Annotated in this window: 51 protein-coding genes, 3 tRNA genes and 1 riboswitch (1 of these 55 only partly in view); of the genes, 30 read left to right on the top strand and 24 right to left on the bottom strand. The window is 75.3% G+C overall.

Annotated features, from left to right (window positions below):
* The 8 genes from K1J50_RS02165 to K1J50_RS02130 all read left to right on the top strand — a co-directional run.
* Positions 1-2,078, top strand: partial view of a hypothetical protein gene (locus tag K1J50_RS02165; protein ID WP_220115790.1) — the final stretch only. 2,617 nt of this gene lie to the left of the window's left edge; only the last 2,078 of its 4,695 coding nucleotides appear in the window; the start codon falls outside the window, past its left edge; it ends in the stop codon at positions 2,076-2,078.
* Positions 2,075-4,402, top strand: a complete 2,328-nt coding sequence (locus tag K1J50_RS02160; protein WP_220115789.1) for a hydrolase — start codon at positions 2,075-2,077, stop codon at positions 4,400-4,402. The genes K1J50_RS02165 and K1J50_RS02160 overlap by 4 nt, the downstream gene beginning before the upstream one ends.
* A gap of 67 nt (positions 4,403-4,469) precedes the next feature.
* The gene (locus tag K1J50_RS02155; RefSeq protein ID WP_220115788.1) at positions 4,470-4,643 is read left to right on the top strand and encodes a hypothetical protein; all 174 of its coding nucleotides are present in this window, start codon (positions 4,470-4,472) and stop codon (positions 4,641-4,643) included.
* Between the two features lie 4 nt (positions 4,644-4,647).
* Complete coding sequence (locus K1J50_RS02150; RefSeq protein ID WP_220115787.1) at positions 4,648-4,974, top strand: hypothetical protein; 327 nt, start codon at positions 4,648-4,650, stop codon at positions 4,972-4,974.
* Positions 4,971-5,579 (top strand): hypothetical protein, encoded by a 609-nt coding sequence (locus K1J50_RS02145; protein WP_220115786.1) that lies wholly within the window; start codon positions 4,971-4,973, stop codon positions 5,577-5,579. The genes K1J50_RS02150 and K1J50_RS02145 overlap by 4 nt, the downstream gene beginning before the upstream one ends.
* Positions 5,576-5,791 carry a hypothetical protein gene (locus K1J50_RS02140; RefSeq protein WP_220115785.1) on the top strand — a complete coding sequence of 72 codons (216 nt, stop codon included), beginning with the start codon at positions 5,576-5,578 and terminating at the stop codon, positions 5,789-5,791. The genes K1J50_RS02145 and K1J50_RS02140 overlap by 4 nt, the downstream gene beginning before the upstream one ends.
* A complete protein-coding gene (locus K1J50_RS02135; protein WP_220115784.1) occupies positions 5,788-6,285 on the top strand; it encodes a hypothetical protein in 498 nt (165 codons plus the stop codon). The genes K1J50_RS02140 and K1J50_RS02135 overlap by 4 nt, the downstream gene beginning before the upstream one ends.
* On the top strand, positions 6,282-6,509 hold the full coding sequence (locus K1J50_RS02130; protein ID WP_220115783.1) for a hypothetical protein: 228 nt from the start codon (positions 6,282-6,284) through the stop codon (positions 6,507-6,509). The genes K1J50_RS02135 and K1J50_RS02130 overlap by 4 nt, the downstream gene beginning before the upstream one ends.
* Here K1J50_RS02130 and K1J50_RS02125 read toward each other — a convergent pair.
* Positions 6,506-7,369, bottom strand: a complete 864-nt coding sequence (locus tag K1J50_RS02125) for an ArdC family protein (RefSeq protein WP_220115782.1) — start codon at positions 7,367-7,369, stop codon at positions 6,506-6,508. The two genes, K1J50_RS02130 and K1J50_RS02125, sit on opposite strands and share 4 nt — an antisense overlap.
* A 201-nt stretch (positions 7,370-7,570) precedes the next feature.
* On the opposite strand from K1J50_RS02125, the gene K1J50_RS02120 reads away from it, so the two are divergent.
* Positions 7,571-7,631, top strand: a tRNA-Ser gene (locus K1J50_RS02120).
* Positions 7,632-7,914: 283 nt separating this feature from the next.
* On the opposite strand, the gene K1J50_RS02115 is transcribed toward K1J50_RS02120, so the two are convergent.
* Positions 7,915-7,989, bottom strand: a tRNA-Gly gene (locus K1J50_RS02115).
* Between the two features lie 201 nt (positions 7,990-8,190).
* A riboswitch (SAM riboswitch) is annotated at positions 8,191-8,269 on the top strand.
* A 53-nt stretch (positions 8,270-8,322) separates the two neighbouring features.
* Between K1J50_RS02115 and metZ the strand changes: the two genes are divergently transcribed.
* The 3 genes from metZ to folE all read left to right on the top strand — a co-directional run bounded on the left by metZ (position 8,323) and on the right by folE (position 10,940).
* Complete coding sequence (gene metZ / locus K1J50_RS02110; RefSeq protein ID WP_220115781.1) at positions 8,323-9,516, top strand: O-succinylhomoserine sulfhydrylase; 1,194 nt, start codon at positions 8,323-8,325, stop codon at positions 9,514-9,516.
* Positions 9,517-9,683: 167 nt separating this feature from the next.
* Positions 9,684-10,151, top strand: coding sequence for a Co2+/Mg2+ efflux protein ApaG (apaG, locus tag K1J50_RS02105; RefSeq protein ID WP_220115780.1), 468 nt, complete (start codon positions 9,684-9,686; stop codon positions 10,149-10,151).
* Positions 10,152-10,283: 132 nt separating this feature from the next.
* The gene (gene folE, locus K1J50_RS02100) at positions 10,284-10,940 is read left to right on the top strand and encodes a GTP cyclohydrolase I FolE (protein WP_456304544.1); all 657 of its coding nucleotides are present in this window, start codon (positions 10,284-10,286) and stop codon (positions 10,938-10,940) included.
* A gap of 190 nt (positions 10,941-11,130) precedes the next feature.
* On the opposite strand, the gene K1J50_RS02095 is transcribed toward folE, so the two are convergent.
* From K1J50_RS02095 to K1J50_RS02080, 4 genes are all read right to left on the bottom strand, one after another.
* Positions 11,131-12,120: a Bug family tripartite tricarboxylate transporter substrate binding protein gene (locus K1J50_RS02095; RefSeq protein WP_220115778.1), complete on the bottom strand. Its 990-nt coding sequence runs from the start codon at positions 12,118-12,120 to the stop codon at positions 11,131-11,133.
* A gap of 36 nt (positions 12,121-12,156) precedes the next feature.
* Positions 12,157-12,348, bottom strand: coding sequence for a DUF6494 family protein (locus tag K1J50_RS02090; RefSeq protein ID WP_220115777.1), 192 nt, complete (start codon positions 12,346-12,348; stop codon positions 12,157-12,159).
* 96 nt (positions 12,349-12,444) lie between these two features.
* The gene (locus K1J50_RS02085; RefSeq protein ID WP_220115776.1) at positions 12,445-13,902 is read right to left on the bottom strand and encodes an amidase; all 1,458 of its coding nucleotides are present in this window, start codon (positions 13,900-13,902) and stop codon (positions 12,445-12,447) included.
* A gap of 63 nt (positions 13,903-13,965) precedes the next feature.
* The gene (locus K1J50_RS02080; RefSeq protein ID WP_220115775.1) at positions 13,966-15,105 is read right to left on the bottom strand and encodes a M20 family metallopeptidase; all 1,140 of its coding nucleotides are present in this window, start codon (positions 15,103-15,105) and stop codon (positions 13,966-13,968) included.
* 115 nt (positions 15,106-15,220) lie between these two features.
* On the opposite strand from K1J50_RS02080, the gene K1J50_RS02075 reads away from it, so the two are divergent.
* From K1J50_RS02075 to K1J50_RS02030, 10 genes are all read left to right on the top strand, one after another.
* Positions 15,221-15,649, top strand: coding sequence for a MaoC family dehydratase (locus tag K1J50_RS02075; protein ID WP_220115774.1), 429 nt, complete (start codon positions 15,221-15,223; stop codon positions 15,647-15,649).
* Positions 15,650-15,660: 11 nt separating this feature from the next.
* On the top strand, positions 15,661-16,242 hold the full coding sequence (locus K1J50_RS02070; RefSeq protein ID WP_220115773.1) for an LOG family protein: 582 nt from the start codon (positions 15,661-15,663) through the stop codon (positions 16,240-16,242).
* Positions 16,239-17,222, top strand: coding sequence for a bifunctional riboflavin kinase/FAD synthetase (locus K1J50_RS02065; RefSeq protein WP_408869356.1), 984 nt, complete (start codon positions 16,239-16,241; stop codon positions 17,220-17,222). The genes K1J50_RS02070 and K1J50_RS02065 overlap by 4 nt, the downstream gene beginning before the upstream one ends.
* A gap of 297 nt (positions 17,223-17,519) precedes the next feature.
* Entirely contained in the window at positions 17,520-20,384 is a 2,865-nt protein-coding gene (ileS, locus tag K1J50_RS02060; RefSeq protein ID WP_220115772.1) for an isoleucine--tRNA ligase, read from the top strand.
* 55 nt (positions 20,385-20,439) lie between these two features.
* The gene (lspA, locus tag K1J50_RS02055; RefSeq protein WP_220115771.1) at positions 20,440-20,940 is read left to right on the top strand and encodes a signal peptidase II; all 501 of its coding nucleotides are present in this window, start codon (positions 20,440-20,442) and stop codon (positions 20,938-20,940) included.
* Entirely contained in the window at positions 20,937-21,521 is a 585-nt protein-coding gene (locus K1J50_RS02050; protein WP_220115770.1) for a DUF3035 domain-containing protein, read from the top strand. The genes lspA and K1J50_RS02050 overlap by 4 nt, the downstream gene beginning before the upstream one ends.
* Positions 21,522-21,789: 268 nt before the next feature.
* Entirely contained in the window at positions 21,790-23,196 is a 1,407-nt protein-coding gene (locus tag K1J50_RS02045) for a M16 family metallopeptidase (RefSeq protein ID WP_220115769.1), read from the top strand.
* Entirely contained in the window at positions 23,193-24,461 is a 1,269-nt protein-coding gene (locus K1J50_RS02040) for a M16 family metallopeptidase (RefSeq protein WP_220115768.1), read from the top strand. The genes K1J50_RS02045 and K1J50_RS02040 overlap by 4 nt, the downstream gene beginning before the upstream one ends.
* Positions 24,462-24,549: 88 nt before the next feature.
* Positions 24,550-26,208, top strand: a complete 1,659-nt coding sequence (gene pgi / locus K1J50_RS02035) for a glucose-6-phosphate isomerase (protein WP_220115767.1) — start codon at positions 24,550-24,552, stop codon at positions 26,206-26,208.
* A gap of 89 nt (positions 26,209-26,297) precedes the next feature.
* Positions 26,298-27,830 (top strand): UxaA family hydrolase, encoded by a 1,533-nt coding sequence (locus K1J50_RS02030; protein WP_220115766.1) that lies wholly within the window; start codon positions 26,298-26,300, stop codon positions 27,828-27,830.
* A 157-nt stretch (positions 27,831-27,987) separates the two neighbouring features.
* Here the strand turns inward: K1J50_RS02030 and K1J50_RS02025 are convergent, their stop codons facing one another.
* The 4 genes from K1J50_RS02025 to K1J50_RS02010 form a co-directional block, all read right to left on the bottom strand.
* Positions 27,988-28,473, bottom strand: coding sequence for a lysozyme inhibitor LprI family protein (locus tag K1J50_RS02025; RefSeq protein WP_220115765.1), 486 nt, complete (start codon positions 28,471-28,473; stop codon positions 27,988-27,990).
* Between the two features lie 5 nt (positions 28,474-28,478).
* A complete protein-coding gene (locus tag K1J50_RS02020) occupies positions 28,479-29,327 on the bottom strand; it encodes a fumarylacetoacetate hydrolase family protein (protein WP_220115764.1) in 849 nt (282 codons plus the stop codon).
* A gap of 25 nt (positions 29,328-29,352) precedes the next feature.
* On the bottom strand, positions 29,353-30,105 hold the full coding sequence (locus K1J50_RS02015; RefSeq protein ID WP_220115763.1) for an SDR family oxidoreductase: 753 nt from the start codon (positions 30,103-30,105) through the stop codon (positions 29,353-29,355).
* 62 nt (positions 30,106-30,167) lie between these two features.
* Positions 30,168-31,958 carry an IlvD/Edd family dehydratase gene (locus K1J50_RS02010; RefSeq protein ID WP_220115762.1) on the bottom strand — a complete coding sequence of 597 codons (1,791 nt, stop codon included), beginning with the start codon at positions 31,956-31,958 and terminating at the stop codon, positions 30,168-30,170.
* A 501-nt stretch (positions 31,959-32,459) separates the two neighbouring features.
* Here K1J50_RS02010 and K1J50_RS02005 point away from each other — a divergent pair.
* Both K1J50_RS02005 and K1J50_RS02000 read left to right on the top strand, forming a co-directional pair.
* On the top strand, positions 32,460-33,260 hold the full coding sequence (locus tag K1J50_RS02005; protein WP_220115761.1) for a response regulator: 801 nt from the start codon (positions 32,460-32,462) through the stop codon (positions 33,258-33,260).
* A 124-nt stretch (positions 33,261-33,384) separates the two neighbouring features.
* Positions 33,385-35,340 carry a PAS domain-containing protein gene (locus K1J50_RS02000; protein WP_220115760.1) on the top strand — a complete coding sequence of 652 codons (1,956 nt, stop codon included), beginning with the start codon at positions 33,385-33,387 and terminating at the stop codon, positions 35,338-35,340.
* 15 nt (positions 35,341-35,355) lie between these two features.
* On the opposite strand, the gene K1J50_RS01995 is transcribed toward K1J50_RS02000, so the two are convergent.
* Positions 35,356-36,366: a C-terminal binding protein gene (locus K1J50_RS01995; RefSeq protein WP_369413502.1), complete on the bottom strand. Its 1,011-nt coding sequence runs from the start codon at positions 36,364-36,366 to the stop codon at positions 35,356-35,358.
* 99 nt (positions 36,367-36,465) lie between these two features.
* On the bottom strand, positions 36,466-37,449 hold the full coding sequence (locus K1J50_RS01990) for a cyclase family protein (protein ID WP_220115759.1): 984 nt from the start codon (positions 37,447-37,449) through the stop codon (positions 36,466-36,468).
* Positions 37,450-37,525: 76 nt separating this feature from the next.
* Here K1J50_RS01990 and K1J50_RS01985 point away from each other — a divergent pair, with 76 nt between their 5' ends.
* Positions 37,526-38,275: an SDR family NAD(P)-dependent oxidoreductase gene (locus K1J50_RS01985; protein ID WP_220115758.1), complete on the top strand. Its 750-nt coding sequence runs from the start codon at positions 37,526-37,528 to the stop codon at positions 38,273-38,275.
* A 325-nt stretch (positions 38,276-38,600) separates the two neighbouring features.
* On the opposite strand, the gene K1J50_RS01980 is transcribed toward K1J50_RS01985, so the two are convergent.
* Both K1J50_RS01980 and ubiA read right to left on the bottom strand, forming a co-directional pair.
* Positions 38,601-39,257: a class I SAM-dependent methyltransferase gene (locus K1J50_RS01980; RefSeq protein ID WP_220115757.1), complete on the bottom strand. Its 657-nt coding sequence runs from the start codon at positions 39,255-39,257 to the stop codon at positions 38,601-38,603.
* Positions 39,254-40,186, bottom strand: a complete 933-nt coding sequence (ubiA, locus tag K1J50_RS01975; protein ID WP_220115756.1) for a 4-hydroxybenzoate octaprenyltransferase — start codon at positions 40,184-40,186, stop codon at positions 39,254-39,256. Before ubiA ends, K1J50_RS01980 begins: the two co-directional genes overlap by 4 nt.
* Between ubiA and K1J50_RS01970 the strand changes: the two genes are divergently transcribed.
* Positions 40,185-40,925, top strand: coding sequence for a 16S rRNA (uracil(1498)-N(3))-methyltransferase (locus K1J50_RS01970; RefSeq protein ID WP_220115755.1), 741 nt, complete (start codon positions 40,185-40,187; stop codon positions 40,923-40,925). The two genes, ubiA and K1J50_RS01970, sit on opposite strands and share 2 nt — an antisense overlap.
* 79 nt (positions 40,926-41,004) lie before the next feature.
* Positions 41,005-42,348 (top strand): glutamate--cysteine ligase, encoded by a 1,344-nt coding sequence (locus tag K1J50_RS01965; RefSeq protein WP_220115754.1) that lies wholly within the window; start codon positions 41,005-41,007, stop codon positions 42,346-42,348.
* Positions 42,349-42,373: 25 nt separating this feature from the next.
* On the opposite strand, the gene K1J50_RS01960 is transcribed toward K1J50_RS01965, so the two are convergent.
* From K1J50_RS01960 to K1J50_RS01940, 5 genes are all read right to left on the bottom strand, one after another.
* Positions 42,374-43,489, bottom strand: coding sequence for a DSD1 family PLP-dependent enzyme (locus tag K1J50_RS01960; RefSeq protein ID WP_220115753.1), 1,116 nt, complete (start codon positions 43,487-43,489; stop codon positions 42,374-42,376).
* Positions 43,490-43,577: 88 nt separating this feature from the next.
* Positions 43,578-44,516: a DMT family transporter gene (locus tag K1J50_RS01955; RefSeq protein WP_369413501.1), complete on the bottom strand. Its 939-nt coding sequence runs from the start codon at positions 44,514-44,516 to the stop codon at positions 43,578-43,580.
* Between the two features lie 91 nt (positions 44,517-44,607).
* Positions 44,608-45,501 (bottom strand): bifunctional 5,10-methylenetetrahydrofolate dehydrogenase/5,10-methenyltetrahydrofolate cyclohydrolase, encoded by an 894-nt coding sequence (locus K1J50_RS01950; RefSeq protein ID WP_220115751.1) that lies wholly within the window; start codon positions 45,499-45,501, stop codon positions 44,608-44,610.
* Positions 45,498-45,806 carry a DUF167 domain-containing protein gene (locus tag K1J50_RS01945; RefSeq protein WP_220115750.1) on the bottom strand — a complete coding sequence of 103 codons (309 nt, stop codon included), beginning with the start codon at positions 45,804-45,806 and terminating at the stop codon, positions 45,498-45,500. The genes K1J50_RS01950 and K1J50_RS01945 overlap by 4 nt, the downstream gene beginning before the upstream one ends.
* Positions 45,807-45,808: 2 nt before the next feature.
* Positions 45,809-46,120, bottom strand: coding sequence for a YggT family protein (locus K1J50_RS01940; RefSeq protein WP_255574834.1), 312 nt, complete (start codon positions 46,118-46,120; stop codon positions 45,809-45,811).
* A gap of 224 nt (positions 46,121-46,344) precedes the next feature.
* On the opposite strand from K1J50_RS01940, the gene K1J50_RS01935 reads away from it, so the two are divergent.
* Together K1J50_RS01935 and K1J50_RS01930 are read left to right on the top strand one after the other, a co-directional pair.
* A tRNA-Ala gene (locus K1J50_RS01935) sits at positions 46,345-46,420 on the top strand.
* A 646-nt stretch (positions 46,421-47,066) separates the two neighbouring features.
* The gene (locus K1J50_RS01930; RefSeq protein ID WP_220115749.1) at positions 47,067-48,572 is read left to right on the top strand and encodes an ATP-binding protein; all 1,506 of its coding nucleotides are present in this window, start codon (positions 47,067-47,069) and stop codon (positions 48,570-48,572) included.
* Positions 48,573-48,586: 14 nt separating this feature from the next.
* Here K1J50_RS01930 and ligD read toward each other — a convergent pair whose 3' ends face one another.
* The gene (gene ligD, locus K1J50_RS01925; protein ID WP_220115748.1) at positions 48,587-49,447 is read right to left on the bottom strand and encodes a non-homologous end-joining DNA ligase; all 861 of its coding nucleotides are present in this window, start codon (positions 49,445-49,447) and stop codon (positions 48,587-48,589) included.
* A 326-nt stretch (positions 49,448-49,773) separates the two neighbouring features.
* Between ligD and K1J50_RS01920 the strand changes: the two genes are divergently transcribed.
* Positions 49,774-50,499, top strand: coding sequence for a dioxygenase family protein (locus K1J50_RS01920; RefSeq protein ID WP_220115747.1), 726 nt, complete (start codon positions 49,774-49,776; stop codon positions 50,497-50,499).
* Between the two features lie 240 nt (positions 50,500-50,739).
* On the opposite strand, the gene K1J50_RS01915 is transcribed toward K1J50_RS01920, so the two are convergent.
* The 4 genes from K1J50_RS01915 to K1J50_RS01900 all read right to left on the bottom strand — a co-directional run bounded on the left by K1J50_RS01915 (position 50,740) and on the right by K1J50_RS01900 (position 54,556).
* Complete coding sequence (locus tag K1J50_RS01915; RefSeq protein ID WP_220115746.1) at positions 50,740-50,946, bottom strand: dodecin family protein; 207 nt, start codon at positions 50,944-50,946, stop codon at positions 50,740-50,742.
* Between the two features lie 118 nt (positions 50,947-51,064).
* Positions 51,065-52,180: a 2-aminoethylphosphonate--pyruvate transaminase gene (locus K1J50_RS01910; protein WP_220115745.1), complete on the bottom strand. Its 1,116-nt coding sequence runs from the start codon at positions 52,178-52,180 to the stop codon at positions 51,065-51,067.
* A 54-nt stretch (positions 52,181-52,234) separates the two neighbouring features.
* Entirely contained in the window at positions 52,235-52,858 is a 624-nt protein-coding gene (locus K1J50_RS01905; RefSeq protein ID WP_220115744.1) for a DUF1194 domain-containing protein, read from the bottom strand.
* 66 nt (positions 52,859-52,924) lie between these two features.
* Complete coding sequence (locus K1J50_RS01900; protein ID WP_220115743.1) at positions 52,925-54,556, bottom strand: AMP-binding protein; 1,632 nt, start codon at positions 54,554-54,556, stop codon at positions 52,925-52,927.
* Positions 54,557-54,882: the final 326 nt, after the last annotated feature.

Here is a 54,882-nt window from a genome sequence, read left to right as displayed (position 1 = left end):
TGGCCGAGCGGCGGCCCAAGGGCGAGCCCTACGTCCCGCACAACTGGATCCGCAGCGAGGTGCGGCGCCGCCGCGACGAGCTCGCCCGGCGCATCGCCGATTGGTGGGAGGCGGAGAGCGGGCACACCTGGGCGAGTTCCGGCATTCGTGCCGAGGTCGCGATCTCCCACCTGCTGCGCGAGGGCATCGGCCCGACCGTCGAGCGCGTGCTGCGCCGGCACCTGGTGGACGGCGGCATGGACCCCGAGCTGGCCGGCCAGCGCGCGGCCGAGGCGGCGGCGCCGGTGCGCGAGGCGGTGGCCCGTGTCGAGCCCTCGCGGCTGCGGATCGAGATCGCCTCGGCGCTCGGGCGGCGCGTCGAGCGCTCCTCCGATCCGGCGGTGACGCGGGCGGTGGAGGCCGCGCTGCGCGCCGCCGGGGTGCGTGGGGAGGAGGGCGAGGACGGCCTTGACCGCCTCGTGCGCGAGATCGTGGGCGGCGGCGACGCGCCGCAGGGGGAGTGGGGCGACCGCTTCCGGCCCGGCCACGCGCGCAAGCGCACGATCGACCTGCCGACCGCGCTGATCGCCGACTTCCTCGACCTCAGCCAGCGCGCCGGCGGCGCCGAGTATGCGCGCCGCATGGGGGCGGCGATCGCCATGAGCCGCAAGTTCGGCGACCCCTCCATGCTCGGCCGCCTCGCCGCCAACCGGATCGCCATGCTGGGCGAGGTGGCGGCCGGGCGCGGCACGGTCGAGGAGGCGCGCGCCGTCACCCAGGCGACGCGCGACCTGCGCGACAAGGTGCTCGGCACGCTGCACGTCCCCGAGGATCCGGACGCCCTCTCGGTGCGGGCGATCCGCTTCCTCATCAACAACGCCGTGCTGACGCAGCTCGGCGGTGGGCTGAAGGCGCAGATCGCCGACCTCGGCCGGATCGTGATGGCGGTCGGCTTCCGCCAGGCCTTCGGCGGGCTGATGGACAGCCTCGGACGGCAGGCCGAGGCGTTCCGCCGCGGCGGCGACGAGGCGGCGAAGGCGGGTGCCGCGCTCGAGCTCGTGACGCTCGGCCGGGCGCGGGCCTTCTACGACATGGCGAGCATCGGCGCCGACCACACGCTGATCGAGCGGTGGGCGCGGTCCGGCGCCGAGACCATGATGTTCGTCAACCTCATGGTGCCCTGGACCAACTGGGCGCAGCGCTTCGCCGGGGCGCTGATCCAGGGCGAGATGGTCGAGCTCGCGGCGAAGGTGGCGGACGGCGAGGCGTCGGCCGACGAGATCGCGCGGCTTGCCGCCTACGGCATCGGCGAGGGGACGGCGCGCCGGATCGCCGCCGAATGGCGGGCGGCCGGCGCCGAGCGGCACGGGCGGCTGGCGCTGGCCAACACTGACGCCTGGGCCGACGCGGAGCTGCGCGAGCAGTTCCGCGCCGCCCTCAAGACCGCGGTGGACGCCGCGGTGATGCGCCCGACCGCCGCCGACCGGCCGGGCTTCCTCAGCCGCCCGCTCGGGCAGATGCTGTTCCTCTACAAGGGCTTCGCCGTGGCGGCGACGCAGCGGATGCTGATGGCCGGGCTGCAGCAGCGCGACGCGCGCGTGCTGGCGGGCGTGCTCTCCTCCATCGCCATCGCCTGGCTGGTCGCCGGCCCCGCGGGCGGGGAGCACGACAGGCACCCGCTCGCCTCCTGGGAGCGGCTGTTCAGCGCCATCGAGCGGTCGGGCGCGAGCGGCATCCTCGGCGACCTCAACACCGCGATCGAGATGCTGAGCGGCAACGCCGCCGGGCTGCGGCCGCTGCTCGGCCTCGACCCGCCGGCCTTCGCCCGCGAGCCGTCCTGGGCGCAGCAGGCCGCCGCCATCGGCGGCCCGGCGCTCGCGCCCTGGCTCATGGCGGTGTGGGCGCTGACCGATCCGGAGGCGACCGGCAACCAGGTCGCCGGGGCGCTCCGCCGCACGCTCTGGTTCAACAACCTGATCTACGTGGACTGGCTTTTCCGCGCCCTGGCGCGCGAGGCCGGGACCGCGATGCAGCCCGAGCCGGCGGGTCGTGAGCCGGCGCCGGCGCTGTCCGGCTTCCTGGGAGGCCCCCGCCGATGAGCAACTTCCGCGTCACCACCGTCGCGAGCATCGTCCAGTATGCGGTCGGCGCCACCGCGCAGACAGACTTCCCGGTGCCGTTCCCCTTCGACGACACCACCGACCTGCAGGTGTTCGTGGACGGGACGGCGGCGACGTTCGAGGTGGTCGGCGGCACGCTGACGGACGGCTTCTACGAGGGGGCGACGGTGCGGCTCACCGCGGCGGTGAGCAACGCGCGGGTGACGATCCAGCGCGACACGGCGCTCGAGCAGGACGTGCTGTTCCCGACCTCCGGCGCCTTCCCGGTGAAGCCGCTGAACCGCGAGATCAGCCGCTTCTGGCTGGCGCTGCAGGACCATGTGCGTCGGCTCGATCAGACCCTCCGCCTGCCGGATGGGGACCCCACGGCCGACCCGCTGCCGTCCTGGTCGGAGCGGGCGAGCAAGGTGCTCGGCTTCGATGCCGCCGGCAACCCGATCGCGCTGTCGCAGCTCGACAAGTCGGCCGACACGGTGACGGCGAGCGGCGCCACCACCGCGCGCAGCCTCGGCGCGATCATGGCCGATGCGGTCAACCCGCTGTTCTGGGGGGCGCGCGGCGACGGCCAGGGCGACGACACCCTCGCCCTCAACGCGGCCGCCGCCCATGCGGCGTCGGCCGGCCGCCCGCTGCTGCTGATCGGCACCTTCCGCTGCACCGGCACCGTCACCATCCCGGTCGGGGTGCCGGAGCTCATCATGCGCGGCTCCATCGTCTCCTCGGTGAGCGGCGCCCCGGCGCTGACCATCGGCAGCACGACGCAGCGCAACCGCTCCTTCGTCGGACGGGGCATCCGCGTCGTCCGCACCGCCGTCACGGACTGGCTGAACGAGGCCGAGATCGGCGTCCTGGTCTGCAACCTCGACGCCGGCTTGGTGGAGATCGTCGAGGCCAACGGCTTCACCATCGGCGTGCGCACCCTCGGCGCCGGCACCTTCGGGGTGGAGGACAGCACCTTCGTCCTTGGCCGGATCGTGGACTGCCGCTACGGGCTCGACATCCGCACCGAGCAGGCAACGAGCTGGAACAACGCCAACCGCTACATCGGCGGGCACTTCTCGAACCAGTCGGCGACCCACCCGACGCTGTCGCGCTTCGGAGTGCGGCTCTCGGCCAACCCCGGCGCCTACGACCGGCACAACGCGCATGCCTTCTTCGGCCCAGACTTCGAGCTGCAGCGCCAGGGCACGCCGGGGACGGTGGACGCGATCCCCTTCCTGCTCGAAGTGGACGGGCGTGGGCTGACGGCGCGCGCGGTGCGGATGGAGGCGTGCAGCCCCTTCGTTGCGCGGCACACGGGGGGCTACAGCGACGCCTTCTACGAGGTCGCCTATGTCGGCACCTATGGCTTCCTCGGCTGCGCGATCGACTATGCGGCCGGGGCGACGCGCGCCGGCGGGGCGGTGGTGCCGCTGCACCAGGCGGTCGGTGCGGTGGCGACGCCGCGGCTGGTGGCGGCGGTGGAGAACCTGCGCGCCGCGGCGTTCCGCTGGTCGGCCACCGAGATCGGGTTCGAGCGGCTGGCGGTGCTCTCGGGCAACCCGGCCGGGCCGCCCTCGACGCTGAGCGGCTTCTGCTTCCCGGCGCTCGACCAGCTCACGCTCAACGCCGACGACGTGACGCTGCCGACCAGCCGGGCGCTGGCCTTCGTGGTGGACTGCTCTCTCTGCAAGGAATTCTTCATCGCCGCCGAGGGGAGCGAGCTGCGCCCCGTGGTGATGCAGTTCGACGCCGCCGAGAACGTGCTGGACGGCACCAAGACCGTGCTGCTCTCCGGCATGGGCATTACCTTCCAGGGCGCGCCCTCCTACTGGTGGGAGGGCAACTCGAACCTCGACAGCCTGACCGGCGGCTACGGGCTGCTCCGGCTGCAGCGGGTGACGCTGCACGCCGACGCGAAGTGGGCGGTGATCGGCGTGCGCGGCGGCTCGGCCACGGCGGTCCTCAAGGCGCTGCGCCTGTTCGCGCCGGCCGAGCACGCGCCGCGGCTGCTCTTCGGGGCGGGGCGGGCGTGGGGCAAGCGCGAGCTCGGGACCTCGCTCGCCTGGACCGTGCCGCCGCTGGCGGCCGGGGCGACGGCGACGCAGGACGTGACCCTCTCCGGGGTGCGCCAGGGCGACTTCGTGCAGGCCGGCTTCGCGATGGACGCCGGCTTCCAGAACGGGGGCGTGGTGTTCCACGCCGTGGTCGGCGGGACCGCGAGCAGCAACCAGGTGCGGGTGACGGCGCACAACGTCTCCGGCGGCTCCATCACGGTCGGGTCGGGCACGCTGTTCGTCCGGGCGGTGAAGCCGCGGCTCTGACTGTGCGTGGCCGCCCCCGGCCACCCCCTGTAGGGGAGGGACCCTGGGCCGGGGGCGGAGGAACGGCATGGAAGAGACGGGGCTGCTCAAGCTGATCCAGGAGGGCGGAGTGCTCGGCATCCTGGCCTTCCTGGTGTGGCGGCTCGACACGCGGCTGGCGGAGGTGCGCGTGCTGCTCGAGCGGCTGACCGAACGCCTGGGCGGGGCGCTGCCGCGCCACCTGCCCGGAAGCGGGGATTGAGGCGATGGGCAAGATCGCGAGCGGCCAGCCGGATCTCGCGCGGCGCGTGGCGACCGGCAGCTTCACGGGCACCGGGGCCGGCGCCTGGATGGAGGTCGGCGGCAGCGCCTTCAACGTGGTGCTTTCCGGCACCTTCGTCGCCACGGTGGTCGGCGAATACAGCTTCGACGGCGGGGTGACGGCGGTGCCGGCGACGACCCGCGACGGCGCCGAGTTCAGCGTCGCGGCGCCGGGGGCCTGGACCGGCGAGCAGCCGGAGCCCGGGGTGCTGTTCCGCCTGCGCTGCGCCTCGTTCACGAGCGGCACGGTGGCGTGGAGGATCAGCCGGTGATCGGGCTGCAGCGTCCGGCGTGGCGGCAGTGGGCCGGGGTCGGCTACAAGCCGGGCCGCTACTACCCCTTCGGCGCGGTGCCGGTGACCTCCACGGGGGCGGTGAACGCGGCCGACCGGCTGCTGCTGCACCCGGCCGAGATCATGGCGCCGGTGACGATCGACCGGCTCTTCCTGCGCGTCATCACCGCCGGCGCCGGCTCCTCGGTGAAGATGGGCCTCTGGCGCGCCGATGGGGCGGGGCGGCCGACCGGGGCGCCGCTCGCCGCGGTGAACGCGGCGCAGTCCACGGCGGTGGCCGGGGTGGTGGAGGCGGCGGTGTCGCCGGTGCGGCTCGAGCCCGGGCTCTACTTCGCCGGGAGCAAGTTCACCGGGACGCTGCCGACCTGCACCTCGGTGCCCGGGACCTCGATGCTGGTGGCGTGGTGGTGCGGCGCCGACACGGCGGCGAACGCGATCCAGAATGGCGGCACCAACCAGATGAGCGGGGTCTATGTGGCCAACGCCTTCGCCGGCGACATGCCGGATCTGACCGGGGCGAGCTTCACCGAGCTCACCGGCGCTTCGCAGGGCCTGCCGGTGCTCGGCTTCCGGGTGGTGCCGTGACGGCGGAGACGGTGCCGCTCACGATCGAGGTGCTGGGGGAGCGGCTGACGGTGAGGGCCAGCCGCTCGGGCCGCCACTGGACGCTGGCGGCCGAGCTCTTCCCCGAGGTCCGGGTGTGCGGGCTCGACATCGCGCGCGCCAAGGCGCTGCTCGCGAAGCGCCTGGTGCCGCACGTCGAGCGGCTGCGGAAGCGGAGGGCGCGGGGGGGATGACGCCGGAACTGCTGCTCCGGCTGACGGTGCGGCCGGTGCTCGCCTGGATGGATCAGGCCTGCCGGATCCCGCACTCGGCGGAGGCGGAGGTGATGCTGCTCGCCGTCGCCAAGCAGGAGACGGACCTGCGGCACCGGCGCCAGATCCCGGTCGCGCACGCGATGGGGCTCTGGCAGTTCGAGCGGGGAGGGGGCGTCGCCGGCGTGCTGCGTCACCCGGCCACGCGCGAGCGGGCGCGCTTCGTGTGCGGGGCGCTGCTGGTGCGGCCGGAGTCGGAGACGGTGTGGGCGGCGCTGGAACAGAACGACGCGCTGGCCTGCGCCTTCGCGCGGCTGCTGCTGTGGACGGATCCGATGCCGCTGCCGCGCGCGGAGGGCCCGGCCTGGGACTGCTACCTGCGGCTCTGGCGGCCGGGACGTCCGCGCCCCGAGCGGTGGGGCGAGGCATGGGCGGCGGCGGAGCGAGCGCTGGCGCCGGCAGAGGAGGTTGCATGATGGACTGGTTCCAGGGGCGGCTGCGCGAGCCGAGCACGGCGGTCGGCGCGGGCCTGATCGTGGCGGGGGTCGGGCAGATCCTCGGCGAGCCGCAGGTGGTGGCGGCCGGCGACGTGGTGCAGCAGACGATCGCCGCGGCGCAGACCGGCGGCTGGACGGGCGCTCTGCTCGTGCTGCTCGGCGCCGCCGGGATCTTCCTGCGCGAGAAGGGTGGCGGCCGCTAGGCCGCCATCTTCTCCTCGCGGGGCTGATAGCCCCAGAGGTGGTCGCAGGCGGTCTCGGCCGCCCGCGCCGCCGACCACAGCTCCATCGGCTCCTTCTTCAGCGCGCGCATCCAGCCCGCGAGGTAGTGGGCGTGGTCCTCGCGCGGCGCCTTGCTGAGCTTCAGATCGCAGCAGAGCAGCGCGGCGCCGAGCTCGGCTACCAGCTCCTCGCGCGCGTAGTCCGGATCGCCGAAGCGGTTCTTCATCGGCCGGTTCAGCCGCGCCTCGGCGCCGGTCCAGTGGACGAGCTCGTGCAGTAGCGTGGCGTAGAAGCCCTCGGCGTCGGCGAAGGCCCGCCGGTCGGGCATGTCGATCCGGTCCAGCGCGGGGATGTAGCAGGCGCGGCCGGCGCCCTCCTTCACCGTGGCGCCGGTGGCCCGCACGAAGGCCTCGGCCTCGGGGATCGGGTCGAAGCCCTCCGGCCGACGGAGGGGGGTGTAGTAGCTCGGGGCCAGGCCCTCGACCTGGTGGGCGTTGAACACGGTGTAGGCGCGCACGAACACCCGGGCCGGGTCGTCGGGGTCGGCGTCCTGCGGCTTCCAGCGGTCGGCGTAGAGGATCAGCGTGCCCTTCTCGCCGCGGCGCACATGCGCCCCCGCCTCCTGCGCCTGCTTGTAGGTCAGCCAGAAGGGGGAGCCGTAGCCCTTCAGCTGCGCGGTGGCCCAGAGGGCGATGGCGTTGCCGCCCCGGTAGGCGGTCCCGGTGGAGAAGCGGAGCGGCCGGCTGCCCATGCGGGCGAAGCGGTCGAAGGCCTGGATGCCGTCCGTCGCGAGCAGCTCGAGGACGTGCGTGGTCAGGCGCTCAAGGGTCTCCTGGCGCATCGGGGTCTCCCTGGTCTGGGGGTGGGCGCGCGACGGCGCGACGCGCCGCCCGCACCGGGCGGCGGGGCGGCGCGGCGGGACGGCGCGCGTTCTGCTACGGGTTTTGCTACGGCCTTCGGTGCCGGATCGGCCGTCCTGGCCGGCAGGACCGCGCGCGGAAGGCTGCGGAAAGGCTAGGTTTCAGGCTGTCCCTGCGATTGCGCAGGAGGCCGAAATCGGTTTTGTAAACCGAAGGTCGGGGGTTCGAATCCCTCACCCGGCATCGCCCGCCAGCGGCCTGCTCTCTGGGGATTGGGCGCAACCGAGCGGCAGCTTTTGCCCCGGCCGGCCGATCCGCTCTCGACGCGTGCTCCAGGGTTGGCGGCGGGGTGCCGCAGCGAGCCATGGTGGCGCGGGCGGTCTGCCCGGTGCTCACACCGCAGCCCGGTCCGCCCCTCCGCGGGTGCGCCCCATCAGGCCATGCGCGGCGTCGTCAAGCGTGCCGTCCCGCCATCCCGCGCGGCCGGAGGAGAACGCCTTGGTTCCGTTTTCTACGAGGTCCGGAATGGAGCGGGCGATGGGAATCGAACCCACGACATTCAGCTTGGGAAGCTGACGTTCTACCTCTGAACTACGCCCGCCTTCAGTTCATAGAGTTAGCGCAGGGGGTGGGCCCGGACAAGCACCGGGCGGGTCGGTTCCGGCCGGAACGGGCCACGTCTCCGCCCTCCCCGCGCCTGGCCGGGCCTGCGTCCCGCGCCCCTCCCCACCCGCACCCGCGGCGCGGCTCTTGCCGGCCGCCCCCCGCCGCGGCTAGATGGCCTCGCCGTTCCGCCTCCGCGCGGAGCGACGCTCGCGATTTGTCCGGCCAGCTTGCGGCGAGCCTAAACAAGCGCGCTAAACGGCCGCGGGGCGCGCTCCGGCGCGTCCCCGACCGCGAGGGGCCGGAATTCCGTTCCGAAGGTCCCCCGCCCATGGCCAAGCCCCGCAGCGACCGCACGCTCCGCCCCGCCACCCTCCTCGTCCGCGGCGGGCAGATGCGCAGCGGCTTCGACGAGACGGCGGAGGCGCTCTACCTCACCTCCGGCTTCGTCTACGCCAGCGCCGCGCAGGCCGAGGCGACCTTCGCCGGGACCGAGCGGCACTACCAGTACTCGCGCTTCGGCAACCCGACGGTGACGATGCTCGAGGAGCGGCTGGCGCTGCTCGAGGGCGCCGAGGCCTGCCGCGTCACCGCGACGGGGATGGCCGCGGTGCACGCCGCGCTGCTTGCGCACCTCAGGACCGGCGACCGGGTGGTGGCGAGCCGCGCGCTGTTCGGCTCCTGCCACTGGATCGTCTCCACCCTGCTGCCGCGCTACGGCATCGCGGGCGAGTTCGTGGACGGCGCCGACCTCGCGCAGTGGGAGCGCGCGCTGAGCCGCCCGGCGAGCCTCGTGCTGCTCGAGACCCCCTCCAACCCGATGCTCGAGATCGTGGACCTGCGCGCGGTCGCCGACCTCGCGCACCGCGCCGGGGCCCTGGTGGTGGTGGACAACGTCTTCGCCACCCCGCTGCTGCAGCGCCCGCTGGAGTTCGGCGCCGACGTCGTCGTCTATTCCGCGACCAAGCACTTCGACGGGCAGGGACGGGTGCTGGGGGGCGCCGTGCTCGGGCCCCGGAAGTGGGTCGAGGACACGCTGCAGCCCTTCCTCCGCAACACCGGCCCCTCGCTCTCGCCCTTCAATGCGTGGGTGATCCTCAAAGGGCTGGAGACGCTGCCGCTGCGGCTCGACGCGATGTGCCGCTCGGCGGCGGCGGTGGCGAATTTCCTCGCCGGGCGGCCCGAGGTCGCGCGCGTGCTCTACCCGTTCCGCCCCGACCACCCGCAGCAGAGGCTGGCCATGGCGCAGATGCGCGCGGGCGGCACCGTCGTCACCTTCGAGCTGAAGGGCGGAAAGGAAGCGGCGTTCCGCATGCTCGACGCGCTGCGCCTGATCGACATCTCCAACAACCTGGGCGACGCCAAGAGCCTGGCGACGCATCCGGCGACGACGACCCACATGCGCATCGGCGCCGAGGAGCGCGCGCGGCTCGGCATCACCGACGGCATCGTGCGGCTCTCGGTCGGGCTCGAGGATGTGGCGGACATCATCGAGGATCTCGCCGCGGCGCTCGAGGCGCGCTGAGCGGAGCCGCGCGCGCCGCCCCCCTTCTGCCCGCGCCGCGTCGGGCCGGGCGCGGACGGCGGCGGTTGCGCCGCTCGGCCGCCGCGCGCGGGACCGCGGGTCCGCGCCCGGCCGGGTGTGGACACGCCGCGCCGTGGTGAGGTGTATTCCGCAGGGAAGGGAACGCCATGGCGAGACAGCCGTCCGAACCGCCTCCGGGCCCGTCGCGCCCCCCGCCGGGGGCCGGCCGGCAGGACGCCTATTGCGAGACCACGCGCGGCATCCGCGTGACGGTGCGCGCCTTCTACCTGGCCGACCAGTCGCAGCCCGAGCGCGCCCATTACGTCTGGGCCTACCGCGTGACGATCGAGAATCTCGGCACGGAAACGGTGCAGCTCCTGCGGCGCACCTGGCGCATCACCGATGCCCAAGGCCGCACCCAGGTCGTGCACGGCGCCGGGGTGGTGGGCGAGCAGCCGGTGCTCGAGCCGGGCGAGAGCTTCGAATACACCTCCGGCACGCCGCTGCCGACGCCCTCCGGTTTCATGCGCGGCCTCTATCACATGGTCGTGACGGGCACCGGCGAGGCGTTCGACGTGGTGATCCCCGCCTTCAGCCTCGACAGTCCGCACCTGCCCTCGGGCCGGCTGCATTGAGCCGGGGCGGGGGACGGTTGCGGCACGGCACGGATGCCTTATGTCTCCGGGCAGGGCCGCACCGGGGGAGAACGGCGTCGCCGCGCCGGGCCGCCGCGCTCGGAGCGCACGCCTAAGGGGACATCGAGGACCGTGAACATCGAAACCTTCCGGGCCGCCCCCGTCCGGGCCGAGTCCGCCTCCGCCTCCCCTCTCCCGGAGGGTCGTCCCAGCCGCGCGGAGGCGGAGGCCGCCGTGCGCACCCTGATCCGCTGGGCCGGCGACGATCCGGACCGCGAGGGGCTGCGCGACACCCCGGCCCGCGTGGTGCGTGCCTACGAGGAGTTCTTCGCCGGCTACGCCGAGGACCCGGTCGCGCTGCTCACCCGCTCCTTCGAGGAGACGGAAGGCTACGACGAGATGGTGGTGCTGCGCGACATCCGCCTGGAGAGCCATTGCGAGCACCACATGGTGCCGATCATCGGCCGGGCGCACGTCGCCTACCTTCCCGCGGGACGGGTGGTCGGCATCTCGAAGCTCGCGCGGGTGATCGAGGCCTACGCGAAACGGCTGCAGATCCAGGAGAAGCTGACCGCGCAGATCGCCAACACCATCCAGGACGTGCTGCAGCCCAAGGGCGTGGCGGTGGTGATCGAGGCGGCGCACCAGTGCATGACCACGCGCGGCGTGCACAAGCACGGCGTCACCATGGTGACCAGCCGCATGCTCGGCGCCTTCCGCGACGACCCGAGCACGCGGCGGGAATTCCTCTCCATCATCGGCGGGCAGCGCTGGCAGGTGGAGGGCTGAGGCGCGCCTGCGCCGCTGCCCCGGTTGCCCGGCGTCCCGCGGCGCCGGGAAGCCGCCCCGCCGCGATCTCGCCCTTCCTCGCCGGGGCGCTCCCCGTGCCGAACTGCCGCCGCGCCGGCGCGGGGGCCCGGCGGTTGCGACCTCGCCCGTCCGCGCGAGGCCGATCCGCCGCGGACGGCGCAGCCTCCCCCTACTCCGCGCGGATCCCGCTCTCCCGCACGATGCGCTTCACCACCTCGCGCTCGCGCCGGATGCGCGCGGCGAATTCCGCCGGCGTGTCGGACACCGCGTCGTTGCCGGTGAGCGCGAGGCGCTCGCGCACCGCCGGGTCGCCGGTCGCGTGGCGCAGCGCGGCGGAGAGGCGCTCGATCACCGGCTCCGGCGTGCCGGCCGGCGCGAACAGGCCGTTCCAGCTTGTCATGTCGAAGCCCGGATAGCCGCTCTCGGCGATCGTCGGCAGGTGCGCGAGGCTGCCGCGGCGCTCGGCGCTGGTCAGCGCGACGCCGCGGGCGCGGCCGTTGTCGATGACCGGCTTGATCGAGTTCGCGGTGATCAGCACCGCCGCGATGTTGCCCGCGGCGAGGTCGCGCGCCGCCTCCGCCCCGCCGCGATAGGGCACGTGCTGCAGCCGGATGTCGGCGCGGCTCTCGAGCAGCGCGCCGGCGAGGTGGCCCGGCGAGCCGACGCCCGGCGTGCCGTAGGTGACGCTGCCCGGCGCCGCCCTCGCCGCGGCGACGAAGCCAGCCAGGTCGCGCGCTGCGAGGTCGCGCCTCACCGCGAGCACGTAGGGCGCCGCCACCGCCTGGCCGACGGGGACGAAGGCGGTCTCGTAGTCGAAGGCGAGGCCGCGCACGATCAGCGGCGCGATCAGGAAGGCGATGCTCTCGAACAGCAGGGTGTAGCCGTCCGGCGGCGCCTGCGCGACGATCCCGGCGCCGATCGTGCCGCCGGCGCCGGTGCGGTTCTCGATCACGATCGGCTGGCCGAGGAACTCCGCCATCCGGGGCTGGAGCAGGCGGATCACCGTGTCGGACTGGCCGCCCGGCGCGTAGGGCGCGACGATGCGGACCGGGCGGCTGGGCCAGCGTTCGCCCGTCGGCGAGGGCTGCGCGCCAGCCGGCACGGCGGCGGTCAGCGACGCGGCTCCGGCGGTAAGCAGCGCGCGGCGGCGGGGCCTCATGGCACTGTCCTCTCCCTTCCCCCCCCCGCCTGGTCCTCAAGGCAGCTCGATCGTCTCCTCGACGACGTGGCGCAACGGCGCGTCGTCGGAGGTCAGCGTCATCCGCAGCCTGAGCGTCCTGCCCTGCACCTTGCCCTCGCGCACCACGCGCTCGATCTCGCGCTGCGAGGTGACGCCGACCTGCTTGAGGAACTTGCGCACGGCCATGTTGAAGCGGTCCTCGTCCATGGGCGCCTCCTCCCGCCGCGCCTTTGGCCGCGCGGCGCCGGAGAGCATAGCAGGAGGCCGGGCCGGCGTGTCGCCTTCCCTGGCGTCGCCGGCCGGTCAGGAGGGCGGCGGCACCGTGCCCGGGCGCGGGGCGATCGGCAGCAGCCGGTCGAGCCCGGTCAGCCGCTCGAACAGCGCGGCGGCCTGCAGGGCCCGCGCCTCCTGCCGCGGCGGCGCGACCACCTGCAGGCCGACCGGGCGGCCGTAGCGGTCGAAGCCGCAGGGCACCGCCACCGCCGGGCAGCCGGCCAGCGTGATCGCGGCGTTGATCAGCGACGCCGCCATGTAGTTCCCGAGCCTCTTGCCGTCCACCGTCTCCGGGTGGCGCAGCATGACGTCGAAGGCGGGCGTCGCGGCGCCCGGCGTGACGAAGACGTCGTAGCGCGCGAACAGCGCGGCGACGCGGCGGTACCAGGCGGCGCGCTCGCGCTCCGCCCAGGCGAGGCGGGAGGGGGTGGCGGCGAGGCCGCGCTCGGTGTTCCAGACGATGTCGGGCTTGAGCAGGTGGCGGTGGGTCTCGAGCTGCCGTTCGCGGTCCACCACGAATTGCTGCGCGCGCAGCACCAGGAAGGCCTCCTCCAGCGGCCCGAGGTCGGGCGCGGCGAGCTCCACGGTGCAGCCGAGATCCTCGAAGCGCCGCACCTCGCGGGCGCAGATCTCCCGCGTCTCGCGGTCCACGGCGAGGCCGCCGTTGAAGTCGGGCGTGAAGGCGATGCGCAGCGGCAGGGCGCGCTCGGCCTCGGCGACGGCGCGCGCGTAGGGCACGGCGGGCGCCTCGCAGGTCAGCGGGTCGAGCAGGTCCCAGCCCGCCATGGTGTCGAGGAACAGCGCCACGTCCGGCACGTTGCGCGCCATCGGCCCCTGCACCGAGAGCGGCGAGAACAGGTTGTTGCTGGTCCCGCGCGTCACCCGCCCCGGCGAGGGCCTGAGCCCGACCACGCCGCAATAGGTCGCGGGCCGGCGCAGCGAGCCGCCGTGGTCGGAGCCCTGGGAGAGCCAGCACTCGCCGGTCGCCAGCGCCACCGCGCCGCCGCCGGTCGAGCCGCCGCAGGTGAGCGCGGTGTTCCACGGGTTGCGCGTGCGCCCGAACACCTCGTTGAAGGTCGAGCCGCCGGCGCCGAATTCCGGCGTGTTGGACTTGGCGACGACGATGCCGCCCTTGCGCTCGATGCGCTCGACCAGCGGGTGGGACCTCTCCGGCACGTGGTCCCGGAAGATCGGCGAGCCGTAGGTGGTGCGCACGCCGGCGACGTCGAGCAGGTCCTTGATCGTCACCGGCAGGCCCGCGAGCCAGCCCGGCTCGCCCTCGGCCTCGCGCCCCTCGCCGCGCATCAGCCGCTCCGCGTGCTCGCGCGCGCGGTCGAGGCAGAGGGTGGGCAGCGCGTTCACCGCCGGCTCGACCGCGGCGATGCGCGCCGCCGCCGCCTCGATCAGCTCGAGCGGCGAGACCTCGCCGCGCCGCAGCCGCGCCACCGCCTCGGTGGCGGTCAGGCGGATCAGCGTCTCGTCGGCCATGCCGGCCTCCTCCCTCCGACCCGTCGCATTGCACTCCGGGCCGCGGGGCGCGGCAAGCCGCCCTCAGTCCCCGAGCGTCTCGAGCAGCGCGCAGAGGGTGGCGCCGCGCGGGGCGAGCTCGGGCCAGCGGATGTGCTCGTCCGGCGCGTGCGCGCCCCCGCCCGGGCAGCCGAGCCCGTCGAGCGTCGGCACGCCGAGCGCGGCGGTGAAGTTGCCGTCCGAACCGCCGCCGCGGGCGGTGCGCGGCAGGTCGTAGCCGTGCGCCGCGGCGAGCGCGCGCGCCCGCTCCCAGAGCGCGAGGATCTCCGGCGTCTCGGCGAAGGGCGGACGGTTCATGCCGCCGCTGACGGCGATCTCGATCCCCTCCTCCGGGCTGCCGGCCATGCCGAGGATCAGCCGCTCCAGCCGCTCGCCGTCGGCGGCGGTGGAGACGCGCAGGTCGATCTCGCAGCTCGCCTCCGGCGCGACGACGTTGGGACGGGTGCCGCCGCGGATCGGCGCGACATTGGTGGTGATGCCGCGGTCGAGGTCCACCAGCGCATGGATCTCCAGCACCTTGCGCGCCAGCGCCACCACCGCGCTGCGCCCGTCCTGCCAGTTGCCGCCCGCATGCGCGCTGCGGCCGCGCACCCGCATCTCGAACCGGCCCACCCCCTTGCGCGCGGTGACGCAGGCGCCCTCGGGGCCCACCGCCGGCTCGGGGATCAGCACGGCGCAGGCGCCGCGCGCCTCGCGCTCGATCAGGGCGCGGCTGGTCGGGCTGCCCACCTCCTCGTCCGGGGTCAGCAGCAGCACGATCGGGGCCCGGGTCGGCGTTCCCTGGCGCAGGATCTCGCGCACCGCGTGGAAGGCGAGGAAGCTGCCCGCCTTCATGTCGAAGATGCCGGGGCCGTAGGCGCGCTCGCCCTCGACCCGGAAGGGCATCGGCCCGGCCAGGGTGCCGTGGTCCCAGACCGTGTCGAGATGGCCGGCGACGACCACCGGTCGGCCCCGCCCGCCGGGGGTGCGGGCGATCAGCGTGTCGCCGTAGCCGTCGCACCCCGGGATGCGTTCGACCGCGGCGCCGGCCGCGCGCAGCTCGCCCTCCGCGACGTCGAGCAGCCGGTTGACGGCGCCCGCGTCGGTGGTCGGCGTCTCGTGCTCGACCCAGCGGCGCAGCTCGGCGAGCAAGCGGTCGGAACGGCCGATCTCGGTCCGCGGCATGCCAGGAATCCCGTTGCGTGGCCGGCCGCTTCTGGCAGGCCCGCCCCGGCTTGTCTACCCGAGGTTTCGGGGCTATCCGGAACATACCGCAGTGCAGCATGGGAGCGCACCCGGAATGGCCGGAACCGGCCTGTTCTTCGAGGACCTCGAGCTTGGCCAGCGCGCGAGCTTCGCCAAGACCATCACCGAGGCCGACATCCTGCTCTTCGCCGGGATCTCGGGCGACACCAACCCGGTCCACATCGACGCCGAGGCGGCGTCGCGGACGGTGTTCAAGGAGCGGATCGCGCACGGAATGCTCAGCGCCTCGCTGATCTCCACCGTGCTGGGGACCCGCCTGCCCGGGCCCGGAACGATCTACCTCTCGCAGAACCTGCGGTTCCGCGCCCCGGTGCGGATCGGCGCGACGGTGACGGCGACGGTCGAGGTCACCGGGCTTGATCCCGACCGCAAGCGCGCCATCCTTCGCACCGTCTGCACGGTCGAGGGCAAGCCGGTGATCGAGGGCGACGCGACCGTGATGGTGCCGTCGCGCGACGGCTAGGGCCGCGCCGCGTGCGCCGCGTCTGCGTCTTCTGCGGCTCGGCCGAGGGACGCCGGCCCGCCTACCGCGAGGCGGCCGCCGCGCTCGGCCGCGCCATCGCGGCGCGCGGCCTCGGCCTGGTCTATGGCGGCGGCGCGGTCGGGCTGATGGGCGCGGTCGCCGAGGCGGCGCTGGCCGGCGGGGCCGAGGTGACCGGCGTCATCCCCGGCGGCCTGCTGCGCCGCGAGGTCGGGCTGCGCTCGGTGCCCGACCTCCGGGTCGTGGACACGATGCACGAGCGCAAGGCGCTGATGGCGGAGCTGGCCGACGGGTTCGTCGTGCTCCCCGGCGGCTACGGCACGCTGGAGGAGGCGATCGAGACCCTGACCTGGACCCAGCTCGGCATCCACGCCAAGGGCCTGGTGCTGCTCGACGTCGCCGGCTACTGGGAGCGGCTGTTCGCGCTGCTCGACCAGATGGTCGAGGAGGGCTTCCTGACCCCGCTGAACCGCAGCCTGGCTCTGCGCGCGGCCACGCCGGAGGCGGCGCTGGACGCGCTCGCCTCCTTCCGCCCGCCGCCGGTCCCGCGTTGGCTCGGCGAGGACGAGACGTGAGCGCGCCGGGCGGCGGAGACGGGGGCGGGCCGCGGGTCGTCACCACCTGGCACGCGCTGCCCGAGGCGCTGCGCGGCGCGACGGTGGCGCTCGGCAATTTCGACGGGGTGCATCGCGGCCACGTGGCGGTGCTGCGCGCGGCGCACGCGGCGCGGCCGGACCTGCGGCTGGCCGCCCTCACCTTCGAGCCGCATCCGCGCGAGCATTTCCGCCCCGACGACCCTCCCTTCCGCCTGACCCTGCCCGAGGTCAAGGTGGCGCTGCTCGGCGCCCACGGGGCGCGGATCGTCTATGTCATCCCCTTCACCGCCGAGTTCGCGGCGATGCCGGCGGAAGCCTTCGTCGAGCAGGTGCTGCACCGGGGGATCGGGGCGCGGCACCTCGCCTGCGGCGCGGACTTCGCCTTCGGCCACCGGCGCGGCGGCGACGTCGCCTTCCTCGCACGCGAGGCCGAGAAGCGCGGCATCGGGCTGACAGTGGTGCCGCATCTCGCCGACGCGGGCGGGCCGATCTCCTCGACCCGCATCCGCCGCGCGCTGCAGGACGGCTATCCGGAGCGCGCGGCGGAGATGCTGGGGCGGCCCTGGGAGGTGCGCGGCCGGGTCGAGCACGGCGACAAGCTCGGCCGGACGCTCGGCTGGCCGACGGCGAACATGTGGCTCGGCCGGCACCTGGAGCCGGCGCGGGGCGTCTATGCGGTGCGCGTGGCGCTGCCGGACGGGACGCTGCGCGAGGGCGTGGCGAATGTCGGGCGGCGGCCGACCCTCGGCGGCGACCCGAAGACCCGGCTGGAAACCCACATCTTCGACTTCGCGGGCGACCTCTACGGCCAGAAGATCGGCGTGCGGCTCGAGCATTTCCTGCGGCCGGACGAGCGGTTCGCCGATCTCGCGGCGCTGAAGGCGGCGATCGCGCGGGATGCCGAGGAGGCGCGGCGGGTGCTCGCCGCCGGCCGCGGCGGCTCCGCCGCGCCCTCCTAGGGCGGCCTGGCCGCGCCCCGCCACCCGCCCGCCGCCGGGCCAGGCAGCGCCGGCAGGCGCGGGCCGGGGCGCCGTGGCCCGGCAGCGGGCGCTCCGGGCGGGGCACGCGCTTGACCTGCCGCCGCCCCCCTCCCCATAAGGCGGGGATGGTCCGGCTGGCGCAGCATCGAATTCCCGGCCCGGTCCTCGTCTGAGGGCCGGGACACAGCGCGCGCGCCACCCCAGGGCCCCGCGGGAACGCGGACAGCCCGCGACACGCCCCCGAGGCCTACCGATGCACGCCCCCGAGGCATTCCGATGAACGACCGACCGCAGCCGCCGTCCGCCCCCCTCGCCGCGCCGCGCGACTACCGCGCCACGGTCTTCCTGCCGACCACCTCGTTCCCGATGAAGGGCGACCTGCCGCGGCGCGAGCCGCAATGGCTCGAACGCTGGGCGCGGCTCGACCTCTGGGCGCGGCTGCGCGCGCGCTCGGCGGGGCGGCCCAAATTCGTGCTGCACGACGGCCCGCCCTACGCCAACGGCCACCTCCACATCGGCCACGCCCTCAACAAGATCCTCAAGGACGTCATCAACCGCGCCGCGCAGATGGCGGGGTTCGACGCCGACTACGTGCCGGGCTGGGACTGCCACGGCCTGCCGATCGAGTGGAAGGTCGAGGAGGAGTACCGCGCCAGGGGCAAGGACAAGGACGCGGTGCCGGTGCTCGACTTCCGCGCCGAGTGCCGCGCCTATGCCGAGCACTGGCTCAAGGTGCAGCGCGAGGAGTTCATCCGCCTCGGCTGCTTCGGCGACTGGTGGCGGCCCTACTCCACCATGGACTTCGCCTCCGAGGCGGCGATCGCGCGCGAGCTCGGCAAGTTCCTGCTCAACGGCTCGCTCTACCGGGGGCTGCGGCCGGTGATGTGGAGCCCGGTGGAGAAGACCGCGCTCGCCGAGGCGGAGATCGAGTACCACGACCACGTCTCGCCGACGCTGCACGCGCGCTTCCCGATCCTGCGCGCGGGCGCGGAGGACCTGGTCGGCGCGAGCGTGGTGATCTGGACCACCACGCCCTGGACCATCCCCGGCAACCGCGCCGTCGCCTACGGGCCGGAGATCGACTACGCGCTGGTGCATGTGGAGGGCGTCGCGGATGGCTCGCTGCTCCGCGTCGGCGAGCGGCTGCTGGTGGCGCTGAAGCTGCTGCCGGAGTTCGAGAAGGAGGCCGGTCTCGGCCCCCACACCGTCCGCCGCGTGCTGAAGGGCGCGGAGCTCGCCGGCGCCGTCGCCGCCCATCCGCTGCGCGGCCGGGGCTACGACTTCGACGTCCCCCTGCTGCCCGGCGACTTCGTGACCACCGAGGCCGGCACCGGCTTCGTCCACATCGCCCCCGGCCACGGCGAGGACGACTTCGAGCTGGGCCGTCGGCACGGCCTGCCGGTCCCGGAGACGGTCGCCGACGACGGCACCTTCACCGAGCAGGCGCCAGGCTTCACCGGCCTCTCCGTGTTCGAGGCGCACGAGGCGATCTACGCCGCGCTGCGCGAGGCCGGCACGCTGGTCGCCACCGGCCGGATCACCCACGCCTACCCCCATTCGTGGCGCTCCAAGAAGCCGGTGATCTTCCGCGCCACGCCGCAGTGGTTCATCGCCATGGACGACGCCAACCGGATCCGCGCCAAGGCGCTGGAGGCGATCGCCCGCACCCGCTTCATCCCCGAGGCCGGGCGCAACCGCCTCGCCTCCATGATCGCCGCGCGGCCGGACTGGTGCGTCTCGCGCCAGCGCGCCTGGGGCGTGCCGATCCCGGTCTTCGTCGAGAGGCGGAGCGGCGAGCCGCTGCGCGACCCGGCGGTGATCGAGCGCGTCGCCGCCGCCTTCGCCGCCGAAGGCGCCGATGCCTGGTACAAGCCGGGCGCCGCCGCGCGCTTCCTCGGCGCGGGCCGCGACCCCGCGGACTACGAGCAGGTGATGGACATCGTGGACGTGTGGTTCGAGAGCGGCTCGACCCACGCCTTCGTCCTCGGCGAGGCCGGCGGCCGCGGCCTGCCCTTCCCGGCCGACCTCTACCTGGAAGGCTCCGACCAGCACCGCGGCTGGTTCCACTCCTCGCTGCTCGAATCGGTCGGCACGCGCGGCGTCGCCCCGTTCAAGGCGGTGCTGACGCACGGCTTCGTGCTCGACGAGCAGGGCCGCAAGATGTCGAAGTCGCTCGGCAACGTCACCGCGCCGCAGGACGTGATGCGCCAGTACGGCGCCGACATCCTGCGCCTGTGGGTGATGAACTCCGACACCGCCGAGGACCTGCGCATCGGCCCCGAGATCCTGAAGCAGCAGGCCGAGCTCTATCGCCGCCTGCGCAACACGCTGCGCTGGCTGCTCGGCAACCTCGCCGGCTTCTCGGACGAGGAGACGGTGCCCCACGCCGAGCTGCCGGAGCTCGAGCGCTGGGTGCTGCACCGCCTCGCCGAGCTCGACGCCCGCCTCCGCCGCGCCGTCGAGACCTACGACTGGACCGGCGTCTATCCCGAGCTCCACGCCTTCTGCGCCACCGACCTCTCCGCCTTCTACTTCGACATCCGCAAGGACTCGCTCTACTGCGACCGGCCCGACAGCCACCGCCGGCGCAGCGCGCGCACGGTGCTCGATGCGCTGCACCGCTGCCTCTGCGCCTGGCTCGCGCCGGTGCTGGTGTTCACCGCGGAGGAGGCATGGCTCGCGCGCTTCCCGGACGAGGAGGGGAGCGTCCACCTGCTCGACTTCCCGCTGGTGCCGGAGGGCTGGCGCGATCCGGCGCTGGCGGCGAAGTGGGAGCGCATCCGCGGGATCCGCGCCGCCGTGACCGCCGTGCTCGAGACCCATCGGCGCGCAGGCGCGATCGGCGCCGGCCTGCAGGCCGCGCCCCTGCTGCGGCTCGCGCGCCAGGACCTCGGGCTGCTGACGCCCGAGCAGTGGGCGGAGGTGTGCATCGTCTCCGCGGTGGAGGTCGCGCCCCAGGACGGCGCGCCCGGCGAGGCGGCTCCCCCGGTCGTGGAGTTCCGCCCCGCTCCCGGCGCCAAGTGCGAGCGCTGCTGGCGCGTGCTGCCGGAGGTCGGCCGGAGCGCCGCCCACCCGACACTCTGCCGGCGCTGCGAGGAGGCGGTGGAGGCGCACCCGGCCTTCCCGCGCGCCGCCGAGTGACGGCGGCGATCGTGCGCGCCCGCAGCGAGGCCAGGCGCGGCGACGGCAGCGGCGCATGAGCGGCCTGCGACTCGGCCTCCCCGTCGCCGCCGCGGTGCTCGCCGCCGACCAGGCGAGCAAGTGGTGGATCCTGGAGGTCCTCCGCCTGCCGGAGCTGCGCAACGTCCCGCTCCTCGCCCTCGGCCCGGTCGGGCTCGACCTCACCATGGTCTGGAACCGGGGCGTCACTTTCGGTCTGCTCGCCGGGGACACGCTCTGGCACCAGCTCGCGCTCGGCCTGCTCGCGCTGACGATCGCGGCCTTCCTGCTGCGCTGGATGGCCCGGGCCGAGACCCGGCTCGCCGCGGCCGCGCTCGGCGCGGTCATCGGGGGCGCGATCGGCAACCTGATCGACCGGCTGCGCTTCGGCGCCGTGGTGGACTTCGTGGACGCCTACGCCGGACCCTGGCACTGGTACGTCTTCAACCTGGCCGACGCCGCCATCGTGCTGGGCGTCGGGGCCCTCCTCGCGGATGCCTTGTTCCGGCCCAAGGCCGCGGCTAAGGAAAGCGCATGAGGCAGCGCTCCCCTCGCCCCGCCGGCACCCGGTGCGGCGCCCTGGTCGCTTTCGCCCTCGCTGCCGGCCTCGCCGGCTGCGGGTCCGACACCGCACGCACCCTCGGCTTCACCCGCGACGCGCCGGACGAGTTCGCCGTCACCACGCGCGCGCCGCTCTCCATGCCGCCGGACATGACGGAGCTGCCGCCGCCGCGTCCCGGCGCCCGGCGCCCGCAGGAGCTTTCCATCCGCGAGCAGGCGGAGGCGGCGCTGGTTCCCGGCGCCGCGCTCGGCAGCCCGGCCGCAGCCGGCCGCCCGAGCCCCGGCGAGGCGGCGCTGGTCGCGCAGACCGGCCGCTCCGTCCCGCCCGACATCCGCCGCCGCGTGGACGAGGAGGCGCTGCGGCTGGAGCAGCCGGATCGCCCCTTCGTGGACCGGCTAATGTTCTGGCGCCAGCCGCCGCCGCCGGGCACCCCGGTGGACGCGGAGCGCGAGGCGCAGCGGCTGCGCGAGAACGCCGCGCTCGGCCGCTCGCCGACCGAGGGCGAGACGCCGATCATCCAGCCGCGCCGGCGCGGGCTGCTCGAAGGGCTGTTCTGAGCGCCGGGGTGCCCCTTCCTCCGTCTCGCCCCGCGGAGCGCGAGGGGTCGCGGCAGCGGCCCTCGGACGCAGCGCAGCTCGTGGGCCGTCGCCGCCCCGTCGTCGCCGGGCAGCCGGCCCAGGGCCGGGCGACGCCCGGATCGCCGCGGCGGGCGCGGCGGGCGGAGGAGCGGAGGCGGGCATCGCTCTGCGGGAGACGGCCTCGGGAGGGCGGTGGGCCGCGCATCGTCCCTTCCCTCCCCTGGGGCCCGCCCCTATCTCCGCGGGCATGCCCCGCGTGACCCGCCGCACCGCCCTCGCCACGGCCGCCGCCGCAGCGCTCGCCACGCCGTCCCTCGTCCCGGCCGCCGATCCGTCCGCCGGCCCCCCCGTCCCGCCGACCGACCGCCCGCTGTTCGGGGCGCAGCTCTGGCGCCTCCCCAACGGTCTGACCGTGGTCCTGGTCGAGAGCCGGCGCGCGCCGGTGGTCGCGCAGTACCTCTTCTACGCCGTGGGCGGCGGCGAGGACCCGCCGGGCCGCTCCGGCGTCGCCCATTTCCTCGAGCACATGATGTTCAAGGGCAGCCGGAACGTCCCCTCCGGCGCCTTCTCGCAGGCCGTGGCGCGCGAGGGCGGCCACGACAACGCCTTCACCTCGCGCGACGTCACCGCCTACTTCCAGCACGTCGAGGCCTCGCGCCTGCCGCTCATCATGGAGATGGAGGCGGACCGCGTCGCCGGCGCCACCCTCGGCGCCGAGGAGTTCGAGGCCGAGCGGAACGTGATCCTCGAGGAGCGCCGCCTGCGCACCGACAGCAACCCCCGCGCCCGCTTCCGCGAGGCGTTCGAGGCCGCGCTCTGGGGCCCGCAGCACTGGCACGGCCGGCCGATCATCGGCTGGGCGGAGGAGATCCGCGCCATCACCCTCGACGACCTTCGCGGCTTCTACGCGCGCTGGTACGCGCCGGAGAACGCGGTGCTGGTCGTCGCCGGCGACGTGCGCGAGGCCGAATTCCGCCGCCTGGTCGAGACCCATTACGGCGCCATCCCGGCGCGCGCCGCGCCGCGCCGCGACCGTGCCCCGGCGCCGCCCGCGGCGCACGAGCCGCGCCTGGTCCGCCGCGATCCCGGCGTGCGCGAGGCGGCCTACGCCCGCGCCTGGATGGCGCCGACCCTGACCGCGGGCGAGACGCGGCACGCCTATGCGCTGGAGGTGCTCGCCCACCTCCTCGGCGGCGGCCAGGGGAGCCGGCTGCACCGCGCGCTGGTCGAGACCGGCCTCGCGGTCGGCGCCGGCGCGGGCTACGACAGCGACGCGCTCGGCGCCGGCAGCTTCTCGGTCTTCGCCACGCCGCGGCGCGAGGTGGCGCCGGACCGGCTGGAACGCGCAGCCGACGACGTGGTGAAGCGGCTGCTCGACGAGGGGCCGGGCGAGGCCGAGGTGGCGCGCGCGATCCGCCAGCTCACGGCGGGCGCGCTGCTCGCGCTCGACAGCCTCGGCGCGGCGCCGCGCATGATCGGCGGGACGCTGGCGATCGGCCTGCCGCTCGAGGCCGTCGAGCACTGGCCGGCGCGGCTGCGCGCCGTGACGCGGGCGCAGGTGGCGGAGGCGGCCCGCGCGGTGCTGGCCTCGGCGCCCGACACCACCGGCTGGCTCCTGCCCGCCGACGCGCCGGCCGGGAGCGTGCGCGGATGAGCGGGGCCACGGCTGTTCCCCGCGCGATCCCCATCCGCGCCGTGGAGGCGCCGGGCGGTCTCACGGCCTGGCTGGTGGAGGACCACTCGGTGCCGGTCGTCTCGGTCGCCTGGGCCTGGGAGGGCGGCGCCGCGCTCGATGCGCCGGAACGGAACGGCGCGACGGCGATGGCGGCGGCGCTGCTCACCGAGGGTGCGGGCGAGCTGCGCGCGCCGGAGTTCGCGGACGCGCTGCGCGATTCCGCCATCGGCCTTGGCTTCGAGGCGCAGCGCGACGGCTTCGAGGGCGGCTTCCGCGCCCTCTCGACGGCGCTGCCGGAGGCGGTGCGGCTGGCGAACCTCGCCATGGCCGCGCCGCGGCTCGACCCGGATGCGGTGGAGCGGGTGCGCGCCCGCGCCGTCGCCGGCGCGCGGCAGGTGCTCGAGACGCCGCGCGGCCAGGCGAGCCGCGCCTTCTGGGCCGCTGCCTTCCCCGACCACCCGGCCGGCCGCCCGGTCGGCGGCACCCCGGAAACCCTGGCCGCGCTGCCCGTGGAGGCGATCCGCGCGGTCATCGCCCGCCAGCTCCGCCGCGACGGGCTGCTGATCGCCGCCGCCGGCGACATCACGCCGGACGGGCTGGCCGCGCTGCTGCCGAGGCTGTTCGACGGGCTGCCCGCCGGGCCCCCGCCCGCGGCGCCGGCGCTGCCGCCCTTCCGCGCGTTCGGCCGCACGGTGGTGGAGTTCGACTCGCCGCAATCCACCGTGATCTTCGGCCAGCCCGGCCTCGCGGTGAGCGATCCAGACTGGGAGACGGCGCAGGTGGTGCTGCGCATCCTCGCCGGAGGCGACTTCGGCTCGCGCCTGATGCAGGCCGTGCGGGTGCGGCGCGGCCTGACCTACGGCATCGGCGCCGGGCTCGAGGTGCTGTTCCGCCAGGCGGCGATCGTCGGCTCGGTGGCGACGGAGAACGGCCGCGTGGCGGAGACGCTCGCGCTGACGCGCGAGGAATGGGCGCGGATGGCCGCCGAGGGACCGACCGCGCAGGAGGTCGCGGACGCGGTGGCCTACCTGACCGGCTCGTTGCCGCTGCAGTTCACGGACAGCCGGCGGATCGCGGACACGCTGCTCGCGCTGCGCCGCAACGGCCGGCCGATCGACTGGCTGGACGGCCGCGCGGCGCGCCTGCGCGCGCTGACGCGCGAGCGGGCGGCGCAGGTCGCGGCGCGGCTCCTGAAGCCGGAGGCGCTCTCGGTGGCGGTGGCGGGGCGGCCCGCGGAGCCGTGAGGAGGGACGCCCGCAGGCCGGGGCGGAGCCCTTCCTGCCGCGCGCCGACCGCGGGGAGGACGACGGCGCGGGAAGAGGGCGACGCCCGGTGACGACCGACACCGCCCGCGAGCAGGCGTGGGCCAGGGTCGAGGCGCTCGGCGCGCGGCCCGGGGCGCGCGCGATCCGCCCGCTCTTCGCCGCCGATCCGCGGCGCTTCGCGCGCTTCGCGCATCGCGCCGGCGACCTCCTGGTGGACCTCTCCAAGACCTCGGTGTCGGACGCGGCGCTCGAGGCGCTGCTCGGCCTCGCCCGCGCCTGCGGGGTGGAGGCGCGGCGCGACGCCATGGCGCGCGGCGAGCCGATAAACGCCACCGAGCGGCGCGCCGTGCTGCACATCGCGCTGCGCGCGCCGCGCTCGGCCGGGTTCCGCGCCGGCGACGAGGACGCCTCGGCCGCGGTGCACGACACGCTCGCGCGGATGCGCGCCTTCGCGGAGGCGGTGCATGCGGGCGAGATCCGCGGCGCCACCGGCGAGCGCTTCACCGACGTGCTGAACATCGGCATCGGCGGCTCGGACCTCGGGCCGGCGATGGTGGCTCGGGCGCTGTGGCGCGAGGGGGTGTCGCCGCTGCGCGCGCACTACCTCGCCAATGTGGACGCCCATGCCTGGGAAGCGCTGCGGCCGCGGCTCGACCCGGCGCGGACGCTGGTGCTGGTGGCCTCCAAGACCTTCACCACGCAGGAGACGCTGCTGAACGCGCGCCTGGTGCGCGCGTGGCTCGCCGCGGCGCTGGGCGAGGAGCAGGCCCCGCTCCACCTCGCCGCCATGTCCACCAACCTGGAGGCGACCGGGGCGTTCGGCATCGCCCCGGCGCGGGTGTTCGGCTTCCGCGACTGGGTCGGCGGGCGGTTCTCGCTTTGGTCGGCGGTCGGGCTGTCGCTCGCGCTCGCGCTGGGGTGGAGCGCGTTCGAGCGGCTGCTCGCCGGCGCGCGGACGATGGACGAGCACTTCCTCGGCGCGCCGCTCGAGCGCAACGTGCCGGTGCTGATGGCGCTGGTGGAGGCGTGGCACGTCAACGCGCTCGGCTACCCGGCCCGCGCGGTGCTGCCCTACGACGAGCGGCTGGCGCGGCTGCCCGCGCATCTGCAGCAGCTCGAGATGGAGAGCCTCGGCAAGCGGGTGACGCTGGCCGGCGCGCCGGTCGCGCGCGCGACCGGGCCGGTGGTGTTCGGCGAGCCGGGCACCAACGCCCAGCACAGCTTCATGCAGCTCGTCCACCAGGGCACGACGCCGGTGCCGGTGGACTTCATCCTGATCGCCCGGCCCGACCATCCGCACGCCGAGAGCCACCGCGCCCTGCTCGCCAACGGCCTCGCCCAGGCCGAGGCGCTGCTGCGCGGCCGGAGCGCCGAGGAGGCGCGCGCCGAGATGGCGGCCGCGGGGCTGCCGGAGGCGGAGATCGCGCGCCTGCTGCCGCACCGCGTCTTCCCGGGCGACCGCCCGAGCCTCACCATCCTGCTGCCGCATCTCGACGCCGGCACGCTCGGCCAGCTCGTCGCGCTCTACGAGCACAAGGTGTTCGCGCTGGCGGCGCTATGGGACGTGAACGCCTTCGACCAGTGGGGCGTGGAACTGGGCAAGCGGCTCGCCGCGCCGCTCGCGGAGGAACTGGAGCGCGGGCCGCGCGCCGGGGCGCATGACAGCTCGACGGCGGGCCTGCTGGAGGCGATCCGGCGCGCGCAAGGGCTGCCTTCCCCGGCCTGAGGCCGCGCCCCGGCGCCGGGCTGGCCCGCTGCGGCAGGCCCGCTAGGATGCGCGCCACCGTCGCACGCCCAGGCCCAGGACCCCGCCCGATGGACGCCCCCGCCCTGCCGCCCGTGATCCGCCTCCATCCCGAGGACGGGGTGGCGATCGCCCGCACCGCCCTGGCCCCGGGCGCCGCCCTCGCCGAGGGCCTGCGCGTGGGCGAGCGGCGGATCCCGCCGGGCCACAAGGTCGCCCTGCGGCCGCACGCGGCCGGCGAGCCGATCCGCCGCTACGGCCAGATCATCGGCTTCGCCACGCGACCCATCGCACCCGGCGAGTGGGTGCACACGCACAACTGCGCGATGGGCGACTTCGCCAGGGACTACGCCTTCGGCGCGGACGCGCGCCCGACCGAGCCGCTGCCCGTCCCCGCCACCTTCCAGGGCATCCGCCGCGCCGACGGGCGCGTGGCGACGCGCAATTACATCGGCATCCTCACCAGCGTGAACTGCTCGGCCCATGTCGCGGAGCTGATCGCGCGGCAGTTCGAGCGCAACCCGATCACCGGCGCCGATCCGCTCGCCGCCTGGCCGAACGTGGACGGCGTGGTGGCGCTGACGCACAAGACCGGCTGCGGCATGACCATGGGCGAGCCGCTGAAGCTGCTCCGGCGCACCCTCGCCGGCTACGCGCGGCATCCGAACTTCAGCCATGTGATCGCGATCGGCCTCGGCTGCGAGGTCAACCAGCTCGGCCCGATGCTGGAGGAACAGCGCCTCGCCGGCCGCCTGCGGGTGATGGACATCCAGGAGCGCGGCGCGCGCGCCACGATCGAGGCCGGCATGGCCTTCGTGCGCGAGGTGCTCGACGAGGCCAACGCCGTGCGGCGCGAGACGGTGCCGGCCAGCGAGCTGATCGTCGCGCTGCAGTGCGGCGGCTCGGACGGCTATTCGGGGATCACGGCCAACCCCGCGCTCGGCGCGGCGAGCGACCTCGTGGTGCGGCACGGCGGCACGGTGATCCTCTCCGAGACGCCCGAGACCTACGGCGCCGAGCACCTGCTGACGCGCCGCGCTGTGAGCCGCGAGGTCGGCGAGAAGCTGGTCGCGCTGATGCGCTGGTGGGAGGAGTACACGGCGCGCGAGGGCGCGGAGATGGACGCCAATCCCTCCCCCGGCAACAAGGCGGGCGGCCTGACGACGATCCTCGAGAAGTCGCTCGGCGCCATGGCCAAGGCGGGCACGACCAACCTGGTCGAGGTGTACCGCTACGCCGAGCCGGTCACCGCGAAGGGCTTCGTCTTCATGGACACGCCCGGCTACGACCCGGTGGCGGCGACCGGGCAGGTCGCGGGCGGCGCCAACCTGGTCTGCTTCACCACCGGCCGCGGCAGCGTCTTCGGCTGCAAGCCCGCGCCCTCGATCAAGCTCGCCACCAACACGCCGCTCTACGAGCGGATGCGCGAGGACATGGACCTCGACTGCGGCACCATCCTCGGCGGCGAGGAGACGGTCGCGCAGTGCGGCGAGCGGATCTTCGAGTTGATGCTGCGCGTGGCGAGCGGCGAGCGGACGAAGAGCGAGAAGCTCGGCTTCGGCGGCGCCGAGTTCGCGCCCTGGACGATCGGGGCGACGATGTGAGCGGGACGGGGACGCGGTCCCCGCCCCTCCCCTCCCGTGCCGGGCCCGGGCCGCTGGAGCCGCTTCCGCCCGGCGGTGCGCGCGGCAACGGCGCCGGCGCGTCGTCCGGCGCGCGGATTCCCGCTCCCGGCCGTTCCCGGCCGTCCGCGATCCGCTCTCAGCGCCCGCCGCGCGGCGCTTGGCCCGGCGGCCGGTCCTGCTGCGGCGGCGGCCGCAGCGCCGCCTCCAGCTCCTCGATGCGCGCGATGGCGAAGTGCAGGTAGCAGGCGGCGCGCTCGACCGGCGCCCGCTCGCCGAGGCTCTGCGAGGTGCCGACGAAGTCGCAGTGCTTCTGCCGGTAGGCGGCCCAGGCCGCCTGCACCTCGGCGAAGGCGGCGCCGCGCTCGGGCGGCTCCATCGCCGCCTGCAGCCGCTCCATCGCCTGGGCCAGGCGCTGCTCGAGCGCCGCGTTCTGCCGGTCCAGGCACTCCAGGTAGCGCGGCACCTCGCGCACGGTGCCGATGCAGCCGCGCATCTCGCGGTCCACCGCGGCAGCGAGGGTCTCCCGCGGCGCCGGCCGCGCCGCGCGCTGCTGCGCCTGCGCCGCCGGCGCCAGCGACAGGCCGAGCGCGGCCAGGAGCAGCCCGCGGGCCACCCTGCGCATGGCGCTCACTCCGCCGCCACCACCCGCTGCACCTGCTCGCCCAGCCCGGCGATGCCGAGCCGCATCGTCTGCCCGGGGCGGAGGAAGACCGGCGCCGGCTTCTTGCCCAGGCCGACGCCGGGCGGCGTGCCGGTGCTGATGACGTCGCCCGGATGCAGCGTGATGCAGTGGCTGACATAGCTCACCAGCTTCGCCACGCCGAAGATCATGGTGCGGGTCGAGCCGTCCTGCATCCGCTGCCCGTCCACCTCGCAGAACATGGCGAGGTCCTGCGGGTCCGGCACCTCGTCCCTGGTCACCAGCCACGGGCCGAGCGGGCCGAAGGTGTCGAAGCCCTTGCCCTTGTCCCAGCTCCCGCCGCGCTCGAGCTGCCATTCGCGCTCGGAGACGTCGTTGCAGATGGTGTAGCCGGCGACGTAGTCGAGCGCCTCCGCCTCCGGCACGTAGCGGGCGGTCCGGCCGATGACGACGGCGAGCTCCACCTCCCAGTCGGTCTTGGTCGAGCCGCGCGGGATGACGACGTCGTCGTTCGGGCCACACAGCGCGCCGAGCGACTTGAGGAACACGATCGGCTCCTTGGGGATCGCCGCCCCGGTCTCGGCCGCGTGGTCGGCGTAGTTGAGGCCGATGCAGACGAAGTTGGTCATGCCGGCGACCGGCGGGCCGAGCCGCGGCTGGCCCGCGATCTTCGGCAGCGCGCCGGGATCGAGCGCCGCGAGCCGCCGGAGCCCTTCGGGCGACAGCGCCTCCCCCCGGAGGTCGGCGATCACGCCCGAGAGGTCGCGGATCGCGCCCTCGGCGTCGAGCATTCCGGGCTTCTCCTGCCCCTTCGGGCCGTAGCGCAGCAGCTTCATCCGTGCGGTTCCCCCTCGGTTCCCATCAATTCGTCCAGCCGCCGTCAATGACAATGGCCTGCCCGGTGACGAAGGCGCTCTCGTCGGCGGCGAGATAGACGGCGAGCGCCGCGATCTCCTCCGGCCGCGCGAGCCGGCCCATCGGCTGGCGCGCGACGAAGGCCGCGCGCGCCTGCTCGACGCCCCCGGCCTGCGCCGCGTTGGCGGCGATGCGCTCGGCGAGCGAGGGCGTGTCCACCGTGCCCGGACAGATGCAGTTGCAGCGGATGCCGCGCGTCACGAAGTCCGCCGCGACGCTCTTGGTCAGCCCGATCACCGCGGCCTTGGTCGCACCGTAGACGAAGCGGTTCGCCACCCCCTTCACGCTGGAGGCGGCGGAGGCCATGTTGACGATGCTGCCGCGGCCGCGCGCCAGCATGCCCGGCAGGAAGGCGCGGATCGTGCGCGCCATGGACCGCACGTTGAGGTCGAAGGCGAGGTCCCACTCCGCCTCCGTCCAGCTCAGCGCCGTGTTCTGGTGCACGACGCCGGCGCAGTTGAACAGCACGTCCACCGCCCCCGCGTCCCTCGCGGCCGCCTCGATCGCCGCGGCGTCGCGCACGTCGAGCCGCGCGGTGCTCACGCCCGGCCGCGCGCCGAGATCGGCGAGCTTCGCCGCCTCCACGTCGGTCGCGACCACCTCCGCCCCCTCGGCGGCGAAGGCGAGCGCGGTGGCGCGGCCGATGCCCTGGCCGGCCGCCGTCACGAAACACCGCTTGCCCGCGAGCCTGCCGGCCATTCCTTCCCTCCGCGATCCCGTCCGCCTGCCCGCTCTACGGGCGGGCCCGGCCGCGCGTCAACTCAGTGGTTGTGCCGGCTCTCGCCCCGCGTCTCCAGGATGTTGAGGTACATCGTCGCCGGCTCCAGGCACATGCCGGTGCCGAGCTGGCCGACCAGGCTGCGGAAGATCTCCTCCCACGGCGTCTTGTTGAGGAGTTGCGGCGGCCGCCACGCGGCCCGCCGCGCCGCGAGCTCGGCCTCCGGGATCAGCACGTCCACGCGCCGCGCCCTGATGTCGATGCGGATCGGATCGCCGGTCCGCAGCAGCGCCAGCCCGCCCCCCACCGCCGCCTCCGGCGTGACGTTGAGGATCGAGGGGCTGCCGGAGGTGCCGCTCTGCCGCCCGTCGCCCATGGTCGGCAGCGCCTCGATCCCGGCTTTGATCAGCGCCGCCGGCGGCTGCATGTTCACCACCTCGGCGCTGCCGGGATAGCCGACGGGACCGCAGTTGCGGATCACCAGCACGGTGCGCTCGTCGATGCCGAGGCCCGGGTCCTCGATGCGCGCGTGGTAGTCCTCCGGCCCCTCGAACACCACGACCTTGCCCTCGAACACGTCCGGCGGGTCGGAGAGGAAGCGGCGGCGGAAGGCCTCGTCAATGACGCTCACCTTCATCACCGCGTTGTCGAAGATGTTGCCGCCGAGGATGACGAAGCCGGCGCGCTCCTTCAGCGGGCGGTCGTAGGGGCGGATCACCTCGCGGTCCGGCTCGCCCACGGCGGCAAGGTTCTCGGCGACCGTCCGGCCGGTGACGGTCAGCGCCCCGCCGTGCAGCCGCCCGGCGCGCAGAAGCTCGCGCATCACCGCCGGCACGCCGCCGGCGCGGTGGAAGGCCTCGCCGAGGAAGCGGCCCGCCGGCTGGCAGTCCACCAGCAGCGGGACGTCGTGGCCGATGCGGTCCCAGTCCTCGATCGCGAGCTCCACCCCCATGTGGCGGGCGATGGCGATGATGTGCGGCGGGCAGTTGGTGCTCGCGCCGATCGCGCTCGCCACCACGATCGCGTTCTCGAAGGCCTGGCGCGTCATGATGTCGGACGGGCGCAGGTTGGCGTGCACCATCTCGACGATGCGCCGGCCCGTCGCGTAGGCCATCTGCCCGCGCTCGCGGTAGGGGGCGGGGATGGCGGCGCAGCCCGGCAGGCTCATCCCCAGCGCCTCGGCGAGCGAGTTCATCGAGAGCGCCGTGCCCATGGTGTTGCAGTGGCCGATGCTGGTGGCGCTCGAGGCCACCAGCTCCATGAAGCCCTCGTAGTCCAGATCGCCGGCGGCGAGGCGCTTGCGCGCCTCCCAGACGATGGTGCCGGAGCCGGTGAGGCGGCCCTTGTAGTGCCCGTCCAGCATCGGCCCGCCGGAGAGCACGATCGCCGGGATGTTCACCGTCGCCGCGCCCATCAGGCAGGCGGGGGTGGTCTTGTCGCAGCCCGTGGTCAGCACCACGCCGTCGATCGGGTAGCCGTGCAGCACCTCGACCAGCGAGAGATAGGCGAGGTTGCGGTCGAGCGCCGCGGTCGGCCGCTTGCCGGTCTCCTGGATCGGATGGATCGGGAATTCGAGCGGAATGCCGCCGGCGTCGCGCACGCCCTCCTTGACCCGCTGCGCGAGGTCGAGGTGGTGCCGGTTGCAGGGGGCGAGGTCGCTGCCGGTCTGGGCGATGCCGATGATCGGCTTGCCGGACTGCAGTTCGCCGCGCGTGAGGCCGAAATTGAGGTAGCGCTCGGTGTAGAGCGCCGTCATGCCCGGATCGTCCGGATCGTCGAACCAGCGCTGGCTGCGCAGGCGGAACTTCTTCTGGGTCTGGTCGGCACCGGCCATGGCGTGCTTCCCCGTTTGCGGCCCGGGAAAGTGCGAGGCCGCGAGCGGGACTGTCAACGCCGGCCGGCGCGCCCCCATCGGGCGCGGCGCAGGATGCCGCGGCCGGAAGGCGGCCCGGCCGCGGCATGGCTCGTCCCTCGCGCGGACGGGAGTCCCGGCTGCGCGCTCCTGTCGCGGGGGTTGCGCGCACGGCTGCGCAGCCTCGCCGCCTGCAGGCGAGCGGCCGCGGCAGGGAGGGATGCTCGCCTTCCGGAAGCGGCGCGGTTGACGGCCCCGGACATCGGTGTTCCCCTCGCTGCGCCCGCCGCCGTTCGGCGCGGCGCGGTCGCTCCCGGCCGTGGATCGCGGGATGCCTCTTGCCCGGCGGCGAGCACACGATGTCGTGTGGCGCCCCTGCGCGGAGGATTGCGCCGGTTTCGCGAATTGTTTCTTCTGTTTCGCCCGCCGGGTCCGCCCCTGGGCGGAGCGCCAGGCCGGGAACGACAGGGCGGAGGAAACAGAATGGCGGACCAGCCGGAGATCGTCGTCGTGGACGACGAACGGGCCCTGCGCGATGCCGTCGGCGAGTACCTCACCCGCCACGGCTTCGCCGTGCGGTGCGCCGGGAACGGGCAGCAGTTGCGCGCGGCGCTCCGCGAGCGCCCGGCGGACCTCGTCCTGCTCGACATCGCCATGCCCGGCGAGGACGGGCTCTCCATCGCGCGTTCGCTGCGCGCCGGCGAGTTCGGCGACATCGGCATCGTCATGCTGACGGCGGCCGGCGACGTGGTGGACCGCGTCGTCGGGCTGGAGGTCGGGGCCGACGACTACGTGGCGAAGCCGGCCGATCTGCGCGAGCTGCTGGCCCGGCTGCGCGCCGTGCTGCGTCGCCGCGAGGCGGCGCGCCTCGCGGGGCAGCAGGCGGCGGCAGCGGCCTCCGCACCGGCGGGCGGCACGGCGCGGACACAGGCCGCCCCCGGCGCGGCGACGCCGCAGCCCGCGCCGACGCGCCGCGTCCGCATGGGCCGCACGCAGCTCGACCTCGACGCGCGCCGCCTGATCGGCGCCGACGGCAACGAGATCCCGCTGGGGCCGAGCGAGTTCGCCCTGCTGCGCGCCTTCGCCGAACGGCCCGGCCGCGTGCTGAGCCGCGAGACGCTGCTCGAGCTCGCGCACCCGCGCGGCGAGGAGCACTTCGACCGCTCCATCGACGTCCGCATCGCGCGGATCCGGCGCAAGATCGAGACCATCCCGGACCAGCCCAGCGTTATCAGGACCGTGCGGGGAGCCGGCTATGTCTTCGACCCGGCGGCGGAACACTGATCCCCGCGCCCCCCCGGCCGGCGCGCAGGCGGGGAAGCCTGCGCGCGGTGCGCCGCGGCGCACAGGCCCGTGCTGCGCCCCGGCGCCGCCGGGGAAGCGGGCGAGGAGCGGCACGGCGCAGCCGATGCCGCGGCTCGACCCCGCCACTCTCGCCGCGGTGCTCGACGCCGCCCCGGTGCGCATCGCGGTGATGGATCGCCGCCGCCGGCACATCTACGTCAACGCCGAGATGTGCGCCTTCCTCGGCCTGCGGCGCGAGGAGATCCTCGGCACGACGGTCGCCGACATGCTCGGCCGCGCCACGGCGCGGCGCATCGCGCCGCTCGGCCGCCGCGCGCTGGCGGGCGAGACGCACCGCTGGCAGGGCTGGATCGAATACGTCAACCACGACGACCCCGCGGCCCCGCCGCGGCGGCGCTACGTGGACCGGATCTACGCGCCGGTGCTCGGGCCGCGCGGGGCGATCACCGCCTACATGGTCATCACCAGCGACCTCACGGAGGCGATGCGGCGACAGGAGGAGCTCGAGCGGCGCGGCCGCCAGCTCGAGGAGATCCTGGATGCCATCCCCGCGCGCATCTGCCTGATCGGCCGCGACTTCCGCTACCGCTTCGTCAACCGCGAATTCAGCGCGTTCGCCGGCCGGAAGCCGGAGGCCATCATCGGCCGGACCACCGGCGAGCTGGTCGGGCCCGAGGTGAAGCGCCGGCTCGACCCGCTCGCCCTCCGCGCCCTCGCCGGCGAGACGGTGAAGGAGGAGGGCTGGATCGACTACCGCAGGAACGGGCGGAAATACGTCAGCTGGGTCTTCGCCCCGAAGCGCGCCGACGACGGCAGCATCGAGGGCTTCGCCGTGTTCATGCGCGATCTCACCGAGCTGAAGGCCCGCGAGGAGGACCTCGCCCGCCGCACGGCCCAGCTCGAGACGATCCTCTCGAGCATCGGCGACGGGGTGAGCATCATGGATCCCGAAGGCCGGCTGATCCTGTGCAACAAGGGCTTCCTCGACCTGTTCGGCTTCCCGGCCGAGCTCGGCCGCCCCGGCACCCCGATCGCGGCGTTCGTGCGCGACCGCCTCGCGCGCGGGATCCGTTCCGCGCACGACCGGCGCGACGCCGATGCCGGGACGCTCGTCGCCGAGCGCGTCGCGCGCATCCTCGGCGCGACCGATTCGGTCGAGGAGGACCTGCGTTCCGACGGGGTGTGTCTGGAGATCCGTCGCCGGCGGCTGCCCGACGGCTGCATCGTCTCCACCTACACCGACATCACCGCGCGGCACGAGGCCGAGCGCGCCCGCCGCGCCCAGCGCGACGCGCTGCGCCGGGCCGAGCAGCTCTCCACCACCGCCTCGCTCCTCGCCGGCGTCGCGCACGAGATCAACAACCCGCTCGCCGTCGTCGCCGCCCAGGCGCTGCTGCTCGCCGAGGAGGCGGAGGGCACGCCGCTCGCCGCGCGCGCCGAGGCGGTGCGCGAGGCGGCGCAGCGCTGCGGCCGGATCGTCGCCAGCCTGATGGCGAGCGCGCGGCGCCGCGCGCAGCGGCGCGAGGTCTTCGACCTGGCGGACGCGGTGCGGTCCGGGCTCGACCTCGCGGGCTACGGGCTGCGCGCGGCGGGGATCGCGCTCGAGCTCGACCTGCCGGACGGCCTGCCGAAGCTGCGCGGCGATCCCGACCAGATCGCGCATGTGGTGGCGAACCTGGTGGCCAATGCCCAGCACGCGCTCGAAGGGCTCGGCGCCGGGGGCGACGGCGCGGCCGCGGCGGGGCGGCCGCGCCGGCTGGCGATCTCCGCCCGGCGGGCGGGCGGCACGGTCGAGCTGCGGGTCGCCGACAGCGGCCCCGGCATCCCGCCGGAATTGCGCGAACGGATCTTCGGCCCGTTCTTCACCACCAAGCCGGACGGGGTGGGAACCGGGGTCGGCCTCGCGCTCTGCCGCGCCGTGGCCGGCACCCATGGCGGCGCCATGCGGGCGGAGGAGACGCCGGGCGGCGGGGCCACCTTCGTGCTCAGCCTGCCGGTGCCTCCCGGGCCGCCGGCTGCGGAGGGCCGCAGGCTCCAGGAGACGGCCGCGGAGCGATAGCCGCGGGCCACCCGCTCACTCCGCCTCGGGCGGGATCACGTTCGTCCGCTTCCCCTCCACCAGCACGTCGCGCATGGTCTCGGCGCTCTTGCGGCGGATGTCCTCCCACGCCTCCGGCGTGTGGAAGGCGATGTGCGGGGTGACGATGAGGCGGCCGAGGAGCCAGGGCTCGCGCGCCCGGTAGGCGCGGAGCAGCGAGGGCAGCGGCTCGCGCGGCGGCTCCTCCGGCAGCACGTCGAGCCCGGCGCCGGCGAGGTGGCCGTCGCGCAGGGCCCGCTCCAGCGCGTCGAGGTCGAGGATCGGCCCGCGCGCCGTGTTCACCACCACCGCGCCGCGCGGCAGCAGGCGCAGCTCGCGCTCGCCGATCAGGCCGCGCGTGGCGCGCGTCAGCGGCGTGTGGATCGAGAACACGTCGGACTGGGCGAGCAGCTCCTCCAGCGTGCGCGCGCGCCGGACGCCGATCGCGCGGTCGGCGCCGTTGGGCAGATGGGGGTCGAAGAACACCACGCGGAAGCCCATCGCCTTCGCGCGCAGCGCCGCCGCGGTGCCGATGCGGCCGAGGCCGAGGATGCCGAAGGTCTGCCCCTCCAGCCGGCGCACCAGCGGCGAGGGCGTCACGCCCCAGGGCGCGGGCGGCTCGGCGCGCTGGCCGTCGTGGTAGAGCGCGAGGCCGCGGCGCAGCGCCACCGCCAGCAGGACCGCGAACTCCGCCACCTCCTGCGTGCCGTAGTCCGGCACGTTGCAGACGGTGATGCCGCGCGCGGCGCAGGCGGCGCGGTCCACGCGGTCGTAGCCCACCCCCATGCGCACCACGACCCTGAGGCGCGGGAAGCGGGCGAGCTGCTCGCCAGGCACGGCGAGGCGCAGCGTCATCAGCCCGTCCGCCTCGGCGCAGAGGGAGTCGGGCAGCTCGGCGAGGCTCGCGCGCGCGTTGCCGCGGAGGATGCGGACCCCGGAGCCCATCACCTCCTGCTCCAGCAATGTGTCGGGATAAAGCCCCTCGGGCTCGAGCACCGTCAGCGTCACGCGCGAATCCCCCCAAGGCGAAGCGGCGCCGGAGGATGCGGGCGGCGCGGCGGCGGCGCAAGCCGGGGCCCGCCCGGCGCGGGCCCCGGTTCCGGCGGCTCAGATCATCGCGCTCGGCGCGACGGTCGAGCCGGTGCCGCCGACGATCTTGAGTGGCTGCATGATGAAGCAGAACTCGTAGATCCGCCGCTCGGCCAGCTCGTCGAGCTTCATGTTCTCGAGGAGATGCACGCCGTGCACGACCAGCGCGATCTGGTGCACCGGCAGGCTGGCGTTGGGGTCCGGGTTCGGCGCCACCTCGACCGGCCAGTTGTCGGAGCCGATCAGCACCGGCTCCTGGCGGATGATCCACTCGGCCGCGGCGATGCCGATCCCCGGGCAGCCGCGGACGTACTGCGCGTTGTCGGTGCCCCAGAGGTGGCCCCAGCCGGTGTTGATGACCACCGCGTCGGCGCGCTCGATCCGGGTGTTCTGGCGCGAGAGCGCCTGCTGCAGGTCGTCCACCGTGATCTCGTAGCCCATCGGCAGCGTGCGCTGGCCCTTCAGCCCGGCGACGTCGATCAGCACGCCGCGGGTGAAGACCGTGCCGACGCCGTCCACGCCCATCTCGCGGAACCCGCTGCGCGTCGCGATGTCCTCGTACTTGACGCAGTTGTACACCTCCTCGCCGATGGTCTGGTGCGGGAAGGCGTCGAGCTGCGTGCCGACCTGCCCGATCTCGGTGATGACGATCTCCTCGTTCGAGCCGCGGCGGTTCGGCTGCGGGTTCATGAAGGTGCGCTTGAGGTGCATGTCGAAGCGCCGCGTGCCGAAGAACGGCATGGTCGGCTCCAGTTTCCGGCCGAGCTCGATCACGGTCCCCTGGCGGATGAGGCGTGCCGCGGCCTGGCGCTTCTCGTTGTCGAGCAGGTTCATGTAACCGCGCCGGTCCTGCGGCCCGAAGCGCGAGGGGCAGCGCTGGCTCGACGGCGGCGGGGACCAGCCCGCCTGCGCCTGCGCCGGGGTCGCGCGCAGGCCGAGATGCGCCCCGCCGCAGGCCAGGCAGGCCGCGCCGAACAGGCCGCGGCGCGAAAGCGTCTTCATCGCGTCCCTCCCTTGTGCGGTTGTGGCGAGCAGCGTCGCCGTCCCATGATGGCGCATTCCGCGAGGCGGATGAATCATGTTGCAACGCAAAATCCTCGTGACCGGCGCCGCCAGCGGCATCGGCGCCGCGACGTGCCGGGCCCTCGCCGCCCCCGGGGCCGCCATCGCCGTCCACACCCGCGCCAACCGCGCGGGCGCCGAGCGCACGGCGGCGGCGGTGCGCGAGCGCGGCGCGCGGGCGGTGGTGCTGCTCGCCGACCTCGCCGAGGCGGCGGCGCCGGCGCGGCTGGTGGAGGAGGCGGCCGAGGCGCTCGGCGGGCTGGACGTGCTGGTCTCCAACGCCGGCTTCGCCGACCGCACCCCGGTCGAGCGCCTGACGGACGCCGACTTCGCCCGCAGCCAGGACGCCATCGCCTGGGCCTTCCTGCGCCTCGCCCGGGCCGCGCGGCCGCACCTCGCGGCGGGGCGCGATCCCCGCCTCATCGCCGTCTCCTCCTTCGTCGCCCACCTCTTCCGCAGCGACACCCCGACCTTCCCCGCCTCGGCGGCGGCGAAGGCGGCGGTGGAGGCGCTGGTGAAGGCGCTCGCGATCGAGTGGGCGCCGGAGGTCACGGTGAACGCCGTGGTCCCCGGCTACACGCGCAAGGACCCGGGCGCGCACGCCGCGCTGAGCGAGGCGCAGTGGCAGGCGACGCTCGCGCGCATCCCGCTGCGCCGCCTCGGCACGCCGGAGGAGGTGGCGCACGCCGTCGCCTTCCTCGCCTCGCCCGCCGCGGGCTACATCACCGGACAGATGCTGCACGTGGACGGCGGGATCGTGATCTGACCGGCGCGCCCGCCGGGCCGGTCCGGCGCGGGCCCGCTTGGCGGCGGCGTCGGTCCGCGCGAGCGCGGCGCCGGCACCGGGGAGCGGCACGGGGCGCCGCCCGCCGCCGAGGCCCCGTTCCGTGCTGCCGGCTTGCCGCCCCTGGGCGTCGCAGCGCCGCGTCGGAGCGGCTGACCCGCTCGCCGTGGCGCTCCGCGCCGCCCCGGCAGCGCCCGGCGCTGCCGTGGCTGTCCTGCCGCGACGCGAACGCCCGCGCGGCGGCGAGGCGCATGGCGGCCTGCCCTTCCCTGCCGCCCGGCCGTCCAGGCCGGCGCGCTCCTCGCCCTCACGCGCCGGCGGGCAGCAGGCGATGGACCGTGACCGCGCGCTCCTCGCGGTCCTCGAGCTCGCGCGTCGTCGGCACGGCGTAGCGGGCGAGAGGCGCCAGCCCCTCGCGCGGCAGGTAGGCGCGGCCCGGATCGGCGAGCAGCACCTCCGCCCCGGCGGCGGCGAGGCCGCGCAGCCAGGGCAGGATGCGGCGCGTCATCGGCGCCTCGTAGCAGACGTCGCCGGCGAGCACCGTGTCCCAGCGGCAGGCGGCGCCGACCAGGTCCGCCGCCACCACCGCGACCGCGACGCCGTTCAGCGCCGCGTTGAGGCGGACCGCCGCGGCGGCGAGGGGATCTATCTCCGCGGCCTCGACCCGCGCCGCCCCGGCGCGGGCGGCGGCGATCGCGCCGATGCCGCAGCCCGCGGCGAAGTCGAGCACGCGCCTGCCCGCGACGCGCGCCGGCTCGTCGAGCAGCAGCCGCGCCAGCGCCTGCCCGCCGGGCCAGGCGAAGGCCCAGAAGGGCGGCGCGACGTTCGCCTGGGACAGCCACGCCTCCGTCGCCTGCCAGATCGGCGTGACCTCGGTCGCAAGATGGAGCGCGATCTCCGGCACGAGCGGCGCGCGCGCGACGGCGGTGTGGGCGCGGATGAAGGCCTCGGCCGCGTCCGTCACGCGCGCCCCAGCAGGATGGCGAGCGCGACCGCAAGCCCGACCTCGCGGTTCGCCTTGAACAGCCGCAGGCAGTGCGCCGGGTCGCGGATGTCGAGCACGGCCACCTGCCGCGCCAGCAGCGCCGCCGGCAGCGCCAGCGCCGCGAAGAACGGCCAGCCGAGCCCGGCGAGCCAGCCGGCGAGCGCGAGCAGCGCGACCGTCGCCGCGTAGCAGGCGGCAAGGAAGGGCCGCGTGCGCTCGCCGAAGCGGAGCGCGGTCGAGCGGATGCCGACCAGGGCGTCGTCCTCGCGGTCCTGGTGGGCGTAGATCGTGTCGTAGCCGAGGATCCAGGCGATCGCGGCCGCGTAGAGCGCCGCCGTCACCGCGTCCACGCCGCCCGTCACGGCCGCATGGCCGAGCGGCGCGCCCCAGCCGAAGGTGAGGCCGAGCACCAATTGCGGGAAGTCGGTCACGCGCTTGGCCAGCGGATAGAGCGCGACCGGCACGAGCGAGAGCACGCCGAGCGCGATCGCCGCCGCGTTGAGCTGCAGCAGGACCAGGAGCCCCACCGCCGAGAGCGCGGCGAGGAACGCCAGCGCCTGCCGCGGCGTCACTGCGCCGGAGGCGAGCGGACGCCCCGCCGTGCGCGCCACGCGCCGGTCGAGGTCGCGGTCCCACAGGTCGTTCACCACGCAGCCCGCGCCGCGCATGACCAGCGCGCCGAGGGCGAAGAGCAGCGTCAGCCGCACCCCCTCCGCCCAGCCCGGCGCCGCCAGGCAGATCGCCCAGAGCCCGGGCAGGAACAGCAGCCAGGCGCCGATCGGCCGGTCGAAGCGGGCGAGCAGCGCGTAGGGCCGCCAGGCGGGCGGCAGGCGCGCGACCCAGCCCTCGGCGCGGATGTCGGTGAAGCCTCGCACGGGGCGGAGTAATGTCGCCGCCGGAGCCGCCATGTCCACCCCACCTCGCCTCCATCTCGACGCGCCGCTCGGAGCCGGCGCGGAACTCGCCGCCGCCCCCGGCCAGGCCCACTACCTCGGCACGGTGCTGCGCCGCGCCGTGGGCGATCCGGTCCGCCTGTTCAACGGCCGCGACGGCGAGTGGGCCGCGCGCATCGCCGCGCTGCGCAAGGACCGGGCCGCCTTCGTGGTGGAGCGCCAGCTCCGTCCCGCGGCGCCGGAGCCCGACATCCGCCTGCTGGTCGCCGCGATCAAGCGCGACGCGATGGACTGGATCGCCGAGAAGGCGACCGAGCTCGGCGCCGCGCTGATCCAGCCCGTGTTCACCCGCCGCACCGTCGCCGGCCGCGTCAACACCTCGCGCCTCGCCGCCATCGCGCGCGAGGCGGCGGAGCAGTGCGGCCGCCTGACGGTGCCGCGCCTCGCCGATCCCGCGCCGCTGCACGCCGTGCTGGACGGGTGGGACCCGGCGGTGCCCCTGCTCGCCGGCGACGAACGGCGCGCCTCGCCGCCGCTCGCGCGCGTCGTGGCCGGCATCGGGCTGCGGCCGCCCTTCGGCTGGCTGGTCGGTCCGGAGGGCGGCTTCGAGAGCGCGGAGCTTGACGATCTGCGCCGCCGCCCCTTTGTTTCGACGGTCGCCCTCGGCCCGCGCATCCTGCGGGCCGAGACGGCGGTGGTCGCCGGCCTCGCGGCGCTGCAGGCGCTGGCGGGGGACTGGACGGGGACCATATAAGCCACCGCTTCACAACCCGCCGCTGCCGCTCGGGTGACGCGCCCGCACGCCGGCCAGCCGCGCGCTTTGGAAGGGCTTGATGTCGAATCCGGGAGAGGCGGATCTCACCCCGATCGAGTCGGCGCGGCAGCTTGCCGAATGGTTCGAGAAGGGCTCCAAGCCGCAATCGGAGTGGCGCATCGGCACGGAGCACGAGAAATTCGGCTTCCGGCGCGACACCCTGGCCGCGCCGCCCTACGCGCCGGACGGCATCCGCGCGCTGCTCGAGGGGCTGGCCGCGAAGGGCTGGACGCCGATCCTCGACAACGGCAACCTGATCGGCCTCCGGCGCGGCGGCGCCTCGGTCAGCCTCGAGCCCGCGGGCCAGCTCGAGCTTTCGGGCGACGCGGTGGCGGACCTGCACGCGACGCGGGTCGAACTCGGCACCCACCTGCGCGAGGTGCACGAGGTGGCCGGGCCGCTCGGCATCGGCTTCATCGCGCTCGGCTTCCACCCGCTGGCGACGCGCGAGGCGATGCCCTGGATGCCCAAGGGCCGCTACGCGATCATGCGCGCCTACATGCCGAAGGTCGGCAATCTCGGCCTCGACATGATGACCCGCACCTGCACGGTGCAGGTCAACCTCGACTACGGCTCCGAGGCCGACATGGTCGAGAAGATGCGGATCAGCCTCGCCCTGCAGCCGGTGGCGACGGCGCTGTTCGCCAACTCCCCCTTCACCGAGGGCCGGCCCAACGGGTTCCGCTCCTACCGCGCCCAGGTCTGGACCGACACCGACCCCGACCGCACCGGCGTCCCCGCGGTGGTGTTCGAGGACGGCTTCGGCTTCGAGCGCTTCGCGCAGTACGTGCTCGACGTGCCGATGTACTTCGTGATGCGCGAGGGCAAGTGGCTGGACGCCGCGGGGGCGAGCTTCCGCGTTTTCATGGAGGGGCGCCTGGACGTGCTGCCCGGGGAGCGCGCCACCATGGGCGACTTCGCCGACCACGTGACCACGGTGTTCACCGACGTCCGCCTCAAGCGCTACATCGAGATGCGCGGGGCGGACGCGGGCGATCCGGCGATGCTGGTGGCGCTGCCGGCCTTCTGGGTCGGGCTGCTCTACGACGGCGCCGCGCGCAAGGCGGCCGCCGCCCTGGTGCGCGGCTGGACCGTGGAGGAGATCCGCGCGCTGCGCGCCGCCGTGCCGCGCGAGGCGCTGCACGCCACTATCCGCGGCCGCAGCGTGCGCGAGGTCGCCCGCGACGCGGTGGCGATCGCGCGCGACGGCCTGAAGGCGCGCGGCCTCGGCGAGGACCTCTACCTCGCGCCGCTCGACGAGATCGTGGCGAGCGGGCTGACGCGCGCCGACCGCTGGCTCGCGCGCTACCGGGGCGCCTGGCGCGGCGACGTGCGCCGCGTGTTCGAGGAGGCCGAGCTGTGACGGGGCCGGCCGTCCGCGACCGGCCCTACGCCATCGCCCCGCGCGCCGCCACCGGCCACAGGCACTCCACGCGGCCGGCGCGCACGCCGACATACCAGTCGTAGCGGTCCACCGTCGGGTCGCAGTGCCCGGGCACGAGGCGCAGCTTCTCGCCGAGCCGCGGCGGGTCGCGCGTCTCCGGCGCGACGGCGAGGTTGCCGTGCTCGTCGCTCGCCCGGACGTAGCGCACGTCGGGGTCGCGGCCCCAGACCAGCGGCATGCCGGAATCGGTCGGCACCGCCTTGTGCCCGGCGTCCACCACCGCCACGCCGGGCCGCGCCGCACTCATCACCGTGGCGAGGACGAACAGCGCCTGGCGGAAGGGCGGCGCCTCCTCGTTGCGCGCGTAGTCGGCGTCCATGAAGCAGTAGGAGCCGGCCTGGATCTCGGTATAGACGCCGCTGCCGGCCTCGAGCGCGAAGGTGCCGGTGCCGCCGCCGCCGACGATCGGGCACTCCAGCCCGCGCTGGCGGAGCTGCTCGACGGTGCGGCGCGCCCCGTCCGCCGCAGCGGCGATCGCGGCCCGGCGCTGCGCGGGCGTGCGCATGTGCTGCGCGCTGCCGTGGTAGGCCTGCAGCCCGCCGAAGACCAGGTGCCGGCTCGCCGCGATCCGCTCGGCGAGCGCCACCGCCTCCGGTCCCGGCGCCACGCCGCAGCGGCCGGTGCCGACGTCGATCTCGACCAGCACGGAGAGGCGGATGCCGGCATCCGCCGCCGCCGCCTCGGCCGCCGCGACCTGCGCCGGGTCGTCCACGCAGAGCGCCACCTTGGCGATCCGCGCCAGCGCGGCGAGGCGGGCGAGCTTGCGCGCCCCCACCACCTCGTTGCTCACCAGGATGTCGGGCACGCCGCCCCAGGCGAGCGCCTCGGCCTCGGCGACCTTCTGCGTGCACTGCCCGACCGCGCCGCGCGCCATCTGCCGCAGCGCGATCACCGGCGACTTGTGCGTCTTGGCGTGGGCGCGCAGCTTCGCCCCGGTCGGCTCCAGCAGCCGCGCCATCAGGTCCAGGTTGTGCTCGAAGGCGTCGAGGTCGAGCAGCAGCGCGGGAGTGTCCACCTCCTCCTCGCGCATGCCGGGTTCGGCGGGCGGCGGCTGCAGCATGGCGTCGGGTCTCCTTCGGCGCCCTGGCGGCGCGCGGGCCGGGGCAGCCTAGCCGCGCGCCGCCGGGCGTTGAAGGCGCGAGGCCGGATCAGCCGCGTCCGGCGGCGCGCAGCAGCAGCGCCAGCCCCGCGAGCGTGATCGCGCCCCCCGCCAGGTCGGTCCAGCCGAGGACCTCGCCGAGCAGCGCCCAGCCCAGCACCGCGGCAAGCGGCGGCGCGAGAAGTTGCAGCGCCGCCGCGGTGCTCGGCGGCAGGCGGCGCAGCATGACGAAGTAGAGCGCATAGCCCGCCACGCCGACGCCGAGCACGCTCCAGGCCATGGCGGCCGCGGTGGCGGCTCCGGCCGCGGCGGGCGGCGCGCCTTCCAGCGCCAGCGCGCCGAGCAGCAGGGCCAGAGCCGACACCGCGGCCTGGCCGAGATTGGCGGCCCAGGGGTCGATCCGGCCCCGGGCCGGGGCGAAGGCCAGGATGCCGACGGCCTGGCTCAGCGCCCCCGCCAGCGCCAGCGCGATCCCGGAGAGTTCCGCCCCGCCGAAGCCCCCGGCGCGGCCGAGACCGAGCACCGCCACCCCGGCCCAGCCGAGCCCGAGGCCCGTCCATGCCGCCCCCGCCAGGCGGCGGCGCAGCACCAGCACCTCCCCGGCGGCGACGAAGAGCGGCGCGGTGGCGCAGAGCAGCGCCACCAGCCCGGAGGGAATGCGCGCCGAGGCCATCCAGGCCGCGGCCAGGTAGCCCGCGGTGCCGAACAGCCCCATCAGCGCGAGCCGCCCGCGGTCGCCCCGCCCCGGCCAGCGCGGCCCCGCGCCGCGCCGCTGGCGCAGCACCACCACCGGCAGCAGCAGGGGCAGCACGGCGAGGAAGCGGATCGCCAGCGCCCAGAGCGGCGGCCACTCCGCCACCGCCACCCGCGCCGCGGTGAAGGCCGAGGCCCAGAGCAGGACGAACAACCCGCCGAGCGCGAGGCCGCCGGCTCCGGAGCCGCGGCGTGACGCCGCCGCGCCGGCCCGAGGGGCCGCGGCGCCCCTCACCGGCGCAGCCGCCTTCTCCGGCCCCTGCGGCCGGCGCGCGCCGCACCGGCGCCACCGCGGGCGGTCCTCGCCATGGCGCGCTGCCCGGGGCTCAGCGGCCGCGCCGCGCCAGCGCCGCCTCCAGCGTGTTCTCGAGCAGGCAGGCGACGGTCATCGGCCCGACGCCGCCCGGCGCCGGCGTGATCCAGCCGGCCACCTGGCGCGCCTCGGCGAAGGCGACGTCGCCGGTGAGGCGCCCGTCCGGCAGGCGGTTCATGCCGACGTCGATCACCGCCGCTCCCGGCGCGATCCAGTCGCCGCGCACCATCTCGGCCCGGCCGACCGCGGCCACGAGGATCTCCGCGCGCCGGCACTCGGCCGGCAGGTCGCGCGTGCGGCTGTGGGCGACGGTCACGGTGCAGTCGGCGGCGAGCAGGAGCTGCGCCATCGGCCGTCCGACGATCTGCGAGCGCCCGAGCACCACGGCGCGGGCGCCGGCGAGCGGCACGCCGGCATGCCGCAGCAGGTGCATCACCCCCTTGGGCGTGCAGGGGATCAGCCCGTCGGTGCGCCCGGCCGCGAGGCGGCCGGCATTGAGCGGATGGAAGCCGTCCACGTCCTTCGCCGGATCGATCGCCTCGATGACGACGGTGGGCCGGATCTGCGGCGGCAGCGGGAGCTGGACCAGGATGCCGTCCACCGCCGGATCGGCGTTCAGCCGGGCGATGGTCTCGAGCAGCTCCGCCTCGGACGCATCGGCGGGCAGGACGATGGTGGCGCTGTCCAGACCGGCGGCGAGGGCGGCGCGGTCCTTGGTGCGGACATAGACGACGCTGGCCGGGTCCTCGCCGACCCGGATCACGCGCAGGGCGGGGCGGAAGGGCAGCGCCGCGACGCGGCGGGCGATCTCTGCGCGCAGCGCGGCGGCGACCGCCTTGCCGTCGATGACGCGCGCCCCGCCGCCTGCCGCGGGCGCCGCCGGCGCCCCGGGGGCCGTGCCGCTCATGGCGCGAACTCCCGCAGCCGCGCGGCGAGCGCCTGCGGATCGCCGGCCACGCGCAGCGTCTTCTCGCGCGCCGACACCCCCTGCGCCACGCTCACTGCCGAGGGGGCGACGCCGAGCGCCGCGGCGAGGATGGCGCAGGCAGCGCGGTTGGCGCGGCCGTCCTCCGGCGGCTCGGTCACGGCGAGGCCGAGGCGCGGGCCGTCCGCCGAGGGCTGCACGCCGCGCAGCCCGGCGTGGCGCGCGCGCGGCTGGACCCGCACGCGGAGCGTCAGACCGTCGGGCTCGGCGCGCCACCAGCTCGCCATGGTCAGAAGTAGAGGCCGCCGAGGATCATGTATCGCCGCACCGCGTTCAGCAGGATGCCCGCCGCGGTGATCAGCAGCAGCACGACGAGCGGGGAGAGGTCCACCGCCCCGAGATCGGGCAGCCAGCGCCGGACGCGGCGAAAGGCCGGCTCGGTGATGCGGTAGAGGAAGTCCGCCACCGCCCAGACGAAGCGGTTGCGGGTGTCCAGCACGCCGAACTGGACCAGGAGCTGCACGATGACGGCGACGACGACCGCCCACCAGAACAGGTCCAAGGCCGCCTGCAGGAGGAAGAACACGGCGTCCAGGATCATCGGGCGAGAGTCGCGTCAGGCGGTTTGCGGGTCGGGCGGGCGGATCGCCGCAAGCTAGTGGCCCGGCGGCCGCGCGGCAAGCGCGGGGCGGCCGCGGCGCACGCGACGGCGAGACGCCGGCGCGGGCGGCGGAAGGTGCCTTGACTTCGCCCGTCCGGCGCGACATAGACCGCGCCGCCGTGGGGCCGGCGACCGCCGTGCTCCCGGCCGACCGGAGGTGGCGCGGGGCTGTAGCTCAGTTGGGAGAGCGCCTCGTTCGCAATGAGGAGGTCAGGGGTTCGACTCCCCTCAGCTCCACCACCGGCCCGGCTGAGCAACGCCCTGGCGTCCGACCACGGCCCCTGCGACACGATCCGGGCCACCTGGCGGCGCCGGCGGCGTCCCGACCCGCGACGCCACCCTCCCTCGTCGTCGTTTCTTTCTCCCGCTCGCCATCCCGGCCCGCGGCCGCCGCCGCGCTTCGCGCGTCCCGCTTGCCCTCCCGCCTTCGCAAGAGGGGACGCGGGCGCGCCCGGCCGGCCGCCCCCGCCGCGCCGCGCGCTTGCGGTCCGGGGCGGCGCCCCGATCCGTGCCTGATCGGCGCGCAGCAGGCTTCGGGCACTTTCGCCGGTCGTGGCGTCCCTTCCCGATCCCCATCGCCCGGCGCGGCCGGGCATGGCAAGGCGCAGCGAGATCGCCTCCCTCCCGATAGCCGATGGTCGCGCCGGAACCGGCGGCGCATCAGCGCGGGATGCCGGACATCGCGCGCCGGCCGGCGGCGCGGCTGATTCCACCCCCGGCCATCGGCCGGACGCCCGCGCCCGGCTTCACAAGCTTGTGATTTCGGTGAAGGGCCGATATATTTGAGCCACCGAAATGGCGCGTCCGGGTTGTTCTGTTCCCCAGGCGCGCACCGCGGGGTTGCCTGCACGCGAGCGAAGCGCCGCGCCGTGACCCGGAGGGATGGATGCTTCTTGGCGAATTGCTGGTCGCGAACGGCCTCGCCACCGCGCAGGACGTCGCCGAGGCCCTCCACCGGCAGCGCCTGCAGGGGGGGCGCCTGGGCGACATCCTGGTCGCCATGGGCAAGATCACGGAGCGCGACCTGCTCCGCGTGCTGCACGCCGTCCCCGCCGCCCCGCTCTCGATCGAGGAGACCGGGCTCGGCCTGAACGACCTCCTCAACCTGATGACCAAGGCGATGCACGGCGGCTCGGTGGACACCGCCGCCAAGCTCGCCGAAGTGCTGAAGCTGTCGCAGCGGGTGGTGCAGCAGCTGCTCGAGGAGGCGAACGCCGCCAAGCTGATCGAGGCGCTCGGCGTGGTGAAGACCCTCACCGGCGCCCATCCGCGCTACGGCCTCTCGGCGCGCGGGCGGGAGTGGGCGCAGCAGGCCTTCGAGCAGAACAGCTATGTCGGCCCCGCCCCGGTTCCGCTCTCCGACTATGTGGCCCGCATCCAGCGCCAGGCGATCGGCGACGAGCGCGTGCCGCCGGAGGCCGTGGCGCGTGCGCTCGGCGATCTCGTCGTCTCCGACGATCTCATCAACAAGGTCGGCCCGGCGATCAACTCCGGCCGGCCCCTGCTGCTCTACGGCCCGGCGGGCAACGGCAAGACCTCGATCGCCGAGCGGATCGGCGCGATCTTCAACAGCATGATCTTCATCCCCTACTGCTTCGAGGTCGGCGGCCAGATCGTGCGGGTGTTCGATCCCGACATCCACAAGGAGGTGCCCTACGACGAGGGCCAGAACGCCGGCAGCATCCGCGCCTCGGGCTTCGACCGCCGCTGGGTGCCCTGCCGCCGCCCCTTCGTCGTCACCGGCGGCGAGCTGACGCTCGAGATGCTCGATCTGCGCTTCAACCCGCTCGCCAAGTTCTACGAGGCGCCGCTGCACGTGAAGGCGCTCAACGGCACCTTCCTGATCGACGATTTCGGCCGCCAGATCGTCGCGCCGGATACGCTGCTGAACCGCTGGATCGTGCCGCTCGAAAGCCGCGTGGACTACCTCAAGCTGCACACCGGCAAGAGCTTCGCCATCCCCTTCGACCAGCTGGTGATCTTCTCGACCAACATGCCGCCGAGCCAGCTGATGGACCCCGCCTTCCTGCGCCGCCTTCCCTACAAGGTCGAGGTCGGGGCGCCGTCGCGGGCGGAGTACGCCGAGATCTTCCGCGCCGCGGCGCGCCGGCACGGGCTCGAGGCGACCGAGGAGGTCATCAGCCACGTCCTCGCCGAGCTGACCGAGCGCAACGACTTCGCGCTCGCCTCCTACCAGCCCGAATTCATCGCGCGGCAGGTGGTCGCCCTGTGCAAGTTCCGCGGCGTCCCGCCGCAGTTCACCCCGGAAACCCTCGCCTTCGCGATCGGCAACCTCTACACGAAGGACAGCCCGGGCTACGGCGTCGCCGCAACCCGCGCCGAGGCGACGCGCCGGAACCCCGGCCTCCGCATCGCGAACGTCGGCGACTGAGCGGCGGGCGCGCCTCAGCCTCCCGCGGCGGCCGGCGCGGCCGGCAGCGGCCGCGCCGCCTCGGCGAAGCCGGGCCAGGCGGCCGGGCCCGCCAGCCGCGCCGGCGCCGTGGCCAGGGTGAAGGCCCGCGGATCGAGCGTCCCTTCCGTCACCTCGCTCCAGGCGAGCGGCATGGACACCGGCGCCCCCGGCCGCGCGCGCGGCGACCAGGGCGCCACCGCCGTCGCGCCGCGGTCGTTGCGCAGGTAGTCCAGGAAGGTCCGCCCGCTCCGCGCCTGCCGTGCGACGGCAGTGGTGAAGCGTTCGGGGGCCGCCCGCTCCATCGCCTCGCACATGCCCTGCGCGAAGGCCCGGACCTCGGGCCAGGCGGCCCGCGGCTGCAGCGGCACGACGAGGTGCAGGCCCTTGCCGCCGCTGGTCTTGCAGAAGGCGGCGAGGCCCTGCGCCTCCAGCCGCTCGCGCAGTTCCCGCGCGGCGCGCACCACCGCCGCGAAGGGCAGGTCCTCGGCCGGGTCGAGGTCGAGGACGAGGCGGTCGGGCCGCTCGATGTCCTCGATCCGCGCGCCCCAGGGATGGATCTCGAGCGTTCCGGCCTGGGCGAGCGCGACCAGCCCCTGCACGGAATCCACGCCGATCAGCGGCTTCGGCTCTCCGGGCAGCGCGATCCGCCGGACCGCGGGGCCGAGGCCCCCGCCGGGATGGCGCTGGAAAAAGCGCGGGCCGTGCAGACCCGCCGGCGCGCGCAGCAGCACCAGGGGACGTCCGTCGAGGTACGGCAGCAGGTGCGGCGCGGCGCCCGCCAGGTATCCGGCGAGAGCGCGCTTGGTGACGCCCGCCTCGGGCCAGAGCATCCGGTCCGGGTTGCTCAGCGCCACGCCCGCCACCGCGGCGGCGGCCCGACGGGGAGTGGCGCCGCGCCCCGGCGGCGGGCGGCGGCGGGGGGCATTGTCATCGCGAGTGGCCGTCATCCCGACCGCGCGCGTCCTCCCGCAAAGCGCCACCCGCCGCCGAGGGTTGCCTGGCCGGCCGCGGGCGCCCGCGAAAGCGCGGCCGGGCCGCCGGGGGGCAGCGGCATCTCCGTGGCGCGCCTCGCGCCCCGCACGACACGGCGCCGCACCCGCGAAGTCGCGGGAGGCGCCTCGCACGGCGCGCCAGGACAAACCAGATGAGCGGACCTGTCCCCCGAGCGCGAGGTCCCGCCATGCGCCGCCTGCCGCCCACGCCCTCCCTGCCCGGCCGGCGCAGCCTGACCCTTGGCGCTGGCGCCCTTCCGGGGCTCGCGCGCCTCGGCCTTGCCGTCCCGCTCCGCGTCGCGCCGGCCTGGGGCCAGGCGCCCCCGCGCCGGCTTGCGGCGCCGACGCCGCCGCAACCGGCCGGGCCCTTCTATCCCCTCGACTGGTCCGGCGACGTGGATGCCGATCTCGTCCGGCTCGCGGGCGAAGCGGCGCGCGCCCAGGGCACGGTGATGCACCTGCGCGGGCGGGTCCTGGACACGCGCGGCGCGCCGATGCCGGGAGCGATGATCGAGATCTGGCAATGCGACGCCAACGGCCGCTACCGCCACCCTCGGGACCGGCGGGACGGCCGCGACCCCGGCTTCCAGGGCCGCGGCCGCGCGGTGGCGGGAGCCGACGGCAGCTTCGCCTTCCGCACCATCCGCCCGGTGCCCTATCCGGGGCGCACGCCGCACATCCACCTCGCCGTCGCGGTGCCGCCGCACCGCCCTCCTGCCGCCCTGCAGCCCGGCGCGGCGCCTTCCCTGGTGACGCAGCTTTACCTCGCGGACGAGCCCGCGAACGAGCGCGACGCGCTGTTCCTGCGCCTGCGCGATCCGGAAGCGCGCGAGGCGCTGCTGCTGCGCCCGGTGGCGGCCGACCGCATCGAGCCCGGGGCGCTGCTCGCGATGCGCGACATCGTGATCGGATAGCGGAGCGTCGCGCCGTCGCCGCCGGCGGGCGCCAGCGGGTTGCGCCCCGGCGAGCGCGCGGCTCCGCGTCCCTCGACCGCGCCTCCCGCCGGTGGCAGGGCCCCGCGGCGCGGAGTCGCCCCCGGGACGTGCCATCGGCCCGCGGCCGGGATGCGCCGCGCCCGCCCCTGTCGAAGACGCAAGGCCTGCGGCCGGGCGGCACCGGCACGGGCGGGGCGCGCGACGCCGCCCGCCCCGACCTCAGGTCCGCTCGACGACGAAGGAGATCTTCGCGTTGACGCGGAAGGCCTTGACCTGTTCGTTCTCCACCGTCGCCTGCATCTCCTTCAGCCACACCGAGCGGATTCCCCGCACGCTCTTGGCCGCCTCGGCGACCGCCTTGCGCGCCGCGTCCTCCCAGCTCTCCTCCGATTCCGCGAGCAGCTCGATGACCTTCACGACTGCCATGGCGTCCTCCGTGAAGCGCCCATGACGGGCGTTCGCCGGAACGGCAGGCGCGGCGGCCGGTTGCACGCGGGGCGCCCGCGCCGGTCCGATGGGGATCGCGAACGATGCGCCCGCGCGCTCACGCCGGCGCGCGGCGCCGCACCCCCAGCGAGTCCAGGGCCTCGCCCATCGCCCTGACCGCCGCCCGCATGTCCTCCGGCGCGACCGCGCCGATGCATCCCACGCGGAAGGTCGGCGCGGCGGTGGTGAAGAAGTTGCTGATCAGCACGCCGCGCGCCTTCAGCGCCGCGACGAAGCCCGGCAGGGTGAAGGCCGGGTCGGCCGGCTGGCGCACGGTGACGACGACCGGCCCCTGGTGGCGCCGCTCCAGATACGGCGTCAGGCCGAGGGCGCGCACGCCCTCATAGAGCACCCGCGCATTCTCCGCGTAGCGCGCGAGGCGCGCGGGCTGGCCGCCTTCCCGCTCGTAGAGGTCGAGCGCGACGCCGAGGGCGCGGAACACCTGCACCGCCGGGGTGAAGCGGTGGCTGCCCGGGCCGTTGTGCACGGCGTGCTCGTGGATCGCGGCGAGGTCGAGCACCCAGGACCCCGCCTGGCCCGCGCAGGCGAGGAGCCGGTCGGTGCGGGCGACGGCGATGCCGATGCCGGGCATCCCCTCCAGGCACTTGCCGGTGGTGAAGGCGAGCGCGTCGCACTCCGGGTGCGCCGCCATCCGGAAGGGCAGCGCGCCGAAGGCCGAGACGGCGTCGAGGATCAGCCGTCTCCCCGCCGCGCGGACCACGGCGCCGATCGCCTCCGGATCGTTGACGATGCCGCTGCCGGTCTCGCTGTACACCATGCCGACATGGCCGATCGCCGGGTCGGCGGCGAGCGCGGCGGCGACCTCCTCGGCCCGCACCGGGCGCGTGTCCGGCACCTCGAGCCCCGCCACCACGCGGCCCGCCTCGCGCGCCAGCCGCGCCATGCGGTGCGCATAGGCGCCGTTCAGCGGGATCAGCACCTTGCCGCCGGCGGGGACGAAGGTGCGCAGGCACGCCTCGACCGCGGCGTGGCCGGAGCCCGTCACCGGCAGCACCGCGTGCCCGCCCGGGGCGCCGCCGGCGATCGCCAGCAGGCGCGCGCGCAGCCCCGCGTGCTCCGCCCTGTGATCGTCGTCCCACGGGGCGATGTCCGCCGCCATGGCGGCGCGCACCTCGGGGCGGGTCTGCACGGGGCCGGGAATGAGCAGGAGCATCGGTCGGCGGCGCGGTCCGGGGCAAGGGCGGAGGCGGGCGTGATGGCACGCCGCTCAGGCGACGGGAACCCCGCCGATCTCGCGCCACAGCTTCTCGCGGATCGCCTCGGCGAAGGCGGGGTAGTCGGGGCAGTGCATGACGAAGGCACCGGGGCCGCCGATGACCTCGGCGCGGTAGTGCTCCAGCAGCTCGGGCCCCTCCTCGTTCAGCACCGCGAGCGCGTTGATCGTCACGCCGGCGGCGGCGCCGAGGTCGCGCACCGGCCCGGGCGCGCGGCCCTGGTTGTGCCGCCCGTCGCCCGAGACGTCGAGCACCAGCCGCCGCGCCTCGGCGGGGCAGCGGCCGAGCAGGGCGAGGCCCGCGGCCATGCCCTCCCCCAGCGCGGTCGCGCCGGGACGGACCAGGCGCGGCGCGGTCCCGATCGCCTCGGCGAGCGCGGCGGCCGCCGCCGCGTCCGCCACGCGGGTCCAGGGCACCACGACCTCCTGCGCGCCGATCCCGGACCAGAGCAGCATCGCCACCGCCACCGCGCCGCGCGGCCCGGCGGTGCAGGCGGCGACGACGCCGGGATCGCGGAACGCCGCGGCGTAGCCGCCGAGCATCAGCCCGAACTCGTCGTAGTCCACGGAGGCGGAGGCATCCACCGCGAGAGCGAGGGCGAGGTCCACGGGCTGCACGGCAGCCGAGATAGGGCATGCGGCAGCGGCGCGCCACGGCCCGGCGCCGCGCGGCCCGCGGCCGCGTCACGACGCATCGCGCCTCTTCAGCGCGCGCAGGTCCGCCACGCCGGGGAGGTAGCGCGGGTCCACGCCGGCCGGATAGATCGTGTGCTTCTGGATCTTCTGCGTCGCCGTGGTCGGCAGGCTCTCCACGATGTGGATCCAGCCCGGCGCCTTGTAGTAGGCGAGGCGCTCGCGGCAGTGGCGGAACAGCGACTCCGCGGCGGCCGCGGGATCCGGCGCGAGACGCCGGAGGACGACGCAGGCCAGCACCTCCTCCTCGCGCAGCTCGTCCTTGACCGCCATCACCGCCGCCTGCAGCACGTCGGGGTGGGTCAGCAGCACGGCCTCCACCTCCGCCGCGGCGATGTTCTCGCCCGAGCGCCGGATGATGTTCTTCCGGCGGTCCACGAAGTGGAGCATGCCGTCGCGCCCGCGCCAGACCACGTCGCCGGTGTGGAACCAGCCGCCGCGCCAGGCCGCCTCGGTCGCCGCCTCGTCCTTCAGGTAGCCCGAGAAGAAGCCGCGGCGCGGCGTCGCCGCCGAGTGGCGGATCAGCATCTCGCCGGGCTGGCCCTCCGGCACGTCGCGGTCCTCCTCGTCCACGACGCGGACCTCGAGGCCGGGGAAGGCGCGCCCGAAGGCGCGCGTGCCGACCTGGCGCGGCTCCGTGCTGTCGGCGAGGACGCGGACCATCTCGGTCATGCCCCAGACCTCGACCATGGGGAAGCCGAAGCGCTCCTCGAAGGCGCGATGGAGCTGCGGCTCGATCCCGGCGCCGATGCCGAGGCGCACCCCGTGCCGCCGCTCCTCCGCGCCGGGCGGCTGGGCCATCAGCATGGCGGCGATGACGCCGAGGTAGTGCACGATCGTCGCCCGCGTCGCCGCGACCTCGTGCCAGAAGCGCCGGGGGTGGAAGCGGTCGGGCTGGATCTGGCAGTTGCCGGTCAGGACGGCGCCCAGCAGCGACAGGACGCCGGCGTTCACATGGTAGAGCGGGAGCGGGTTGTAGATGCGCTCCTCGCCGGGACGCAGCGCGGCGAGGCCGCCGAGCGAGGCGTAGCGCGCTCCGGAGGCGACCTCGTAGCCGTGCGAGAGGACGCAGCCCTTCGGCCGCCCCGTGGTGCCGGAGGTGTAGAGGATGCTGGCCGGCGTCTCCGGCCCGGGTTCCGCACCGTCCGCGGGCCGCGCCGGCTTCGGGAGTCCGGCGGGAAACGCCTCCGCGACGACGACCGGCGGCCGGTGGGCGCTCTGCGCCAGGGCCTCCCGCGCCTGCCGCTCGCGCGCCGCCAGCGCGACGATCAGCTCGGGCTCGCTGTGCGCGATCAGGTAGGCGGCCTCGCCCGGGCGGTAGTCGGGATTGATCGGCACGCAGCACACGCCGAGGCTGTTGAGCGCAAGCTTGTGCAGCACGTGGTCGGGATGGTTCTCGAGCAGCGTCGCGACGCGATGGCCGGGGCCGTAGCCCGCCTCGCGGTAGGCGGCCGCCAGCTCCGCGACGCGCCGTCCGGCTTCGCCGTAGGTGATCTCGGCGCCGGCGGGCAGGTAGGCGCGGGCCTCGTTCGGCGGCACCGCGAGGAAGGGCCGGTCGCCATGGGCCGACACGGCGCGGGCGAAGACCGCGCCGATCGTCGTTCCGTCCGTGATCTCGCTCATGGGTCCGCTTCGCCGTCCGTCATGCCTCGGGCGGGCGGAGCCTAGCCCGGGTCCGCCCGCCCGGCCATGCGGGGGCGCGACGGCGCCACGCCGCCGGTCGCGCGGCGGGGCGCGCGCCGGTGAGGAATTCCTCGATCTCGTCCGGCGCGCCGTCGGCGTCGCCGGTCCGGATCGGGTCAGCGGTGCCAAGCGGCTTCCCCTAGGTCCTGGACTCAAACCGTGTCCACAGCCGGATGGCGGCGAGGGCGACGGTGGAGAGGTAGTTGCGTGCGAGCTTGTCGAAGCGTGTGGCGATGCGGCGGAAATGCTTGAGGCGATTGAAGCAT

It is taken from the genome of Caldovatus aquaticus (genome assembly GCF_019458025.1).
GTDB classification, from domain to species: domain Bacteria; phylum Pseudomonadota; class Alphaproteobacteria; order Acetobacterales; family Acetobacteraceae; genus Caldovatus; species Caldovatus aquaticus.
Note: the sequence above shows the minus strand (reverse complement) of the source record. Positions and strands in the feature narration are given on the sequence as shown.

What these genes read in the sequence shown, in the direction of transcription:
- K1J50_RS02020 (WP_220115764.1), bottom strand. Translation starts at nt 29,327, where the DNA reads ATGAAGCTGCTGCGCTACGGCCCGAAGGGGCAGGAGAAGCCCGGAATG.
- K1J50_RS01945 (WP_220115750.1), bottom strand. Translation starts at nt 45,806, where the DNA reads ATGGCGAGCTGGTGGCGCGCCGAGCCCGACGGTCTGACGCTCCGCGTG.
- K1J50_RS02085 (WP_220115776.1), bottom strand. Translation starts at nt 13,902, where the DNA reads ATGGCCGACGAGACGCTGATCCGCCTGACCGCCACCGAGGCGGTGGCG.
- K1J50_RS02015 (WP_220115763.1), bottom strand. Translation starts at nt 30,105, where the DNA reads ATGGCCGGCAGGCTCGCGGGCAAGCGGTGTTTCGTGACGGCGGCCGGC.
- K1J50_RS01965 (WP_220115754.1), top strand. Translation starts at nt 41,005, where the DNA reads ATGTCGAATCCGGGAGAGGCGGATCTCACCCCGATCGAGTCGGCGCGG.
- K1J50_RS01940 (WP_255574834.1), bottom strand. Translation starts at nt 46,120, where the DNA reads ATGATCCTGGACGCCGTGTTCTTCCTCCTGCAGGCGGCCTTGGACCTG.
- K1J50_RS02010 (WP_220115762.1), bottom strand. Translation starts at nt 31,958, where the DNA reads ATGGCCGGTGCCGACCAGACCCAGAAGAAGTTCCGCCTGCGCAGCCAG.
- K1J50_RS01950 (WP_220115751.1), bottom strand. Translation starts at nt 45,501, where the DNA reads ATGAGCGGCACGGCCCCCGGGGCGCCGGCGGCGCCCGCGGCAGGCGGC.
- K1J50_RS02155 (WP_220115788.1), top strand. Translation starts at nt 4,470, where the DNA reads ATGGAAGAGACGGGGCTGCTCAAGCTGATCCAGGAGGGCGGAGTGCTC.
- K1J50_RS01970 (WP_220115755.1), top strand. Translation starts at nt 40,185, where the DNA reads ATGTCCACCCCACCTCGCCTCCATCTCGACGCGCCGCTCGGAGCCGGC.
- K1J50_RS01990 (WP_220115759.1), bottom strand. Translation starts at nt 37,449, where the DNA reads ATGAAGACGCTTTCGCGCCGCGGCCTGTTCGGCGCGGCCTGCCTGGCC.
- K1J50_RS02005 (WP_220115761.1), top strand. Translation starts at nt 32,460, where the DNA reads ATGGCGGACCAGCCGGAGATCGTCGTCGTGGACGACGAACGGGCCCTG.
- K1J50_RS02160 (WP_220115789.1), top strand. Translation starts at nt 2,075, where the DNA reads ATGAGCAACTTCCGCGTCACCACCGTCGCGAGCATCGTCCAGTATGCG.
- K1J50_RS01900 (WP_220115743.1), bottom strand. Translation starts at nt 54,556, where the DNA reads ATGAGCGAGATCACGGACGGAACGACGATCGGCGCGGTCTTCGCCCGC.
- K1J50_RS01915 (WP_220115746.1), bottom strand. Translation starts at nt 50,946, where the DNA reads ATGGCAGTCGTGAAGGTCATCGAGCTGCTCGCGGAATCGGAGGAGAGC.
- K1J50_RS02000 (WP_220115760.1), top strand. Translation starts at nt 33,385, where the DNA reads ATGCCGCGGCTCGACCCCGCCACTCTCGCCGCGGTGCTCGACGCCGCC.
- K1J50_RS02025 (WP_220115765.1), bottom strand. Translation starts at nt 28,473, where the DNA reads ATGCGCAGGGTGGCCCGCGGGCTGCTCCTGGCCGCGCTCGGCCTGTCG.
- K1J50_RS02045 (WP_220115769.1), top strand. Translation starts at nt 21,790, where the DNA reads ATGCCCCGCGTGACCCGCCGCACCGCCCTCGCCACGGCCGCCGCCGCA.
- K1J50_RS01910 (WP_220115745.1), bottom strand. Translation starts at nt 52,180, where the DNA reads ATGCTCCTGCTCATTCCCGGCCCCGTGCAGACCCGCCCCGAGGTGCGC.
- K1J50_RS02125 (WP_220115782.1), bottom strand. Translation starts at nt 7,369, where the DNA reads ATGCGCCAGGAGACCCTTGAGCGCCTGACCACGCACGTCCTCGAGCTG.
- K1J50_RS02150 (WP_220115787.1), top strand. Translation starts at nt 4,648, where the DNA reads ATGGGCAAGATCGCGAGCGGCCAGCCGGATCTCGCGCGGCGCGTGGCG.
- K1J50_RS01960 (WP_220115753.1), bottom strand. Translation starts at nt 43,489, where the DNA reads ATGCTGCAGCCGCCGCCCGCCGAACCCGGCATGCGCGAGGAGGAGGTG.
- K1J50_RS02075 (WP_220115774.1), top strand. Translation starts at nt 15,221, where the DNA reads ATGGCCGGAACCGGCCTGTTCTTCGAGGACCTCGAGCTTGGCCAGCGC.
- K1J50_RS02030 (WP_220115766.1), top strand. Translation starts at nt 26,298, where the DNA reads ATGGACGCCCCCGCCCTGCCGCCCGTGATCCGCCTCCATCCCGAGGAC.
- K1J50_RS02130 (WP_220115783.1), top strand. Translation starts at nt 6,282, where the DNA reads ATGATGGACTGGTTCCAGGGGCGGCTGCGCGAGCCGAGCACGGCGGTC.
- ubiA (WP_220115756.1), bottom strand. Translation starts at nt 40,186, where the DNA reads ATGGCGGCTCCGGCGGCGACATTACTCCGCCCCGTGCGAGGCTTCACC.
- K1J50_RS02135 (WP_220115784.1), top strand. Translation starts at nt 5,788, where the DNA reads ATGACGCCGGAACTGCTGCTCCGGCTGACGGTGCGGCCGGTGCTCGCC.
- lspA (WP_220115771.1), top strand. Translation starts at nt 20,440, where the DNA reads ATGAGCGGCCTGCGACTCGGCCTCCCCGTCGCCGCCGCGGTGCTCGCC.
- K1J50_RS01920 (WP_220115747.1), top strand. Translation starts at nt 49,774, where the DNA reads ATGCGCCGCCTGCCGCCCACGCCCTCCCTGCCCGGCCGGCGCAGCCTG.
- K1J50_RS01985 (WP_220115758.1), top strand. Translation starts at nt 37,526, where the DNA reads ATGTTGCAACGCAAAATCCTCGTGACCGGCGCCGCCAGCGGCATCGGC.
- K1J50_RS02090 (WP_220115777.1), bottom strand. Translation starts at nt 12,348, where the DNA reads ATGGACGAGGACCGCTTCAACATGGCCGTGCGCAAGTTCCTCAAGCAG.
- apaG (WP_220115780.1), top strand. Translation starts at nt 9,684, where the DNA reads ATGGCGAGACAGCCGTCCGAACCGCCTCCGGGCCCGTCGCGCCCCCCG.
- metZ (WP_220115781.1), top strand. Translation starts at nt 8,323, where the DNA reads ATGGCCAAGCCCCGCAGCGACCGCACGCTCCGCCCCGCCACCCTCCTC.
- ileS (WP_220115772.1), top strand. Translation starts at nt 17,520, where the DNA reads ATGAACGACCGACCGCAGCCGCCGTCCGCCCCCCTCGCCGCGCCGCGC.
- K1J50_RS02040 (WP_220115768.1), top strand. Translation starts at nt 23,193, where the DNA reads ATGAGCGGGGCCACGGCTGTTCCCCGCGCGATCCCCATCCGCGCCGTG.
- K1J50_RS02095 (WP_220115778.1), bottom strand. Translation starts at nt 12,120, where the DNA reads ATGAGGCCCCGCCGCCGCGCGCTGCTTACCGCCGGAGCCGCGTCGCTG.
- K1J50_RS01930 (WP_220115749.1), top strand. Translation starts at nt 47,067, where the DNA reads ATGCTTCTTGGCGAATTGCTGGTCGCGAACGGCCTCGCCACCGCGCAG.
- K1J50_RS02080 (WP_220115775.1), bottom strand. Translation starts at nt 15,105, where the DNA reads ATGCCGCGGACCGAGATCGGCCGTTCCGACCGCTTGCTCGCCGAGCTG.
- K1J50_RS02050 (WP_220115770.1), top strand. Translation starts at nt 20,937, where the DNA reads ATGAGGCAGCGCTCCCCTCGCCCCGCCGGCACCCGGTGCGGCGCCCTG.